At 34.6% G+C, this 57,671-nt stretch carries 51 protein-coding genes, 1 other RNA gene and 4 pseudogenes (1 of these 56 running past the window's edge); 9 read left to right on the top strand and 47 right to left on the bottom strand.

Annotated features, from left to right (window positions below; translation table 11 throughout):
* Window positions 1-276 precede the first annotated feature (276 nt).
* The 28 genes and pseudogenes from AC1PU0_RS07730 to AC1PU0_RS07595 form a co-directional block, all read right to left on the bottom strand.
* A complete protein-coding gene (locus AC1PU0_RS07730; RefSeq protein WP_206849873.1) occupies window positions 277-4,308 on the bottom strand; it encodes a hypothetical protein in 4,032 nt (1,343 codons plus the stop codon).
* A 661-nt stretch (window positions 4,309-4,969) separates the two neighbouring features.
* Window positions 4,970-7,150, bottom strand: a complete 2,181-nt coding sequence (locus tag AC1PU0_RS07725; protein WP_206849872.1) for a DEAD/DEAH box helicase — start codon at window positions 7,148-7,150, stop codon at window positions 4,970-4,972.
* On the bottom strand, window positions 7,151-8,062 hold the full coding sequence (locus tag AC1PU0_RS07720) for a HamA C-terminal domain-containing protein (protein ID WP_206849871.1): 912 nt from the start codon (window positions 8,060-8,062) through the stop codon (window positions 7,151-7,153).
* 354 nt (window positions 8,063-8,416) lie between these two features.
* The gene (locus AC1PU0_RS07715) at window positions 8,417-9,247 is read right to left on the bottom strand and encodes a zeta toxin family protein (RefSeq protein ID WP_206849870.1); all 831 of its coding nucleotides are present in this window, start codon (window positions 9,245-9,247) and stop codon (window positions 8,417-8,419) included.
* Window positions 9,240-9,515 carry an antitoxin gene (locus AC1PU0_RS07710; RefSeq protein WP_206849869.1) on the bottom strand — a complete coding sequence of 92 codons (276 nt, stop codon included), beginning with the start codon at window positions 9,513-9,515 and terminating at the stop codon, window positions 9,240-9,242. The genes AC1PU0_RS07715 and AC1PU0_RS07710 overlap by 8 nt, the downstream gene beginning before the upstream one ends.
* Before the next feature lie 158 nt (window positions 9,516-9,673).
* Window positions 9,674-9,862, bottom strand: a complete 189-nt coding sequence (locus AC1PU0_RS07705; protein WP_206849868.1) for a helix-turn-helix domain-containing protein — start codon at window positions 9,860-9,862, stop codon at window positions 9,674-9,676.
* A gap of 87 nt (window positions 9,863-9,949) precedes the next feature.
* Entirely contained in the window at window positions 9,950-10,354 is a 405-nt protein-coding gene (locus AC1PU0_RS07700) for a sigma-70 family RNA polymerase sigma factor (RefSeq protein WP_206849867.1), read from the bottom strand.
* A gap of 71 nt (window positions 10,355-10,425) precedes the next feature.
* Window positions 10,426-10,872, bottom strand: a complete 447-nt coding sequence (locus AC1PU0_RS07695; protein WP_206849866.1) for a hypothetical protein — start codon at window positions 10,870-10,872, stop codon at window positions 10,426-10,428.
* Window positions 10,873-11,176: 304 nt separating this feature from the next.
* Window positions 11,177-12,802, bottom strand: a pseudogene (locus AC1PU0_RS07690) (oleate hydratase).
* Window positions 12,792-12,893 (bottom strand): annotated as a pseudogene (locus AC1PU0_RS07685) (DUF961 family protein); the annotation flags it as partial. The pseudogenes AC1PU0_RS07685 and AC1PU0_RS07690, both read right to left, overlap by 11 nt.
* 54 nt (window positions 12,894-12,947) lie before the next feature.
* Window positions 12,948-13,088, bottom strand: coding sequence for a hypothetical protein (locus AC1PU0_RS07680; protein WP_206849865.1), 141 nt, complete (start codon window positions 13,086-13,088; stop codon window positions 12,948-12,950).
* 78 nt (window positions 13,089-13,166) lie between these two features.
* Complete coding sequence (locus AC1PU0_RS07675; RefSeq protein WP_242596601.1) at window positions 13,167-13,565, bottom strand: prealbumin-like fold domain-containing protein; 399 nt, start codon at window positions 13,563-13,565, stop codon at window positions 13,167-13,169.
* Window positions 13,566-13,613: 48 nt separating this feature from the next.
* The gene (locus AC1PU0_RS07670; protein ID WP_242596600.1) at window positions 13,614-13,835 is read right to left on the bottom strand and encodes a hypothetical protein; all 222 of its coding nucleotides are present in this window, start codon (window positions 13,833-13,835) and stop codon (window positions 13,614-13,616) included.
* Between the two features lie 51 nt (window positions 13,836-13,886).
* Window positions 13,887-13,973: pseudogene (locus tag AC1PU0_RS07665) on the bottom strand (hypothetical protein); the annotation flags it as partial.
* Window positions 13,974-13,993: 20 nt separating this feature from the next.
* Window positions 13,994-14,629, bottom strand: coding sequence for an MSCRAMM family protein (locus AC1PU0_RS07660; RefSeq protein ID WP_242596599.1), 636 nt, complete (start codon window positions 14,627-14,629; stop codon window positions 13,994-13,996).
* A 29-nt stretch (window positions 14,630-14,658) separates the two neighbouring features.
* Window positions 14,659-15,144, bottom strand: coding sequence for an MSCRAMM family protein (locus AC1PU0_RS07655; RefSeq protein WP_242596598.1), 486 nt, complete (start codon window positions 15,142-15,144; stop codon window positions 14,659-14,661).
* A gap of 162 nt (window positions 15,145-15,306) precedes the next feature.
* Window positions 15,307-15,903, bottom strand: a complete 597-nt coding sequence (locus AC1PU0_RS07650; protein WP_242596597.1) for a thioester domain-containing protein — start codon at window positions 15,901-15,903, stop codon at window positions 15,307-15,309.
* Between the two features lie 210 nt (window positions 15,904-16,113).
* Window positions 16,114-17,412 (bottom strand): MFS transporter, encoded by a 1,299-nt coding sequence (locus AC1PU0_RS07645; protein WP_206849864.1) that lies wholly within the window; start codon window positions 17,410-17,412, stop codon window positions 16,114-16,116.
* Window positions 17,413-17,428: 16 nt separating this feature from the next.
* Window positions 17,429-18,073: a flavodoxin gene (locus tag AC1PU0_RS07640; RefSeq protein WP_340689585.1), complete on the bottom strand. Its 645-nt coding sequence runs from the start codon at window positions 18,071-18,073 to the stop codon at window positions 17,429-17,431.
* Window positions 18,074-18,268: 195 nt separating this feature from the next.
* On the bottom strand, window positions 18,269-18,889 hold the full coding sequence (locus tag AC1PU0_RS07635) for an NAD(P)H-binding protein (RefSeq protein ID WP_242596596.1): 621 nt from the start codon (window positions 18,887-18,889) through the stop codon (window positions 18,269-18,271).
* A gap of 40 nt (window positions 18,890-18,929) precedes the next feature.
* Complete coding sequence (locus AC1PU0_RS07630) at window positions 18,930-19,571, bottom strand: flavodoxin (protein ID WP_206849863.1); 642 nt, start codon at window positions 19,569-19,571, stop codon at window positions 18,930-18,932.
* Entirely contained in the window at window positions 19,571-20,437 is an 867-nt protein-coding gene (locus AC1PU0_RS07625; protein WP_206849862.1) for an aldo/keto reductase, read from the bottom strand. The genes AC1PU0_RS07630 and AC1PU0_RS07625 overlap by 1 nt, the downstream gene beginning before the upstream one ends.
* A gap of 76 nt (window positions 20,438-20,513) precedes the next feature.
* Complete coding sequence (locus tag AC1PU0_RS07620; RefSeq protein ID WP_069639703.1) at window positions 20,514-20,933, bottom strand: MerR family transcriptional regulator; 420 nt, start codon at window positions 20,931-20,933, stop codon at window positions 20,514-20,516.
* A gap of 468 nt (window positions 20,934-21,401) precedes the next feature.
* Entirely contained in the window at window positions 21,402-22,052 is a 651-nt protein-coding gene (locus AC1PU0_RS07615) for a hypothetical protein (RefSeq protein WP_206849861.1), read from the bottom strand.
* A gap of 327 nt (window positions 22,053-22,379) precedes the next feature.
* Window positions 22,380-22,727: a 50S ribosomal protein L19 gene (gene rplS / locus AC1PU0_RS07610; protein ID WP_010761540.1), complete on the bottom strand. Its 348-nt coding sequence runs from the start codon at window positions 22,725-22,727 to the stop codon at window positions 22,380-22,382.
* A 144-nt stretch (window positions 22,728-22,871) separates the two neighbouring features.
* Window positions 22,872-23,621, bottom strand: coding sequence for a tRNA (guanosine(37)-N1)-methyltransferase TrmD (trmD, locus tag AC1PU0_RS07605; protein ID WP_206849890.1), 750 nt, complete (start codon window positions 23,619-23,621; stop codon window positions 22,872-22,874).
* Complete coding sequence (gene rimM, locus AC1PU0_RS07600) at window positions 23,611-24,135, bottom strand: ribosome maturation factor RimM (protein WP_206849860.1); 525 nt, start codon at window positions 24,133-24,135, stop codon at window positions 23,611-23,613. Before rimM ends, trmD begins: the two co-directional genes overlap by 11 nt.
* Before the next feature lie 116 nt (window positions 24,136-24,251).
* Complete coding sequence (locus tag AC1PU0_RS07595) at window positions 24,252-25,619, bottom strand: Nramp family divalent metal transporter (RefSeq protein ID WP_206849859.1); 1,368 nt, start codon at window positions 25,617-25,619, stop codon at window positions 24,252-24,254.
* A gap of 603 nt (window positions 25,620-26,222) precedes the next feature.
* Between AC1PU0_RS07595 and AC1PU0_RS07590 the strand changes: the two are divergent.
* Both AC1PU0_RS07590 and AC1PU0_RS07585 read left to right on the top strand, forming a co-directional pair.
* Window positions 26,223-26,612: pseudogene (locus AC1PU0_RS07590) on the top strand (TVP38/TMEM64 family protein); the annotation flags it as partial.
* 90 nt (window positions 26,613-26,702) lie between these two features.
* Entirely contained in the window at window positions 26,703-28,505 is a 1,803-nt protein-coding gene (locus tag AC1PU0_RS07585; RefSeq protein WP_069654768.1) for a glycerophosphoryl diester phosphodiesterase membrane domain-containing protein, read from the top strand.
* 55 nt (window positions 28,506-28,560) lie between these two features.
* Here the strand turns inward: AC1PU0_RS07585 and nth are convergent, their stop codons facing one another.
* From nth to AC1PU0_RS07550, 7 genes are all read right to left on the bottom strand, one after another.
* Window positions 28,561-29,208, bottom strand: coding sequence for an endonuclease III (nth, locus tag AC1PU0_RS07580; protein ID WP_206849856.1), 648 nt, complete (start codon window positions 29,206-29,208; stop codon window positions 28,561-28,563).
* A gap of 11 nt (window positions 29,209-29,219) precedes the next feature.
* Window positions 29,220-29,936, bottom strand: coding sequence for a DnaD domain protein (locus AC1PU0_RS07575; protein WP_206849854.1), 717 nt, complete (start codon window positions 29,934-29,936; stop codon window positions 29,220-29,222).
* A 36-nt stretch (window positions 29,937-29,972) separates the two neighbouring features.
* Window positions 29,973-31,472 (bottom strand): carboxypeptidase M32, encoded by a 1,500-nt coding sequence (locus AC1PU0_RS07570; RefSeq protein ID WP_206849852.1) that lies wholly within the window; start codon window positions 31,470-31,472, stop codon window positions 29,973-29,975.
* Between the two features lie 10 nt (window positions 31,473-31,482).
* Window positions 31,483-32,646, bottom strand: coding sequence for a THUMP domain-containing class I SAM-dependent RNA methyltransferase (locus AC1PU0_RS07565; protein ID WP_206834838.1), 1,164 nt, complete (start codon window positions 32,644-32,646; stop codon window positions 31,483-31,485).
* A 127-nt stretch (window positions 32,647-32,773) separates the two neighbouring features.
* Window positions 32,774-33,188: RNase P RNA component class B (gene rnpB / locus AC1PU0_RS07560), an RNA gene on the bottom strand.
* Window positions 33,189-33,211: 23 nt separating this feature from the next.
* Window positions 33,212-33,643, bottom strand: a complete 432-nt coding sequence (gene gpsB, locus AC1PU0_RS07555; protein ID WP_069654763.1) for a cell division regulator GpsB — start codon at window positions 33,641-33,643, stop codon at window positions 33,212-33,214.
* A 96-nt stretch (window positions 33,644-33,739) separates the two neighbouring features.
* Entirely contained in the window at window positions 33,740-34,279 is a 540-nt protein-coding gene (locus tag AC1PU0_RS07550) for an SLOG family protein (protein WP_069654762.1), read from the bottom strand.
* A 61-nt stretch (window positions 34,280-34,340) separates the two neighbouring features.
* On the opposite strand from AC1PU0_RS07550, the gene recU reads away from it, so the two are divergent.
* Window positions 34,341-34,982: a Holliday junction resolvase RecU gene (recU, locus tag AC1PU0_RS07545; protein WP_111247826.1), complete on the top strand. Its 642-nt coding sequence runs from the start codon at window positions 34,341-34,343 to the stop codon at window positions 34,980-34,982.
* Window positions 34,972-37,305 (top strand): PBP1A family penicillin-binding protein, encoded by a 2,334-nt coding sequence (locus AC1PU0_RS07540; RefSeq protein WP_206849851.1) that lies wholly within the window; start codon window positions 34,972-34,974, stop codon window positions 37,303-37,305. The genes recU and AC1PU0_RS07540 overlap by 11 nt, the downstream gene beginning before the upstream one ends.
* 52 nt (window positions 37,306-37,357) lie before the next feature.
* On the opposite strand, the gene AC1PU0_RS07535 is transcribed toward AC1PU0_RS07540, so the two are convergent.
* The 4 genes from AC1PU0_RS07535 to AC1PU0_RS07520 all read right to left on the bottom strand — a co-directional run bounded on the left by AC1PU0_RS07535 (window position 37,358) and on the right by AC1PU0_RS07520 (window position 43,355).
* Window positions 37,358-38,959, bottom strand: a complete 1,602-nt coding sequence (locus AC1PU0_RS07535; RefSeq protein ID WP_479998798.1) for a CTP synthase — start codon at window positions 38,957-38,959, stop codon at window positions 37,358-37,360.
* Between the two features lie 242 nt (window positions 38,960-39,201).
* Window positions 39,202-40,872 carry a peptide ABC transporter substrate-binding protein gene (locus AC1PU0_RS07530; RefSeq protein ID WP_206849850.1) on the bottom strand — a complete coding sequence of 557 codons (1,671 nt, stop codon included), beginning with the start codon at window positions 40,870-40,872 and terminating at the stop codon, window positions 39,202-39,204.
* 31 nt (window positions 40,873-40,903) lie between these two features.
* On the bottom strand, window positions 40,904-42,274 hold the full coding sequence (locus tag AC1PU0_RS07525) for a transglutaminase-like domain-containing protein (protein ID WP_111247829.1): 1,371 nt from the start codon (window positions 42,272-42,274) through the stop codon (window positions 40,904-40,906).
* Window positions 42,275-42,290: 16 nt separating this feature from the next.
* On the bottom strand, window positions 42,291-43,355 hold the full coding sequence (locus AC1PU0_RS07520) for a dipeptide epimerase (RefSeq protein ID WP_479998797.1): 1,065 nt from the start codon (window positions 43,353-43,355) through the stop codon (window positions 42,291-42,293).
* Window positions 43,356-43,656: 301 nt separating this feature from the next.
* On the opposite strand from AC1PU0_RS07520, the gene AC1PU0_RS07515 reads away from it, so the two are divergent.
* Window positions 43,657-44,223: a helix-turn-helix domain-containing protein gene (locus AC1PU0_RS07515; protein WP_206849848.1), complete on the top strand. Its 567-nt coding sequence runs from the start codon at window positions 43,657-43,659 to the stop codon at window positions 44,221-44,223.
* Window positions 44,224-44,409: 186 nt separating this feature from the next.
* Complete coding sequence (locus AC1PU0_RS07510; protein WP_111247832.1) at window positions 44,410-44,751, top strand: metal-sulfur cluster assembly factor; 342 nt, start codon at window positions 44,410-44,412, stop codon at window positions 44,749-44,751.
* A 327-nt stretch (window positions 44,752-45,078) separates the two neighbouring features.
* Here the strand turns inward: AC1PU0_RS07510 and AC1PU0_RS07505 are convergent, their stop codons facing one another.
* The 6 genes from AC1PU0_RS07505 to ppdK form a co-directional block, all read right to left on the bottom strand.
* Window positions 45,079-45,423 carry an EamA family transporter gene (locus AC1PU0_RS07505; RefSeq protein ID WP_240485874.1) on the bottom strand — a complete coding sequence of 115 codons (345 nt, stop codon included), beginning with the start codon at window positions 45,421-45,423 and terminating at the stop codon, window positions 45,079-45,081.
* On the bottom strand, window positions 45,423-45,791 hold the full coding sequence (locus AC1PU0_RS07500) for an EamA family transporter (protein ID WP_069654753.1): 369 nt from the start codon (window positions 45,789-45,791) through the stop codon (window positions 45,423-45,425). The genes AC1PU0_RS07505 and AC1PU0_RS07500 overlap by 1 nt, the downstream gene beginning before the upstream one ends.
* Window positions 45,792-45,806: 15 nt before the next feature.
* Window positions 45,807-46,775, bottom strand: a complete 969-nt coding sequence (locus tag AC1PU0_RS07495; RefSeq protein ID WP_479998796.1) for an alpha/beta hydrolase — start codon at window positions 46,773-46,775, stop codon at window positions 45,807-45,809.
* A 259-nt stretch (window positions 46,776-47,034) separates the two neighbouring features.
* On the bottom strand, window positions 47,035-48,336 hold the full coding sequence (lysA, locus tag AC1PU0_RS07490; protein WP_206849846.1) for a diaminopimelate decarboxylase: 1,302 nt from the start codon (window positions 48,334-48,336) through the stop codon (window positions 47,035-47,037).
* Window positions 48,337-48,427: 91 nt separating this feature from the next.
* Window positions 48,428-49,528 (bottom strand): serine hydrolase domain-containing protein, encoded by a 1,101-nt coding sequence (locus AC1PU0_RS07485; RefSeq protein ID WP_479998795.1) that lies wholly within the window; start codon window positions 49,526-49,528, stop codon window positions 48,428-48,430.
* A 140-nt stretch (window positions 49,529-49,668) separates the two neighbouring features.
* Window positions 49,669-52,278: a pyruvate, phosphate dikinase gene (gene ppdK / locus AC1PU0_RS07480; protein WP_206849843.1), complete on the bottom strand. Its 2,610-nt coding sequence runs from the start codon at window positions 52,276-52,278 to the stop codon at window positions 49,669-49,671.
* Window positions 52,279-52,453: 175 nt separating this feature from the next.
* Between ppdK and ccpN the strand changes: the two genes are divergently transcribed.
* The 3 genes from ccpN (at window position 52,454) to AC1PU0_RS07465 (ending at window position 55,877) form a co-directional block, all read left to right on the top strand.
* Window positions 52,454-53,089 (top strand): transcriptional regulator CcpN, encoded by a 636-nt coding sequence (gene ccpN, locus AC1PU0_RS07475; protein WP_206849841.1) that lies wholly within the window; start codon window positions 52,454-52,456, stop codon window positions 53,087-53,089.
* Window positions 53,090-53,154: 65 nt separating this feature from the next.
* The gene (locus AC1PU0_RS07470) at window positions 53,155-53,967 is read left to right on the top strand and encodes a pyruvate, water dikinase regulatory protein (RefSeq protein WP_206849840.1); all 813 of its coding nucleotides are present in this window, start codon (window positions 53,155-53,157) and stop codon (window positions 53,965-53,967) included.
* Between the two features lie 14 nt (window positions 53,968-53,981).
* Entirely contained in the window at window positions 53,982-55,877 is a 1,896-nt protein-coding gene (locus tag AC1PU0_RS07465; protein WP_206849839.1) for a fructose-1,6-bisphosphatase, read from the top strand.
* A 45-nt stretch (window positions 55,878-55,922) separates the two neighbouring features.
* On the opposite strand, the gene AC1PU0_RS07460 is transcribed toward AC1PU0_RS07465, so the two are convergent.
* Both AC1PU0_RS07460 and AC1PU0_RS07455 read right to left on the bottom strand, forming a co-directional pair.
* A complete protein-coding gene (locus tag AC1PU0_RS07460) occupies window positions 55,923-56,582 on the bottom strand; it encodes an ABC transporter ATP-binding protein (protein ID WP_206849838.1) in 660 nt (219 codons plus the stop codon).
* 15 nt (window positions 56,583-56,597) lie between these two features.
* Window positions 56,598-57,671, bottom strand: the 3' portion of a protein-coding gene (locus AC1PU0_RS07455) for an ABC transporter permease (RefSeq protein WP_206849837.1). The gene runs 462 nt beyond the window's last position; 1,074 of the gene's 1,536 nt are visible here — the last part of the coding sequence; its start codon lies off the right edge, out of view — the gene reads right to left on this strand; it ends in the stop codon at window positions 56,598-56,600.

Below are 57,671 nucleotides of genomic sequence, written 5' to 3'. Positions count from 1 at the left end.
TAAGACCACAATCCAGATAAATTTAATCAATATTCTTTAACTGAATAATCTCATCTAGATCCAATTCTAATTAAATGATTAATTTGTATTCTTTGTCTTTTACCATTCGCTAGTTCACTCAATCTTGCTACTTCAATACCATGTAACTAGAAGGCACGCTTAAAGAAATGTTATGTTTATTTATCAAATCGTGAACTTTTAATTCCAAAAATTTCCTTTCATAAACGCCTCTGCTTTCATTGTTTGTATAGACAATGAAAGCAGAGAATCTTTTGTTTATAAACTTTTCTCATCATTTCCAATCTTTCTATTTTTTTTAGATGTAACTAGTAGCTCTTCCAGATCAAAAGAAATCATATCGGTTAGTTCTGAACATAAAAAATGAAGTTGATTTATCAAGTCTCTCCATTTTTCGATACTACTTGTGACAAGCAATCCATCTAGTTCTGCTTTAAATCCTTCAACTAAAGTATTTAAATCACTTATTTTACCATTCAGCTCTTGGTTACCATCTTTATTAATTTCACTTACAACAGAGAACGCATTATTATATATTACTGACAAAATATCATCACTGATGACTTTCCTCACATTAATTTTCCAATTAGCAAAAATATTTTCATCATAACCTTGATTTTCTCTCTTATTCTCTAAAAATTGATTAACTTGACATGTATATATAGAATAAATGTGTAAATCAGCCTGTAAACTATTGTATTTAAAAAATGAGTCGAGTAATGGGTGGGCAATCTTTATTTCATCCGTTTGTTTGGTTATCATCATTAGTTTTTCAATATCGTCTATAAATGCAAACTTTTCACTTAACAGTTTATAGCTAGGGGGCACTTTATAATCTAAAAGTCTTGAAACAATAATAATCGCCTTAAAAGACTGTTTCCATAGAATATTTTCAATAGAAAAAATATCAATCTCTGGAAAAATAAAATTGAAATCATCAATTAACTTTTTGAACATATTTTCCAGATCAGAGTAATCTACGTTCACTATTATATTATCAGACACCTTCCAATCAATAACACCATCATATTTAAGTATTCTACTTTCTAAAAAGTTAGCTATTCTTTTTCGATATCTCTTTAAATATTCTTTTCTTTCATATCTCATATTTCGTTCAAGCCTAAATTCAGATTCGTAAAGGTGAGACCAAATAGCCACAAAAATAAGTAAATTATTATAATCTTCCGTAGTTATTAGTTCACATTGAATCCGAAATTCTTTTCTATAAAGCTTTTTAGCTGTATAAAGAATATCAACGCTATTTACTAGGTTGATAAGTGATAATTTTGACTGATGTGAGACTTCTTCCCCATTAAAGCGCTCAATTAAGAGTTTATGCATGTTCTCGTAAAATGAACTTAGCTTGCTTCTATATTCAGAAAAAGCTTGATTGAATTGGTAATTACTAGTACTAGATTCAGAAAAATTAAGTGACTCTTTAATTTCAGATATAGAATTGTCATTAGTTTCAACAATAACTCGATTGTTATTAACTCCAAACTTATCAACAGAAACTTTTGGGTAGTAAAGAAAACTATTATTCAAACAAGTCATAGCACTATTAACTTTGTTTAACAATTCATCCATATTTAATATAGAAAAGTTCTTCTTTTTGTAAAAATGAGTTAGACCACGATCAAGCATTTTTATTACTTCAACATTTTGGTTCATGCATATCTTAATATTATCATGTACTTCATCCCAATTATCTGGCAACATATCATAATCGTGCTGTTTAATTAACCACCCATTAATCTCTACAATCCATAGCCATGGTAAACTGCTAGCTTTAATCGTTTTTATAACTTCCGGAATTTCGAGATTATCAATAATTTGTTCACCAATTAATTTGACATTATAATTTTCCTTTTCAATTGATAGTCGTCTAAAAGAACTTACTATTGACATGATATAGCTATTTTCATATTGAATTTTTGATTTCTCTTCATCGTATATATTCATGAGACAAAATATATCATATGATTTTTCTTCTTCTATCATATAAACAATTCCATATTTAATCTTAAGATTTTCTAACAAAGAAGGATGAATACATTGGTAGATTTGCATCATCCCTTGCTTTTGAATACCTACACTAAAGTTTAGAAGAGAATCCAAAAGCTCTTTGTTATCCTTAACTCTATCCGGTAAACTAACTTTCGACTCATCTACTTTTAAGCCTCTAAGAGCTAACCAAAAAAGACCGTAACCAGCTGCATTTAATTCTTCAGTGGTGTCTAAATCACAAACAGGTATATTGTCTATGGTGTTCTTCATAAAATTGTCAATAAAATTATATTTCATTTTTTTACTTTTCAGAATAGTAATATCTGCTTCAATTGCATGAAATCTCTCAGGTTGACTTTCACGTATAATTTCTAGTAATTCACCACTTTCAAACTGTGGATAGTATGTTGTAACATCTCCTAATAAAAAAATTGGAAATTTCCCAGGACAGTGATTGTCAATTCTAAATATAGTGTCTCTATTTTCTAAGTAGTATTTTCGTAGTTCCAGCCAAAGCATAGCACGAATCACACTTGAGTAACACTGCCAAGAATCATACTTTACACTACTTAAAATATTTAATAACTCATTGTTTATATTATTATCATAAAAATATGACACTAACAAAAAGAACATATTAGTGTTGGTGGAGTTCATGACAAAATCAATAATATCGATTTCAGTAACAAGAAGGTAATTTAGCAGTATGTCGCAAATAAGACTAGCTCTTAATGCGTGTAACGTATTTATCTTTTTTCTATTATCAGAAACTTTTACTAGATATTCCTCTTCAAATATAAATATCATTTTCGATTTATTTTTGACATTAATATTCGAGAATAACTTTTGCGTGTCTACATCAATACTAAATTTTCCAGCATAACTAACAACCAGTAAAGAAACAAGCCATTCTTCAATATAATCTTCACTGGTAATTATTCGATTTATTTGAGACTCAAGCTTCTTTCTCAAGGTTTGGCTTTGACTTAGCATGTAGGTAAATTCCATTAATGGACCAGTTCCACCGAAAGCATCCCAAGCTTCTTCAAAAGAGCGAAACTCATTATTTTCATATCTTTTAAAAATAATCTCTGCCTCTTTAACACTCAATTTAAGATCTATATATTCAATTGGTATTTTCGAATTATCAACATTAGCTCTTCGATAATCTTCTTCTCTTATTGATAATAACAACCTGAATCCAGAACCATATTCATATAATTTTTCGCAAATCCAAGTCCAATTTGTATCTTGAGGAGATATATCATAATACACGATAATATCGCTATGTTCTTTTGCTAGACCATTCAAAGCAATAGCAATATTCTGAGCTTGTTCTTCATTAGTAACTGATTGAATACAAAAAATGTCTTTTTCTGAATAATAGTTATATAAATATCGATATGACAGAGATGATTTACCTTGACCAGAGGCTCCTTTTATAACAACTATTTTCTCATTTTTAAAAGATTTATCTATTTGATCTATCCAATAATCCCTGGTAACATCAAGCCCTAAGCGTATATGTTGTGGCTGAGCATTAATTCCAGCCACATATTCTTTTTTTAACTTATCTAGGCTTTCAGTTTGTTTATATTCAGTCATAGGAAGTATAGAATTTCCAAATTCTTTTGCGAATCCCCTAACAGATGCCAATTCAATACTTATTTGTCTAATTTTTTTATACCACAAATTTTTAGTAGTGGAGTCAGAATATCTAGAAAGGTTAGCTACATACTGTGTCAAGACATCTAAAAATATTCTGGGAGAGACCATAGTTTCAACAGTTTCTGTTAGTTGGTTGTAAATAGTTTCAATAAGTCCATCTTCATCTACTTCTTCAATAGATAAATGATGCCCTAACCAATTTATGTCTTCGTCTTCGTAGCCACTTTTATTCAATTTAGAGCTGATTTGTTTGAATTCTATTGATTCTATATCACAAAAGCCGGCAATTTCCGGTCCAACTTTCCCAAACGAGATAATTTTGAGAACTATATTTGAATTGACTTCTTTATACGACAAGCATCTTCTAAAGAAAGAGTCAGCTTCATTTGGATTCAAGTCTGACAAAGAAAGTGGTGTGGAAAGATTTTTTACTTGGACAATCTCATGAGCAACTCCGTTCTTCTTTATTAATAGATCTTCGACTTGCTCAGGGCAAAATTCAAAGTCCTCTTTAAGTTTAATTAGTCTTGAAGCAATATACGTTGTTTGTGATGAAAAACCTTTCCAAGCAGCCTTTGCACCAGTATCAGATCTAGAAAATAGATTTTCTCCCATCTTGCCACTCCTTTTTGCTTTTTCTCAAGTATATCAAATATGGTAGTAAAAAACTTTAAATTATAAATCATTCCTATCAAATTGTACTCAATTTCAATGACATATATTTATTTAGCTTTTATCTAAAATATTTTAAAAGATTCTATAGTAAATTTTTTAGCCTAACGAAATGCTATTATTGTTCATTTCATATTTTGAAAGCTACATTAAGTTTTCGTTTTTACGGCTCCATAAACTATCTATATTTTTTTACCACAAAACTAACTTACTTCTCCACAAATTAAAGAAATTATCATGACATCAAAACTTATCAGACAAAAAAATAATATTGACTAATAAGAATTATCATCGGCATTATAATTTAATATAATTATTTTAGTGTATTTTTGACTTAATCAACTTTCTACAGTAAATAATTGAGAATCATAAAATTTAAATTGATTGATATTGACTACAATTTTATTGGTGTCCTGTAGAAACAATAAAAATACCAGACAAGATTTTATTTCTTATCCGGTATACTCCTTCTCACACACACTATTCTACTCAATCTAACTTCATAATTCTATCTTTATATTTTGAACTGCTCATCTAAACTAACATGCTTACTCTATTAATTAAGCAAGAATATAATAATAAAAAATATGCTAAGTATTACGTACTATACCTGTATAGCTAGAAGCAATAACCTTTTTTCGTATTCAATTAAATTTTGAGATACAACTTGAAAATTACTCTTTACATATCTTATAATTTCTTTATCACTCTCTAGATTTAATGGAATTAGTTTGGAAATTGACCTAATTGCACTTGTAGGAACTCCAAAGTCTATCAGCATCCGCAAACGTTCATCCACCTGCTCATTTTCTAGCCTAGCAGAAAAATATGCATAATCTCCATATGGTAAATTGTACTGGATATAAACATATTCTTGAATAGATTGAAGTACATTCAATAATTTAGGAATGGTGTATCCAGCATCCTTTCTCACAAAACATAAAATATCTTTTATAGCTTTCTCTGTTGCTCTTTTATCAATTACATTTAAAGTATCTTGATTTAATTCTTGTCCTTTTTTTAATACATTTTTTATATCAACATTATATTGATAATCATATTGTTTATTAATAACTGTTTTTAAAGAAGGCGAATTAATTATACTTAGCGAGCGTGCTGCTAACATATTTGTATATCTTTCATGAGTATTTTCATTTTCTAAAAACTTGTATGCTAATAATAAAGTTCCTGATAACTGATCATAATTTGGAATACTTCCCCAAGTTAATGTTGAATTTAGTATTTTGTAATTATCTTCCAGATATCTATATAACTCTTTTTGACCTGTAATATTAATTATATTTTTTTTAATAATATTCATAAGCTCTTCTGGAATATCTTTTTTTAAATCATTAAGCCTATCATTATGCTCTTCTTTTACTTCATCTTCATCCAAATTGATAAGAATTTCATTTGAAATATTTTTTTGTTCTACAAAAGGCACGTCTATTTGAAAATCTTCTTCATCAGGTATACGACCAAAAATAAATACTTCTCCAGTAAAATACTTATTCATTCTACCAGCTCGTCCTTTTATATTTGAATAGTCGAAAAAATCTATTGTTGTATTTGCTTTTGTAGTTTCAAAAATATACATTGTTTTAGCAGAAGTATTAACTCCTTCAATTAGTGAAGTAGTAACAAATAAAACATTAAGTTTTTTATCCTCAAAATATTCTAATTGACTAGTCACGACATGCCTTGGCAACTCACCATTATGAACCCCAATTCCAGAATCAAGTAGATACTTCAAGTTCCATTTTTCAGAAATATTTTTATCAATCCATTCAACCAAAGGTAATTCTATTGCCTTTTTATTTAACATATTTTTTTCAGATAAATAGTACATATATTCGTTTGCTAATGTATAAGCTTTATGCGGAGATGACATGTAAACGAGAGAAGGATCAGGGTTTTTACTCAGCATCTCAAAAAGTTTACTTTTTTTCTCAGCACTATTTTTAAACCTTATTTCCTGCACATTAGTATTTACTAAAGAATAATCAGTTTTCAAAAAGTCTATCTCATATTTAATTATAAAATCATTAGATAACGCATTTATTGATGGTGTTAGAAACAATGCTTGTGGTTGAAACGCCAACATTTTGTGAATAGCTATATTTAAAACATCTATTCTTTCATCGCTTCTTCTAGTACTAACCTTATAAAACTCATCAACAATAAAAAAGTCAATTACAGGCAAATTTTCATACTCAAGAACCCTCTCTGCCGTAAGAATTAAAATATTTCTCTCATGGGTTTCTTGTAAAGTATTAACAATGATATTATAATCGGCATATTTACTCATTTTCTTGCGAGTTTCGTCGATTAGAGCTAATGTTGGTTGAATAATTAATATATTATCAAATTTATTTTGTGCTACTATTTCTTCTATAATCAAACTTTTTCCAAAACTAGTTGGTGCACTGACTGCTACATTTCTACCCTCAATTATTTTTTGTTCAATTATTTTTTGTTTAGCATGAAAATACACACCCTCTAAATATTGTGATTTATACCATTGTTTACGTATTTTCGCTTGAATACCTAAAGATTCATCGTCATGTTCCTTAAGATATGGATAAAATCCAGCTCGCTCAATTAAATCTACCCAAATTGGTTTACTCTGCTCATTAACTCTATCCCATATATCCAGAATATGGATTATTATATTACGTGCATTTTCAGTATCTATCATAGAAGAAACTAGTTTCGCTAAATTAAAACTGTCTTGAATCGATTCTAACTCATTAAATTTCAATATTTCTTGAATATCATATTTCATTTAAATATACTGACCTCCCATCAATTTTAGATGTAAAGATTTAACAAAATCAGTTTTATTTTTTAAGGGCAATAAAAATAAATATATATCTAGATGATTTTTCCAAGGATGATTTTCTTTCCCTTTGCTCAAGCTATCCAGCATTTTTTGACTTTCTGCCTTCAATTCATCTAAAAAAGCATTATCAGGATCACTACAACTATTTATACAATCACTGGAATAACCAGCAAATAATGCAATTTTTATATTGGCTAATTTATCTAAACATTTAGTTTCAGGATTGATCAATTCTTTTATAAATTCATTGTCTTCTCCATCATCATCTTGAACGCGGTTAGAAATAATCGTAAACTCAGAATGAAAAAAATCAGTTTTAAAATGCCCGTTAAGATCCTTTATTAACTCATATATAGCTCTACTGCCATCTTTGTATAACTTAGATTCTCCCAACCAAAGATTCTTTCTTTCAGTATCTACGTGAACAGCATCAAACCCATGTGGTGCTAAACTCAAACTATCTTTAAAATAAATTTTTGATATCAAGGCATCTGCACCAAAATATTCATGAAGCAAATGATATAATATTAATTCTCCGAATTCCCCTCTTTTAATATACTTATCTTCAATATCTATATTTCCTGTATAATAACTACTAGCTTCTTTAATCTCTGGTATACTATAAATTTTTTGCATAGCTTCTCGAACAATTGGTATTATTCCATTTCCAGAAGCAAGTCTTTTATTAACTTGATGTTTACCAAAAGCAAAATCTGGAATATCATTAAAAAGCTCATTATAAAATTTACTCTCCATTTGAACCATAGACCCGCTATCATCTATATCAAAATCAATGTGAAAGATATGAAGACTTTGTTGGTCATCTGGAGTATGAATAGTGTACTGTTTACTCAAAAGTAAACCTCCCTTGAATAATAATTTTTAATTATTATATACATTCTACCATATTTAATGATTTCTTTATAATTAAGTTCACAAAATGATTGTTTGATATTTAAAAGTGTTAAAAGTAAATATCCATTAGTTAGTAATAAAATAAAATTAATAAGTACTTAATTTAATGAAGATTAAAGCTATTAGAAATAGTCTTATTATTTAATTATGAATGATAGTATAACTAATTAATGAAGTATAATTCCCCTAGAATATATCGTACTTTTCCAAAAAATCATTTTCTATTCATAAAAATCCAGTAATATACCACTGTTGCTCACCTTATAAATCCTTAAAAAAGCTATTCGTTTTTTCTTAGAATAGCTTTTTTAAAGATTTATATTTAGTTATTAATTCTTTATAATTTTCTGATTTCTGATGTCCATTTATCTCCATCAACTGCATAGTCTTTTGAATTTGAGAAAGAAGACTATTAGCCTTTACTTTTCCACTTAATATTGGCTCTAAAACATCTTTTGGATTCTTTAAAGGTGTCTGTCCAAAATCGTACAATAGGTTCATTTCTCTATCAAAAATCTTGATTGTTTTAAAGACATTTTCTTTATATAAAGTCGAAACATTCTCCGATAAATTTTGCACAACCAGATCATGATGCTCTTTTTTTGTTTCTCTAGCCGTTATAGCATCTTTAGAAAACTGATATTCATATCTTGCAAGTGTCCCTAAATATGACAAGTCTTTTGAAACAGCAACGACGTAGAGACTCATTTCATATCCTTTTGCTTCTAACAAGCTAGCAGTTCTTGTTGGTACCTCTACCGTTCTTAGAGTTCCTTCTACAATCAAATGATAATTCTTGTCACTCAAGTACTCCACAATATCTTCCGTCAAACGATTAGAAAATGGCGTCACTTGTGTCACATAGTCTTTCCCGTATTGTTCTACAATTTCATCAAAATTTGGATGTGCTTGTTTAAACGAATCATTATCCACCACAATTACATTCGTACCAATTTCCTTCATGATTGCATATCTTAGAGCAGTCTTTCCAGCTCCAGGCTGTCCACCAAGTAAAAAAGCTTTTGGACTCTCTGCTGGAACTTTAGAGAGTGTTAAAGCTTCTAGGGTATCTTCTAAAATTAAAGAATACTGCTGTTCGGTATAGTCTATATAAAAATTAGACATACTGTTCAACTGCCTTCTGATCAGTTATAGATTTCGTATATACATCCATCGTATTCCAATATGATTCAACCTTAGCCAAATCATTCATTGACATTTCAAATAGATTCATTTGCAGCATCCCTTTTAGTTGATCCAGCAACTCAGCGTATAAGTCATTTTTATTTTGTCTATCAATCTGATGCTTCACAACATATCTCAATACACGATTGTAGACATTGCGAGAAAATTCATTTAGTGATTCAACCTTAAAAGTTTTTTCATAATCCATTTTTCTCACCAGCCTTCTTTGTTTATTATGATTGATTATAACATAAAACAGTAAATTCTACACCTAGCCTAGCTTTTCCCCAAGTGTTTTAAGCTTTAATTCTTTCATAAATGAGAGGTACACCAACCTTATAATCAGCATACCTTTCACCAGTCAAATCATCGAATTTCAAACTTCCCAATTGCAATGACAAAAGCTAGCATACATTCTTGATAGCAATCCTCATCATATTCGCCACTCTTCCATGCCATCTTATGCATCAATGGTTGGAATCTAAGAATCAGCTCTTCGATCGCTTGTTCACTTCCATTTTTTGCTTGTATAAATAATTGGCTTAAGCTTTTCATGGTTAACTCCTTCCCTCTGTTGAGATAAATTAATTTCTCTAAAAACAAAGGAAAGGCGGAGAACGAGCAACACTTATTATTTTAACATTAGTTACTTTTGATAGATTTTCTTAATTTTTGATACAATCGAAGCTTTAAATTTGTGACGCCTTGTCTAGATATATGAAGGACTTCACCAATTTGACGATCTGTTTTGTCGCTGACAAATTTTTCTATCAAAAAAAGTTTTTCTCTAACAGTTAGATTTGTCAAAGCTTCATTTAGTTTATCATCTTCAACATAGAACGGAAGATCCAGGGAAAAGAGATTAAAATCACCTCTTTCCTTTAATGAATCTTGTTTCACCAATTCTATAATAGTGGTATCCTCTTCAAGAATTTCATTTTCAAGACGGAGTGATTTTTTCTTGTAGTAATTAATAGCTGCATGACGAATGACTTTTTCAAAATACTTGGTTAGCTGTGCATTAACTCGTTCATTATTTTGACTCATTCAAAACACTTCTTCCTATTGAAATCATTATTTTCAAAAGGAGATGTGTATAATGGATAATTCTATCAAATTTATGTTAAGCGGTATTGCCAATAACCGCGGTAAGCACGTTCAACGTGAATGGATGAATCTTCTTTTATTCTAGGTAGGATGTTATTTGTAAAGTTAGGATAGGATATAGTTAACTGATGTTCTTTTGTTAAAATCCTATAGATCTCTTTATTTGAGAGTGGGACGTTTGCCTCTTTCAATATAGAAGCAATGGTGAGGCTAATTTTTTGGTAGGACTGATTTCGTTTTATCCCTTCTTTTTTTGCTAGTAAATACTTTTGATTTTCAATTTCAGACTTAGGTATTTTTGCGGATTTTTGTTTCATCATATAATCCTTATCCAGTTCGAAATCTAAATTAAATAATCTATCTTTAAGCGCATTATATGATTTTGTTAGTTCACTCCTTTCCTTCATCAATAAATTCATTTGCTGGTAGATCAGTTCTTTTTCATCAAATTTATCCATTATTTTCTCCTTCCACTTATTACCAACAAAACAAGTGACTGAAAAGACACAGATTTTTAAAATTATTTGAAAAATGGAAACTTCAAAGAAATATCTTCTCTTTGGAGTTTCCATTATTTTAACTATTACGAATTGATTAGTAACAAGACAAATGTCAATTGAAGAACAAGAATTCCTCTGCTATTCATTCAATGAATCAACATATTTTTTTATCGCGTAAAATATGACACCTCCAAAAATAGATACTGATAAAATTTTTTTAAAATAATATTTCCGTTTTCTCATGCTCTATGTCACTCCTTATTTATCGAAACATTGTAATTGATGCTCTTGTTAATATTTCTAGATTTTTCTCATAGTGATTCAATGATGTCAATTTATTTTCGGGCAATCCTAAGAATGTATACACAGCAATTTGTGCAGCTCTAACTGAATACTGTTCGGTAAACACCATATCGAAAGGGTGTTCACAAAACTGACTAACAAAGGCTAAGTTTTTAGAATTTTTAGGAACTACTTTTGGGCGATCTCCAACGGCTCTTTGATTAAATAATGAGCTAGCATATGGTAAATATACAGGAATTACATTTATAACAGAATCCATAATTTTTTTTGTATGATTCCCTATATTATCATTACATGAATCTGTTAGAGCTAAATGGTCCAAAAACTCTTCAAGCATCTCTTTTCCTGTCATTTCGATTATTGGTTTTTTGACATAATCACCATTTCGTCTTGGATACATAAAGTAACCCCAAAAAACTGATTCATTGCTCTTTTGTGTTTTAAAATGAGGCTGATGAGGAACCACTATTGACAATAAAGCTGAACTCCTAATCCAAGTATTTAATGCATTACCTGGAGACTGCTGTGTAATACGGGAAATTTGCTTAATGAGATAATGATTATCAAGAGTTACGGTAAAACTCATCCACTCACTTTGATCACGATCATTAAAAAACTTATCTGGTTATCCTAACGAATAAAAACGATCTGTTGCTTTTTTGCACAACATGGCACTAGGTGCATACTCCATATTTTCTTTTATTGGTGTCGTAAAGTCGCCGATTATAGAACTATCAGTTATCGATCCATTTGTATCAAAAACTAAATCATCTTCTGAAACAGATATTATCCCTTTTTCATGACTCAAAATATTCTCAAAATGTAATCCTGTCACAATTATATCGTCCTTAGGCGTCGTATCTTTGAATTCCCAATCAGTAACTTTGATATTATTAACAAATTTAACCCCTTTATCCTTCAAATATTCTCTTACCGGCGATATGATACTTTCATACTGGATGAATGGTGTTCTCGTAACACCTTCTAAGGTATGAATTCTACTGAATTCAAGAATCATACGATTCATATAACGTCGAAGCTCCATCACAGAACTAGATTCCTTAAATGCAAATGTTGTCTGCCACATATACCAAAAATTTGTTTCAAAAAGATGAGGGCTATTTTTGAACCATTCCTTAATGCTGATATTATTTAAAGTTCTTTCATTTTTTTCTGGCATCAGTAAAAGTTTTGTTAATAAAGCCCTGTCTTTATTGTTAAACTGCATATGTTTATAATTATTTTTATTGGGTTTTGTTCTCGTACCTAATTCATCAATTAATCTCCCAACATCTAACGTCGGATGATGATGATCAAATTCTAAAATTTCTTGCGTTACATTCTTTTTGGGATTCTCTATTGAAGGAGTTGACTTTAAAATATCCCATAAATTTTCAAAGATTTCCTCATTTAGCATTCTTCCACCCTTAGATAAATAGCCTTGGTTATTAGTCAAAAGTTCATTTCCATATTCGTCTTCATAATCAGATATTTTCCCTCCATCATTTGCACCATGCTTTTCAAGACCATAAATTGTAATGTTCTCTCCGATCCAGCTTCCATCTCTAATTAAGTATACTGCCATTTATTCGGCGTTGTTCAACCACCCCTTCTCCTGCATATTCAAGTTGTCCAAAGGTTTGTTCCATATTTGGAATAATGTGTTTTAGTTCCATTCTTTTTCCTTCTTTCCTTCTTTCCTTTTAAATTTAAATAGCTCCAGCTTAAATCTAGTTAGAATCAGACTTTCTTAATCGTTTGTAGCCTAATATAGCTATTGTCCCTAGAAACAGCACAGCACCTGTTTTAAAGAGAGCGCCCTTGCTCAATAAATTCTCTTTAAAAGAGACATGATCTCGTCTACTTCTCATTTTATACGTCACCCCCTCTCAATAATTTAACAAATAAAAAAGACGACCTGTGTGTCTGATCGCCTTTCCCATTATTTCTTAGTTATCTTTATTAAAGTTTTTGAGATACCTCTTGTAACCAATTCCCCCCGCAAAACTAACAATAAGCAACAAGCCAATTACCACTACTACCCTATTTCGTTTTTGTTCACCTGTTTGTGGTAAACGGCCTTTTTCTTTTGGCTGAGGATTTTTAGGCTCTAGTTTTTCAGGTATTTTTTTATTGGTCATCTCACATTTTACAATCTCATTATCCTCTGCAATTTCAAAAGGCAACGGTGTTTCGTCTAACTCATACCCTTCTGGAGGATCAAACTCTTTAAACGTATAGTTTCCTGCTGGCAGCCCCTTAAATTTAAACTGTCCTTTTTCATCCGTTCGACCTTCAACCACAATTTTCCCGTCTTTATCCAAAATTTGAATCCCTGTTTTAGGCAATGGATCAGCTGTAGCAACATCTATTTTAGACAGCTCTGCTCCACCCTTCTACAAAATATTTTGGATTTTGAATAGTGGTTCTATTGATTCATCCAACTTGAGCTGTTCATCAGAATTTTCATTTTTTTCATCCATTGGGATTGACGTTGTTGAATTTAGCTCAATCTCTGAATCAGTTGCTTCTTTTGTTGCAGAAGTATCTTTTTTAGCATTTTTATCTGTTAATGACAATTCTTTTCCTTTTTCATCATATGCTGTTATGCCCTCCATTGTAGAGACAATTTTTATCGATTGTTCAGAGATAAGATAATCAGCAGAAGACGGTTCTTTTTCTTTTAATATAAAGGTGCCTACTGGAACATTTTTGAAGGAAACAACCGATTTTTCATCAGCTGTTACAGTTTGTATGACCTTTTCCTCTTCATCTTCTAATGTAAAGACAGCACCTTTAGCATTTCCAGAAAAGTCGTACGTATAACCTTCCTTCTCATGAAGAATTGTCTTCTCGTTTTCCTTGATAAAAGAAAACTGATAAAATGAAGCTTATTAAGAATTGGTTGATCTTCTTCATCAGATACATTAATCTTCACCACTCGATCTTGATTGTTACCATCAAACGTAAACGGAAATTGACGCGTATCTAACTCATGAAGAGAACCTGCACTTAATTCTTTGACATAGTAATTGCCCACTTGTAAGTTTAATTGCTCATGACCAATACCATCACTTGTTTTAATAACAGCCATCAAACTATTAGGAACAACAGTTAAACAATCGTTTACATGAATAGCCTCCACATTATATAAACCAAAGATCTTTTCTTCGGATGGGACAGTCTCTAGCATTGGGCTATTACCTTTCCACCCCTTTATACTTTCCTCATCCTTATGAATCATGAGCTCAACCTCTTGAAAATCATTTTTTATGTCTAAGCTTGTCGAAACTAACTCAACAGTTTGTCCACCATAAGTAAATTCAAATGGTAATTCGACTTCATTGATAATAAACCCAGCAGGTGCACTTTTTTCCACTGCAACATATTTCCCTAAAAAGAGCTGGGGCATATTCTCAACACCCCCATCATTATTGGTCGTTACAGTCGCAACAACCTCTCCCTTAGCATATCGTTTTGTGCCACCACCAAAATATCTTCCGCTGCTTTTAAATCAAAGACAACGTTCGCTAACGGTGCTTGATCATACTCTAATTGCTGAATAAAGCCATATTCAGAATTTAATGAGGTTAACTTTACTGGTTGTTTGCCAAGCTTCGTTAGCTTCAATAGCCCTATTTGAGGTTGGTTATTCCATGTAATTTCAATTGTCTTATTCGGTTCAATCACGATTTCTTGAGACAGCCCCTTATTGACAAATCCATCAGCAGCTTGTATTTCCGTTATTTTAACCTTTGTTCCTGCTTTAATATCCCTTAATTCAGCTAAACCATCCTCCTTCGTAGTGACCTCTTTCATTTGTCCAGCATATTCAAATTTTATCTTTGTATTTGCCAATGCTTTTCCTGTCGTTTCATCTACTTTCTTAAGCTTGACATGTCCGTTTAAATTCACTTTAATAGTCAAGCCAAAGCTTCCCGCTGAATTTAGTTTAAATTTAGCTAATCTTTGTTGACCTTTCTTATGATAAACAAAAGTTGTTCCTACATCGTTTTTATTGGCAATATCATACTGTAATGTCCCTGTTTCTTTAGAAGCTGCTTTAGCCGTTAGCTTTAGTGTATTTACTTATTTTTCAACGTTTAAATTTGCTGAATTACTAGCCAATACCTTATATTTGTTTAGCACACCATTTGAATCATTTAGGGTAATGGACTCACCAACATTTAGTTCAATCGTTTGATTATCAAAACTTGGCTTACTATTATGAGCATCCACCTGATTCAATATTCGTTGCTTTTCTGCTTGATAGTTTGGAACCTGGCTTGTTAACAATTCATTTCCTAGTGTTTCCCAAATAATATGCTGTGTAATGGTATACGTTAGTGCATTAGGATTAGTTTGATACCCATAATAAGCAATCAGGGCTAGACGATCCTTTTCTGGTATACTCAATTCGCTAGGTTCAAAGCCTGCTCCTGGCTCCGTCAAAGGGATACCATGCTCAATACAAAATGCTGGATTCCCATCAACTGTCATCATATTCGAGCCTTGCTCTGTCCAATGTGTCCCATTGAGTAATTTGGAGTGCCATGTAGACACCCAATCCCCAATCTTATGAAATGACCCTTCCGCAGCGTATACGGATGATGCAGAAGTAATAAGGGGTAGTGTGATTAATACGAACAATAATAATCGATTGATTAGTTTATTTACTTTTTTCATAATGCTTCCTCCTTTTTTCCATAAAAAAAGAGCCAGATTTTTTAGTTCAAAATCTGACTTTTTTCGCGACCTTATTAAATTAAAAAAATTGGTTAAAAATTATATCATATCTAATTTTTAATCTTTATTAAAGGACATGATTCCCTCTGTTTTCCCTACAAAGAATCTTGTCACTGCATTTTAACTAATTTACTAAACATATAAATTAGCTTACTTATTGGAGCTAACAAAAAATATCACAACTAAAATTGAAATAAGTGTGAAGACTGTCATCATCCAGATTTCAGTATGAAACTCACTTGTAACAGAAACAATCAGTGATAAACCAATTGGTCCTCCAATCTGATGCATCGTATTCGTCACGCCACTCGCTATACCGGAGAGTTCAGTCGGCGCTTCATAGACTCCTGCCGATGTCACTGGTGCTAAAATCAACCCTTGTCCCACTCCAAGTATCAACATCGGGACAAAGATCGCACCCCAATAACCATTATTTAAGTTCGAAACTGCGAGAAGAATCAAACCAAACGCTAACGTTACCTCTCCAGTAAGTAAAATCTTGCCATTGCCAAATTTAGAAGTTAACCTTGGCAATTGCATCGCTACAATAAAATTAACAATAGTCAGCGGTAAAAATGCCATGCCGGATTGTAATGCTGAAAAACCATAGTGATTTTGCATCATTTGAGGTAAAAAGAACCAAAATGGTAACATAGCCATCATAAATAATAGACGAGCAACATATGCACCAGAACGAACTCTATTTTTAAAAAGAGACAATGGTAAAATAGGGGAAGAAATGTTCCGTTCCCAAATAATAAACAACCCTAAAATAATAAAGCCTATGCTAATAATAAGCCACTTTCCCTCAGTAAAACCGTAGATAATTCCTACTAATCCTATAATTGAAAGGAAACTTCCAAAATAATCAATTTCCTCTTTCTTGATTTCCGAGTTCTTTACAAATTTTAGCGTTAAGAAAATCAATATAACGGTGAATGGCACATTAATCAAAAAACCTGCACGCCATGAAATCAAACTAGTCAAGCCACCACCGACTAATAGCCCCACACTTGATCCAATTCCAGCGGTTGCACCGTAATATGAAATAGCTTTTTGTCGCATGTCACCTTTATAAGCATCCATAATCAATGCGAGTGTCGTAGGTGCGATAATAGAACTGCCTATTCCTTGGACAGCACGCATGGCAATCATCATATTTGCTGTTTGGGATAACCCTATTAGTAGTGAGCTGATGCCAAAAATAAGCAATCCAACTAAAAAAATACGTTTTCTCCCTAACAAATCAGAGAGACGTCCACTTAAAAGTAAAAAGCCTCCAAACGTTAGCGTATAGGCACTCGACACCCACGAAAGAGCTGTAGCAGAGAGTCCTAAACTTTGTCCTATCTGAACTGAACTTGTAAAAATAATTGAGTTATCCATTAATATCAGAAAATAAGATAATAAGGTTATGGGTAATATAAACCCAAATTTCTGTTTATTCAAATTCTTTAACTTCCTTCTAGTTATTTAATTGTCCAATCTTTTCTAACCAGGTGTCTATTTCTCTTGATACCTCTACTTTTCTTTCTCCTTCAATTGCAAGTAAGGTTCCGTTGGTTTCTTCTCCACCTTTCACAGAATATCCATCAAGAACTTCCGCTCCTTGAACACCAAATTTTATTTGATTGAATGTTGAGCCTGTTCCATACCCTCCATTTGTATTAAAGGGAATCACTGTTTTTCCCGCAAACTCATAGCTATCCATAAACGTGAGAATTGCTTGTGGTAATGCCATATTCCAAGTTGGTGCTCCTATAAAAATCCAATCATATTGATTGAAATTAGAAATTTTTGATTTTAATTCAGGCAACACATTGCCCTCTTGTTCCTCTTCATTTTGTTCGACTTCTTTTCTATAATTTGAAGGTCTTTTTTCTTGGGTTTCAATTTGAAATAAGTCCCCGCCGAGCTTTTCTTGAATAAGCTCTGCAACCACCTTTGTATTTCCAGTTCGTGAATAATACACAATTAACGTTTTAGGATTTACCATGATAGACACTTCCCTTTCATTAGTCTCATTGCTCAGTACGTTTGATAGAGCAATAGCAATAATCACAACTAGTCCTATTACTGTTACTGGCAAGATAATAGCTTTCTTTTTCATTCTGTGTCTCCCCTTTTGAAACACCGTTTAATGTAGAAGAGGGCTTTAACACAGCTAGAAAATAAGCTGTGTCTCACCCCTGATTTATCTTTTATTATGAGTAGCATCGATTAATACGCTTCATAGATGAAAGAATTTATACTTGTTTTTACTGCATTAAACGATTCCCTTTGAATAAAGACATTTTCTTCAAATTTAATAGAAATCAGGTTTAGGCTTATTTTCTGAACCTGGTTCCCATAAACCGATACTCGCTTTTATGTCATTGCGTTTTCCTGTAATATTGTCCAGAACAAATTGAGCAATCGCACGTCTACTAATTTGAACACCTAAAAATGGTTCTCCTTTAGGGCTTGCCACATAGTCACTTCCCTTGCCATTATATAACCAAGTCATCCGCATATAGGTATAATCTAAATCACTTATCTCTAGTGCTTCAATGCCTCGGTTATGAGCGACAGTACCTCCCATCATTCGACTATTCCAAGTGGCAAAAGGTTCCGAAACTTCTCCGTAAACACTTAGAACACCAGCCTGAATAATACGTTTAACGCCTGTTTGACTCATTGCTCTAATCACCATTTCAGTAACTGATTTATTGTCAAAATTCATATAAACAATGTCTTGATTTTGCATGGCATTTATCAAATCTGACAAATTACTAGCATCACCAGAAATTTTGGCTATGTCTGTATAAGGTAAATGTGTTGCATTTCTTCCAAACAATGTTAATTTCAGATTCGCTTGTTCTTGTAAAAGTGGAATCAACACTTCTGGAATTTGACTACCTGCACCAATAATAAGAACGTTAACCATTATTTTTCCCCTTCTCTAGGTTTAATTTTTAATTCCTCAGTTAAAATGATTTCAGCCAATTTTCTACTTCTTTTCTTGAGTTGGGTATATCATCGCGCGAGATACTTAAGACATTACTAGTCTCAACTGAGGCATCTTTACTTAATTTTTCCACCGTTTCAACAGTTCCAGCTAAGCCACTTCCTCCATGACTTGAGAATGGAATAATTGTTTTACCAGCTAAATCATTTTTCTCAAAAAAGCTATACATGGCCATAGGTAGATCTGACCACCAAATTGGATAACCGATATAAATCGTGTCATATTCAGTCAAATCAACATTAAGCGGCTTTAATTCAGGTCTAAAATCACTTGAACGCTCTGTTGTTGCTTGGTCTACCAAGACCTCATGATCATCTGGATAATTTTCTGTGGTTTCAATTTTAGCTAGTGGATACTTTGTGTCTTCAGCAATCCAAGTCGCAAGTTGTTCAACATTCCCTAAGATTTCCTCATTTTCTGTGACGACGCGACTTGCTCCAGCTACTGTATCAGAATCATTCATTTCTGGTTTAGAAAAATAAAGAATAACAGCTTTATCATTGGGATTAACCTTTGTACTACTTTCTTTTGTATTATCCGCTTGAAAACAACCAGATAATACAAATAGTAATGACAAAATTAAGACCAATATCTTTTTCATTATTTCTCTGTCTCTTTCATTCGATTCATAAACCATTCTACTTGTTGCGGTGCGTCATGATCGAAAAATGCCGATTCTTTCATATCTAAACATGCGATTTTTTTAATATCTTCTTTCGATAATTCAAAATCAAAGATATCAATATTTTCAGCCATTCGTTCTGGACGAACAGATTTTGCTAAAGCGATAATTCCACGTTGCATTAACCAACGAAGTACCACTTGACCAACCGTTTTACCATACTGTGCCCCAATTTCAGCCAAAACTGGATTTGTAAACAAATCATGTCGTCCCTCTGCAAATGGTGCCCAAGCTTCTACTTGTACATCATACTTCTCATGCCATTCTTGGTCTTCGATTCGCTGATTCCAAGGATTCACTTCAATTTGATTGATCTGCGGTTTCACTTCATTCAATCCTACAAATTCAATCATTTTAGCTGATTTGAAGTTTGAGATACCAATCGCTCGTAGCTTCCCTACTTTTTGAGCTGCACACATGGCTCTCCATGCGCCATAAATATCTCCGTAAGGTTGATGAATCAGATAAAGATCTAGATAATCCAAGCCCATAGTTGTAAGTGATTGCTCAATTGTTTCAGTAGCTTTAGCTTCCGGGGCTTGCAAAATAAAAAGTTTTGACGTAACAAACAGTTCTTCACGCGTCACAAGTTTTTCATCAATTGCACGTTTGATGCCTTCCCCTGTCTCTTTTTCATTTCCATAAATAGACGCCGTATCAATCAAACGATATCCTGCCTTGATTGCTTGGTAAACAGCCTCCGCTGTTTCATTTAATGGGATTTGATACACTCCGAATCCAAGTTGCGGCATTTCTACACCATTGTTTAATTTAACTGTTTTCATCTCAATTTCCTCCTCTAATTTTCTTTACATGATCTATCTTAAACCCTAAAGTGAACTCCATAGCAAGTAGAAACTTCTATTTTTTTCGTTCCCATAATTTTTCAACCTTATCAGGTCCCATTTCGCCTGCTTTAAATTTTGCAATATGCTCATCATACGTTTCGATTTTATAAACCAGTAGTTCTCTAACTTCATGTAATTCGGCAATCTTTTTATCTAACTCTTCTAACTGATCTGATAAAATTTGCTTCTGAGCGTCTTCTACATTCTCTGTTTCTCGTAATTGAGCTAGTTGGGCAAATTCAATTAAAGATTCAACAGATAACCCAGCATGTCGTAAACTTTTGGCTAAGTAAATCCAATTCAAATCATTTGTTGTATAGTCACGATAACCGCTTGTATTCCGATGAACAGGCGGTATGACTCCTACTCGTTCATAATAACGTAGCGTATCAATGCTTAAATCAAACATTTCTGCAGCTTTCTTGATATTCATCATAAGTCCCTCCTTGTTTCTGTCACCTATACTAAACCATAGAGCTAACTCCATGGCAAGAATAAAAGCATAAAAGGCTACATTAATTTTTCGGAGTGTCCATAAATAATTCATCAACAGGATCTCAAAATAGAATAACAAGCCACTTTATAAAAGAATAAATTTCTATATAAAAATTTTTTTACTTACTTCCTTAACAATTAATCAATCGTTTCAATCAGAATTGATTAAAACTTGTCTAAAAAAAATTAGAAATAACTGAATCCTCTGCTTATCCACAGCTTATTATACTAATTAACTTTATTTTCATTATAGTATTGAAAAATTCTCATCTTGAATAAACAGATTTGTGTTAGATTGCCACCTTCCAATTTAATTTATTCTTCAAAAAAAAAGCAAGATTTTTAGGTTCAAAATCTTGCTCTAGTGTCATGCTTCAAGTGTCTGATGTTCACTTGTTTCTACTATTTAATTTTCTAAATTCTGTAAAAGTCTACTTGTTTTAATTGGTCGATAATCGTACCCAATTTCAGTTAGTAGCTCTTCCCAATTTTTATTTGTTCGTCTCATAATTGTATCAATTGATGGTAAAGCGTCTCGATCATACCTTTTTCTAAATTCAGTCATAGATAAGCTTTCTTCCAAGTTCAATCGAACAATTTCATTTTTCAAACTTGTTAGCAATTCAAAGTCTGTTACAAACCTTTTAGAGCCCACTCGTTTATCAAATAATTGGCTTATATCAATCTGCCTTTTATTAACCGTTGATAAGCTTGGGAGGTTTTTACCTTTACGTTTTTTTTCATACATCCTTTGTGACCGAATATTATTCTTCACAATAAAAGATTGGAGAATCTCAAACAGCTGGTCGTCTGAATATTTTGCCCATCTATATCGATCGTATGTTTTATTTCCTAAACGATTTTGCAAATTTTCCCACGAACCAAAACGCTCATTGATAAACCATAAGCTCGGCACTTTATTCGGAAACTCTTTTTTTGCGTTCTGATAGTCTCTAACACTTGTGATACCTTCAAATTCAATAAATTCTTGAATTAATACCATCAATTCTAAATCATTTTTTTCTTTCCAAATCGTTCGATGATCCTTTACTGTCATCAGTTACTCACCCTTTCATTTGTAAAAAAGTACTTTGGCTTGTCCATTTTACACCTGCACCAACTGTACAGGTTCTTCTCTGTATTTAGTAGACTCATCCTCTAATCTGCTAAATTGGAGCATCGTTTTGGTATTTTAGGAATCCTTTTTGTCGTCAACTTTCTCGATGATTTCTACCTACTTTCTGACAACATAGGTAGTCAAGCTGGGATAATCAAGGACAAGCACAGAAAATACCATTGATTTTCTTAAACAAAACCAAAAGAAAAAGCCCTTGATATCAAGGACTTTCGCACTTTTTTATTACTCGGGCAATCTAAGAAACACTTATCTTCTAATTTCTTTGATACGAGCTGCTTTACCATGTAATGCACGTAAGTAATAAAGTTTCGCACGACGAACTTTACCATAGCGAACTACTTCGATTTGAGCAACACGTGGTGTGTGTAATGGGAAAGTACGTTCCACACCAACACCGTTTGAAATTTTACGTACTGTATAAGTTTCGCTGATACCAGCGCCGCGGCGTCCGATAACAACTCCTTCAAATAATTGGATACGTTCGCGTGTTCCTTCAACTACTTTCGCATGTACGCGAACAGTGTCTCCAGGACGAAACGCAGGGATATCCGTACGTAATTGTTCTTGTGTTAATTCTTGAATTAATGGATTCATTCTTTTTTCTCCTCATTCCAAACATTCTTATGGCCTATGCCACAGCGGAATATCGTAATAGTTGAGCGCTTTGCACTCACTGAAATAGTTTAACATAGCTCATCTAAGCTGTAAAGGAATTTTTCTTTAAAGATGGTTCGATTTCTATTCACGTGCGGACTTTTCTTCCTTGATGATTTCTGCAAGGAATTTTTTCATTTCATCGTCAAGTTCAAGAGTTTCCAGCATATCTGGACGTCTTAAATACGTTCTACGCAATGATTCTTTCAATTGCCATTCCGCAATCAATTTATGATTGCCATTCGTTAGGACTTCTGGCACGTTCATTCCATTAAATTCAGCTGGACGTGTGTATTGTGGATGTTCCAACAATCCTGTTGAATGAGAATCTGTTTGCGCAGATAATTTATTTCCTAAAACATCTGGAAGTAAACGAACAGTTGCATCGATCATGACCATTGCACCTAATTCTCCACCAGTTAAAACATAATCTCCTAATGAAACTTCGTCCGTAACAAGAGAACGAATCCGCTCATCGTACCCTTCATAATGGCCGCAAATAAAAATTAAATGCTCCTCTTCGGAAAACTCTTCCGCCATTTTTTGGTCAAAACGTTTCCCCGCTGGATCTAGCAAGATCACACGTTTTTTAGTTTCTGGTGATGCCTCTTCGATTCTTCTTAAGTTGTCAAAAATTGGTTGAACTTTTAGCAGCATTCCTGCTCCACCACCATAAGGATAATCGTCAACCGACTGATGCTTATTATCAGAATGATCACGAAAATTAAAAACATTGATTTCCAGTAAATTTTTCTCTACAGCTTTTCCAATGATCGATTCCCCCATCGGACCTTCAAACATTCGTGGAAAAAGCGTTAACACATCAATTTTCATCATCAATCAAACCTTCTGGAATTTCTACACGAACGACTCCTTCTTCAATATCAACAGACTTAACAACAGATTCGATATAAGGAATCAACACATCTTTTTTCTTCGGTCTTTGAACAACCCAGACATCATTTGCGCCAGGTGAAAGAATTTCTTTGATTTTACCAAGTTCTTCATCGTTTTCATCGATAACCGTCAACCCAATGATTTCGTGATAATAAAATTCATCTCCTGGTAAATCCTTCAAACCATCTTTTGACACTTTTAGTATCCCATCACGATATTTCTCAACATCGTTGATAGAAAGATGATCTTCAAATGTTACAATATCAAAATTTTTATGTTTTCTGTGCGTTTTGATCGTTAATTCAATTGGTACCTTTTTTTCTTGAAATAATGTCAAAACTGATCCTTTTTTATAGCGTAGTTCTGGAAAATCCGTTTGGGAAATTATTCGTACTTCGCCTTTTAAGCCTTGAGTATTGACGATTTTTCCAACATTTAAATATTCAGTCACTTAAAACCCTCATTTCAAAATTTTAGTCTTGTTCATTCTACCATTTCTGCAAACCAAATTCTATTATATATGCAAAAAGAAAGCCACCCCAATAAGAATCGCTTTCTTTTTCTATTCTAAGCATTTACTCCTGTTAACGTTCCGTAAATCAAGAATAAGTTCAATGCTGTCAAGATAATCGCAATGATCCAAGCCAAAACTTTGACCCACATTGGGTTAGCGAATCGGCCCATGATTTTTTTATCACTTGTATACATCGTTAAAGGAATGATTGAGATTGGCAAAGCTATACTTAAAAATACTTGAGTATATAACAGTAAATCTTCTACCGCTGATTCTCTGCCGCCATAAAGAATCACACAGATAATTACCGGTACGATCGCAATCAAACGTGTTACGACTCTACGCATCCACAGCGGCATTTTTAAGTGAATAAACCCTTCCATAACGATTTGACCAGAAAGTGTCCCAGTTATCGTTGAATTCTGACCAGATGCAAGCAATGCTACGGCAAACAGAATACTCAAAACAGGGCTCGCAATGTTTCCAACAATGTCAGGGTTCTTCAACGCATCATACAGGTCCACAAACTTACCCAAATCACTATTTGTCCCGTAAAACAATGCACCACCTAAAATCAACAACAAACAATTGACAATAAATGCAACCGTTAATTGGATATTGGAATCCCAAATTGTAAAACGGATGGCTTTTGCTTTTGCTTTATCATCATTACGATCGAATTTTCTTGCTTGTGCAATAGATGAATGCAAATATAAATTATGGGGCATTACAGTTGCTCCAACGATTCCTAGTGCTAAAAATAGCATCGATTTGTCACTAGCTATTCTAGTATCAGGAATAAAACCACGCAGGACTTCACCAATGTTTGGATCAGCTAATGCAACTTCATACGCAAACACAAAAAAGATAATGGCAATCAAACACGCTACGATCGCTTCGATTTTTCTAAAACCTAGTTTCGTCAACAGCAACAATAAAAGGACATCAAACGTCGTAATCAATACACCGATCAATAATGGGAAACCAAATAATAATTGTAAAGCAACAGCGCCACCAATTACCTCCGCAATGTCTGTTGCCATAATTGCAAGTTCAGTAATGATCCATAAAACAAATCCTGTCTTTTTGCTTGTATGTTCTCTAGTCGCTTGAGCCAAATCTCTTCCCGTTACGATACCTAATTTAGCTGCCATACTTTGAAGCAACATAGCAATCAAGCTAGATAATAAGATGACACTCAGTAATGCATATTTATATTCCGCACCACCAGCGATCGATGTGATCCAATTCCCGGGATCCATATATCCGACCGCTACCAGAGCCCCAGGTCCACTATAAGCCATCAATGTTCGCCAAAAATTAGCATTTTTCGGTACATCAACAGTATTATTGATCTCCTCTAAACTAGGCCCATTTGCATAGTCCAATAACTTCTCTGCTTCATTTTTTTCTTTCTTCATCCTTAATCCTTCTTCCAACTATAAATCATCAGGTTTATACTATTATATTTTTAGGCACGCCTTAATCTTTAAAACAATTATAATCCTCTCATTGTTTCTTGTAAATAGGAATCACTTAGTAATTTTCTCATTTAGGGCTAAAGTAGGATGTTTTCCTTAATAATTCTTTGTATAATACACATAATAAGTTCCTTCTTACAACTTTGTTCGTGAAATTTGCTAAGTAACAATGGTAAAATAATTCAAAGACTTTTATACTATAAATAATTAATTTAACAAAATATTTGTTAGTCTCTAGAAAAAAATAAGCTATTGTCCATGACAACCTTGTTTTCTAATTGTTCTACGAGATTAAACGAGCCATTACGCTTATAAACTAAGGAGATGATAGATATGAGCATCGCGCTTTCAAGAAAAATTATTAACTGCATTTCAATCGTGGGAATTATAGCAACGATTGCTGTGACCATTTATTTTATACGATTAGGTGTTTTTAAGGATGTAGAAGCATTGAGAGGATTAGTCGGTGACTCTGTTATCTTAGGTCCTATATTGTTTATGTTGATCCAGATCATTCAGGTCGTTATTCCAATTATACCAGGCGGTATCAGTTGCGCTGCCGGTGTTCTTATTTTCGGACCATTTGCTGGCTTTATCTATAACTATGTCGGAATCGCAATTGGGTCTGTGATTATTTTCCTTTTAGGTCGTCAATACGGAAAACCATTTATTTTAAGTTTAGTTAGTGATAAGACATACAATAAATATATTGGCTGGTTAGACAATGAGAAACGCTTTGAACGTCTCTTTGCTTTAGCTATTTTCCTACCGATTGCGCCGGATGATGCGCTTTGTTTAATGGCCGGTTTGACAAAAATGTCCTTAAAGAAATTTACATTGATCATCATCTTAGCAAAACCCGTCTCAATCTTCTTGTATAGTTTAGCATTGATATACGGTGGGACATTCTTAAACGGTTTATTAGGCTTTTAAAGCATAAAAATATATAATAAAAACAGAGTTGGGATAGGATGCAACAGTATCCTATCTTCTTTTATTCGTTTTGTAGGGGTGGAATAAACAATGAAATACTTAAAAAATAGTTTTAAAAACATGATTGATTTTTTTGCGGGTACCTCAGCATATTTTCGAGATGTCTTGTTGATGCACGGGTTTATGCTCTTTGTGTTACTCCCTCTTTTAGCTAGTTCGACTCGATTTATATTGAGACAAGGGAAGATTGATTATCTATCCTATGATACGATTCAACTGATATTTTTAAAGCATCCTGGTGTCTTGATTGCATTGATTCTTGTATTACTGGCAATCGTGATTGCAGTCTTCTTCGAATTTACTTTTTTACTCTTGAGCATTTTTTTTATCAAGAAAAAAGAACCCATTTCTCTAACCAATTTACTTAAAGGTACGATTCTTCAACTTAAGAAAATTCGCTTTAGTACAATTCTTTTTTTCCTGTTCTATTTCTTCTTAGTGTTACCACTTAGTGGATTAGGATTCAACTCGGATCTACTGGCAAAAATAAAAATTCCAGCCTTTATCATGGACTTTATTTTCGCCAATCGTGTCACGATTATTGCATTAGTTGGTCTAGGTTATTTACTTTTCTTCTATCTTTCAATTCGTTTGATTTTTGCATTACCTGAAATGATTTTAAGAGATGTTCCCTTTCGTCAAGCTGTTAAAGAAAGTTGGCGCTCAACTAAACATCACTTTTTTAGGATTCTAGGACAATTTATTATAATCGGTGGAAGTATTCTTGTCGTTTTCGTTCTTAGTTATACCGTGATTCTAAGTGTACAGGCTATTATCGAGATGGCTATTCCTGATTATGCGCTAGTTAGTGCGGTGATTGCTATGACGCTTTTACAATTTATTTTACTTCTTAATATTGTCTTTTCGACAGTAGGGATTTTCTATATCACCATTGATTACATGGATGATGAAGGCTTTTTACCCGAGCTACCACAGTGGTTTTACGATCAGCCCAAACAACCAAAGAAAGAATGGACTGTTTTCAAAATTGGTTCATTTGCTTTTATAGCAGCTTTGTTCGGCATTGGTGTTGGTACTTATAATACGAATTATTTAAGTAATCCTTCCGTAACCGAACCGCTAACAATCTCTCACCGCGGTGTTGATGCAGAAAATGGTGTTCAAAATACATTGCCCTCTCTTGAAAAAACAAGTTTAGAGCATCCTACCTATGTCGAGATGGATATACAAGAAACCAAAGACAAACAATTTGTCGTCATGCATGATTTTAATTTAAAAAAACTTACTGGTGTTGATAAAAGACCAAATCAGCTAACCTTAGATGAATTAACTAAGTTAATAGCGAAAGAGAATGGCATGGAAGCAAACGTTTGCTCCTTTGATGACTATCTCGAAAAAGCAAAGGAACTCAACCAAAAATTACTGATTGAGATCAAAACAACACCACAAGATAGTCCAGATCTCGTTAAACGATTTATCAAAAAATATCGGAAAGTAATTCTAACGGAAAAACACATTCTCCATACTTTGACTTTTGATACAGCAACACAATTAAAAGAACAAGAACCCGAATTTTACGTTGGTTATATTTTGCCTTTCAATATTGTTGGACCACCCATATCTAATGTAGATTTCTTCACGATGGAATATACTACTTTAAATCGTAACTTTATTAACGCAGCTCATAATGATGGGAAAAAAGTCTATGCTTGGACCGTTAATGATGAAGATACGATGACGCGAATGATGTTTTATGGTGTAGATGGGATTGTTACAGATGAACTGAAATTACTGAATGAAACGATTAAAGTTGATTTAGATGAGCTTACTTATTCAGATAAATTATTCCATTTCGTTGTTGGAATTGGTTAAAATAACATAAATAAATAGAGTACCGTAAACTAATTATCCGTTTACGGTACTCTATTTATTTTGTGTTCATTCTTGTTTTACCCTCTTGGCACATATACAAAAGCGGACAACTATCGCATTTAGGATTTCGTGCTAAACAGTGATAACGACCGAAAAAAATCATTGTATGATGGGTTTTGACCCATAATTCTTTAGGAATTTTTCTCATCAATGTTCGCTCGACTTCCATCACATTGGCATCTAACTTGCAAATACGTAAACGCTTTGACACTCGTTCTACATGCGTATCAACCGCGATAGCTGGTTCACCAAAAGCATCTCCCATCACCACATTAGCCGTTTTACGACCAACACCGGGTAATGAAACTAGCTCTTCACGTGATTCAGGTACTTTTCCGTCAAAATGATCCAGTAATTGGGCAGCACACGCTTTAATATTCTTTGCTTTATTTCGATATAACCCGATCGTTTTGATTTTTTGAATGATATCTTCTAATGGTGCTGTTGCAAGTGCCTCTGGTGTTGGATATGCGGCAAATAATGCAGGTGTTGCTTTATTCACAGAAACATCTGTTGCCTGTGCACTTAAAATAACAGCAATCAATAGTTGAAATGGGCTTTTATGGGTCAGCTCACATGCAGCATCGGGGAACATATCGTACATGATTTCTATTGCTTCAATCGTTTTTTCTTTAGAAAGCATTTATCTACCTCCTATTCACTATCTTCCGGATTAAGCCAATTATGAAGTGTCACTTTAGGAATTGGCTCATTTTGGGTCCCCTGTTGCTCGATTTCCTTTTGAATCAACACTTGCTTCCGACGTTTTTGATCTTCCGCTACTTGCTCTTTCGTCGTAATATTTTTACGTTCCCAAGCCAACAAGATCCGATCGATATATTTTAAACTATACGCTTGATTTAACACTGCTTCTCTTAACGCTAGTCTGATAAGTTCAGGTTTATAATGATCTGTTTCTAACCACTGACCAATCATCTCCAGTTCTATTGGAGATAGTTGGCGACCAAACTCTTTTTCAAACCCTTGATAAAGTTGTTTGATTATTTCTTCTGACGTCACTTCTTTTTCTTTTTCAGTTAGCTTTTGTTGCAAAAGATCAATTTTTTCGAAAATTGGGAATAAATCATACGTATCCATCATCTGACCTTGATCATTTTGTTTCGTTTCAATAACCAAAAATCCACGCGTTACAAGCTCATTCATCAATTTATAAATAACATCGATAGGTTTCCCCATCATTTGACTGATTTCAATTAAATCTGGAAATAAATCACCTTTTGATTGGGAACGAAACAACTGCAACCAAAATAAAAATTCTTCGTCTGTTAAACCAATTTTTTGATAATTCTCAATAACTAAATTGGAAACAGTCGTTTCACCGGCCTTCAGGTATTCGTTGATTGATAACATAACTGCTCCCTCGTTTCTGTTGCTTGCTAAAAATAGTTATTCATTGATTTTATAAACATCATAATAAATTGATTTCATATAATCGATCAAGTATTGCGGATTCAACTCTTCACCTGTTGCATCTAAAATCAATTGATTTGGCTTTCTTGATGCGCCATATTGATGAATATGCTCTGTCAACCAGTTTTTGATCGATGAATAATCATCACTCGCTAACACCGCATCTACATCCATTTCTTGCCCCATTGCGTGGCGTAACTGAGCAGCGTACATGTAGCCTAAAGCGTATGATGGGAAATAACCAAAACTGCCACCAGACCAATGAACATCCTGTACGATTCCTTCTAAATCATTCTCTGGTCGGATCCCTAAATATTCCTCATATTTGTCATTCCAAATTTGAGGTAGATCATCAACTGAAACGCCCTCATTAAAAATCATTTTCTCAATTTCATAACGAATAATAATATGAAGTGGATACGTTAAACTATCTGCTTCAATTCGTACCAAGCTCGCTTTGGTCTCTTTTAAGGAATTATAAAAAGTATCAAAATCAATGTCGTCAAAAGTACCCTCTGTGCATTCTTTAAAAAACGAAAATTGTTTTTGCCAAAATTGTTTATTGCTCCCGATAATAATTTCATTAAACAACGATTGAGATTCGTGGATCCCCATAGAAGCTCCTGTAGAAAGTGGCGTATAATCATATTTAGGGTCGATACTTTGCTCATAAATCCCATGACCTGCTTCATGAATGACCCCAAAAGTTGCCATTGAAAAATTGGTCTCATCCCAACGTGTAGTGATTCTTGCATCGTTACGATTTAAATCCAACATAAATGGATGAACCGTATCGTCTAAACGACCACGAGAAAAGTCATAGCCTAATTGCTCTGCCACTCCTATAACAAAAGTTCGTTGTTGCTCTTTCGTAACACGTCTAGATAAAAAGTCCGTACGAGGTACAGTCCCTTTTTCAGCTAATGTAGCTCTGATTTCCAAGATTCCAGTTTTTACTTGATCAAAAATCTGATCTAATTTTTCAACTGTCAATCCAGGTTCGTATTGATTCAACAAAACATCATAATTCGTTGCTTCCTCTTTTTTCCAATAAGGAATAAACTCCTTTAGGAAATCGATGATCGCTTGAATTTCGTTTTTCATCTCAGCAAAATCTTTTACGTTTCTGGCTTTCAACCAAGCTGTGTGAGCATTTGTTAATGCTGTATTGTACGCCTGCATCCGCTCAGCTGGTATACTATGGTTGAGTTCGTAATCTTCTTTTATCTTCTTATAAACAGCTAATCCAACCTCTGACAACTCATCTGAATGTGTGTCAAAATAGGCAAGAGCTTCTTGAACTTTCGGGCCCACACTGCGCTCAAATGACATACCCGATAAATAACCGACAGCTTCTCCTCTGAATTCACTGCTCGCTTCTGGCATACCAGTTTGACTATCCCATTCTAATAAACCTAAAGCTGCGTTTAACAACTCAATTTCTTTGATTTCTTGTAAAAATTCTTGTTCTTTCATGTCTCTTCACCTACTCTTCCCTTGGTTTTCTCGGTGGTCTTTCACCCCAGTATTGGAACAAATCAGTACGTAATGCACCATTGTATAACTTTCTTTTCTTCGTCGCTCTTGCACCGTAATATTGTTCAAACGTCAAATCACTCGTTAAAATATATTTGCTCCATGTTTTTAGTGGGCGGAATACTTCGCCCATTTCTTTATACAACTTACGTACAGATTCCTCTTCACCTAAACGCTCTCCATAAGGTGGATTCGCAACCATCACGCCATATTCTTTTTCCGTTGTAAAATCACGTAATGCTAACTGTTTAAACGTAATAGAATCGCCTAACCCGATTTCTTCTGCATTTGCTTTAGCGATTTCAATCATTTTTCCGTTGATATCAGATCCCATAATGTCTAATTCGACATCGTAATCTGCCTTTTCATCAGCTTCTTTGCGAACTTTTTCAAAAACAGCGGAATCAAACCAATCCCAAGTTTCACAGACAAACTCACGGTTAAAACCTGGTGCAATATTATGACCAATCAAAGCGGCCTCAATACAAATCGTACCCGAGCCACAAACAGGATCAAAAAACGGACGATCTTTGCGCCAATTCGTTAACGTCACTAAAGCCGCTGCCATATTTTCTTTTAATGGTGCCCCACCTTTTTCAATACGATAACCTCGCTTAAATAAACTTGGTCCAGTTGTATCGATCGTTACCGTTACATGATCTTTTAAAAGAGCAACTTCTAATTGAAAAAAGGCACCAGTTTCAGCTAAAGGCACTGTTGCTGGGCGATGATACACTTCTCTTAAACGATTAACGATTGCTTTTTTAGTAATTGATTGACAGTCTGGTGTGCTGTACAATTTAGATTTAATTGATTTTCCAGCCACAGGAAATTCTGCATCCATTGGCAAATAATCTTCCCAAGGCAACGCTTTGACTTTTTCAAATAATTCATCGAAGCTAAACGCATCAAATTCACCAACAATGATTTTGATGCGATCTGCTGTTCTAAGCCATAAGTTAGCCGTAGCGATTGTTTCCATTGTCCCTTCAAATAAAGCCTTACCATTTTCTACTTCACAAGGAATACCTAAATCTCTTAATTCTTTGCCTACTAATGCTTCTAAACCACTTGCAGCTGTTGCGACAAGTTTAAATGTTTTTTCTTTTGTCATTATATCTCCTCTTGTTCTTGTTATCGTTAAGAACTGCTCGTTACTCTATAATAAAACTTTGTTTGTCTCTTACTTTAAAAAAAGCCTTCACAACAAAGTTGGAAGGTCATCCTGAATACTTGTAATTTTCTGTAAGCCATGTTCTGTATCGAATGCCTCTCAGGGAAAGACACTCGACGGTCATCATCTATCTGCAGAAATCAATCTGCCTCTTCTACTCGTTCATTTCCTTTAGAAGAGTGCCCCTACCATTGTTTGGGTTGCTCGCTCGAGGGGTTTACCGCGTTCCACCAATTCCGTTTCCAAAATTGCTTCGTCACTGTGGCACTTTCAAGGGTACTTTGACATAGCCGAAACCTTAGTCATTTTTCCTGCCGTTACTTTAAAAAGTAAAATCAGTTCGTTTAAAAACTTGCAGACCTTACTAAATCAAGTACCTTAGCTTATGATTTCGCTAAGCACGAACACTACAGACATCTCAGTCTGTGCGAGCATGGACTTTCCTCAGCTTGAATAAATTCAAACCGCGATCACCCGAAAATTACAAAAAGTTTGATGCAATTAATTAAAATTGACGTGTTTCTGAGTTGTCTATTTCACGCTCATAAGAATTGTGTAAATTGCTGTCGTACGAATTAGAGTGGCTCATTCCTGAGATAGGATTAGAAACCGGTGTGTCATCCAATTTTTTGCCAAACACTTCGCGCTCTAAGTTTGACAGACGTTTTAGAATATCAAAATTTGTCACAGCTGCACTCTTAGGCATCTCTTGTCCGCCACGCGGTGGCATTGATTGTTGTACTTTAGATGCTTGATCAAGCTTCGCTAATAAACGATTGTTTTCTTCTTGTAATGTTAAAATTTCTTTGTTGTACGCTTCATAATCTTTGATTACGTTATCTAAAAATTCATCAACTTCAACTGGATCATAGCCGCGCATTTTTGTTTTAAATTCTTTTTGTAAAATATCTTTGGGACTGTATACTAAATTTGCCATACTTACACCTCATTATTTTCTTTGATTAGGATAAAAGTTCATAGTTCAACAGCATTATTGTATAGGAAAATCGTCAGAAAATCAAACAGATTCTCACTATTCCATCGAGTTTTGTAAATCATCCATTGTTATCAAGCGTATTTCATAAGGAAATCTTTCAGAAAAAAGTTCAGCATCCTTTAAGAAATACTCCGTTTTACCAGGATATTCTTTATCATAAACTAATAAACTAGCGCCAGAATGTTCCAATAAAAATTGGGTATGCATTTTTAATTGCGCTGGTGATTTATAGGGCTGATGGCTAACTGAATTCACATAATCTGCTAAGACTTCTATTTTTTCTAAATTTCCACGATTTTTCTCATTCCAGTTACTTCCAAAATCTTTAAAAGGATAAATAAGTCCTAATTTCAATTCTGGGTAATCATTTTTCAATTCGGCTACAACTTCTGCTGCCCAAATCTCTGTTCCAAGATTGCCAGAAACTAAAACCCACTCCAATCCAGTGTCCAAATAGCCCATAATTTCCTTTTTTAATACATTTTTAATAACTGTAATTTTAGGGTCATTGTCTTGAAAAGCCCCGATTTCAAAGCTTTTGTAACCAGTCACATAAAGTGTTTTTACGTTTTCCATAGACATTCCTTTTCTTTCATAAAGATTTTTTGTTATAATGTTGGCTAGGAGTGTGATAGAAATGGCTTTTCATTATCCTAATGGTACTCCCTATAACAATCATGAGGCACCCAAATCAAAAAAACAAGTAAAAAACCAAAAATCGATTCAATTTGGAAAACGTGGAATGGACTTTGAAGAAGAAATCAACAAAAGCAATGCGTATTATTTAATGCGCAATGAAGCGGTGATCCACAAAAAGCCCACTCCAGTTCAAATTGTTAAAGTTGATTACCCCAGCCGCAGTGCTGCCGTAATTAAGGAAGCTTACTTTAGACAAGCTTCCACAACTGATTATAACGGTGTCTACAATGGATATTATCTGGATTTTGAAGCAAAGGAAACGAAGAATAAAACCTCATTTCCTTTGAAAAACTTTCATCAGCACCAGATCGATCATATCCAACAATGTATGACTCAAAAAGGCATTTGCTTTGTTCTGTTGTGGTTTTCTTCATTGAACAGATGTTTCTTTTTTAGCGGAGAAAAATTAGTAACCTTTTGGTCAGAACAAGAAAGCACTGGAAAAAAATCATTGCCTTTAGCTGTCATTGAAAAAAAGGGAATAGAAATCAACATCGGAATTGCGCCTAGAGTTCCTTACTTGGATGCAGTCAAGTTACATATTCAATCAAACAAAGGAGTTGCGATGAATGACAACTGATGAAATAGGATCACGTGCTGCAAGATACGGACGTACTTCGGCTTCTAACAGCACAGGAAACACACCCTCAAATGGCGGAAAAAAACCAAAGAAAAAACGAATTTTTCTAAAAATATTCTTGGGACTAGTTCTGCTTGGGGTTTTAGGTCTTTTAGCTGGTTTAGGTCTATTTTGGTCATACGCGAAGGATGCACCTAAATTAGAAGATGAAAAACTTAGCGCAACTGTTTCTTCAAAATTATACGATGCCAATAACGAAGTTTTTGAAGAATTAGGCGCTGAAAAACGTGAAATGATCAAACCAACAGATGTGCCGCAATTACTTAAAGATGCAGTCGTATCCGTTGAGGATAAACGGTTTTACAAACATAGTGGTGTTGACCCGATACGAATTTTAGGTTCTGCCTTTTCAAACTTTAAAACGGGTGGTCTTCAAGGTGGTAGTACGTTAACCCAGCAATTGATCAAGCTTTCGTACTTCTCTACAAAAGAAAAAGATCAAAATCTCAAACGAAAAGCGCAAGAAGCTTGGCTTGCTATACAATTAGAAAAAGAAAAATCAAAAGAAGAGATTTTAACTTACTATATCAACAAGGTCTATATGGCAAATGGTCTGTACGGCATGGAAACTGCGGCTCAATCTTATTATGGAAAACCGTTAGCTGAGCTAACTCTTCCTCAAACTGCTCTCTTAGCAGGGATGCCTCAGGCACCTAATGATTACGATCCATATGTTAAACCAGATGTAGCAAAAGAACGACGAGACGTTGTTTTATACACTATGAAAGAAAATGATAAGATCACACAAAAAGAATATGAAGATGCTAAAGCAACACCGATCGATGAGGGCCTACAACCTTTAAAACAATCAAACGAAAACCGTAAAGTAGTTGACAACTACATCAAAGAAGTTATCGCTGAAGTAGAAAGTCTAGGCAAAAATCCCTATACAGACGGTTTAGATATTCATACTAATCTTGATATGAACGCTCAAAAACGTCTTTATGACATCATCAATAGTGATACTTATGTAGACTATCCTGATGCAGATTTCCAAGTTGCTTCTACTGTAATCGACGTGAAAACAGGTCAAGTAAAAGCTCAGATCGGAGGTCGGAATATTCCAGATGATGTGCAATTAGGCTCGAATTTGGCAATTGAAACAGATCGTGATGTCGGATCAACAATGAAGCCAATAGCTGATTACGGTCCTGCTATTGAAAACTTAAACTATTCAACTGGTCGTATTATGATGGATCAGCCGACTACTTATGAAGGAACCAATATTCCTGTAACTAATGCGGATATGCAGTATTATGGTGCTTTGACGATGCGTAAAGCGATTATGTATTCTCGAAATACAACGGCCATTCAAACGTTCGATGCCGTTGGTAGTGATAAATCAGCCGATTTCCTTAAAGATTTAGGCATTGAGTTCAAAGATTTGGTTGCGGCAAATGCAATTTCTAGTAATACCAGTGATTTAGGTGGCAATAAATACGGTGTTTCTTCCTTGAAATTAGCTGCAGCATATGCTGCTTTTGCAAATATGGGTGTCTACAATAAACCTTATTACGTAAGCAAAGTAGTCTATCAAGATGGCTCCGAAGATGTAACTGAAACTGAAAGTAAACGTGCTATGAAAGATTCAACAGCCTATATGATGACCGATATGCTTAAAGATGTCATCTCTGGCGGTACAGCTTTTAATGCAGGAGTTCCTGGGTTGATTCAAGCTGGAAAAACTGGGACTGCCAATTATACAGAAGATGATCTTGCTAAAATAGGTGCCTCTGCATCGTCTAGTATCGCTCCTGACAGCACCTTTGTTGGTTATACACCACATTATGCTGTTTCTGTTTGGACTGGCTATAAACAGCGATTAACACCCATTCCTTACGAATATTGGGGAACGGCTTCTGATGTGTACCGAGAAATGATGACTTACTTATCTGAAGGTGTCTCCACTGACGATTGGGTCATGCCAGATAGTGTTATACGATCTGGTAGTGAATTATATGTTAAAGGAGCCTATGAAGAACAATTATTACCTTCAAATTCTGGTTATGAAAGTTCGTCATCATGGGAAAATCCTGTAAGTTCTGATCCAGGGACTACTAGTAGTTCTACCGTCCCTTCACAGACTGAACCATCAGTATCCCAATCTAGCGAAGCGCCAGCTACTTCTACTCAACAAACTGAGCCTTCGTCATCAATAACACCACCTGAGGTGACACCACCGAGCTCTGACCCTCCAGAAGAGTCGTCTACGCCTCCAGTTGTGCAAAATAATTCAGCTAGAAGGAGACCCTCTCCAGACTGATACAAATTAAAAAGGTCCGATACCTCATTTAGAGGTATTGGACCTTTTTTTGTTATTGGTTATTTAAAGACGCTTCAACAAATCCTTTGATCAAATGCTGTGGTCTATTTGGTTTAGAAATCAATTCTGGATGGAATTGGCACGCAACAAAGAATTTCTTCTCTGGTAATTCAACAATTTCAACTAAGCGATTATCTGGTGATACACCGGAAAAGACTAACCCATTTTCTTCAAATAATTCACGGTATTTATTGTTAAACTCATAGCGATGACGGTGACGTTCTTGCACAACTTCTTGTCCTTCATAAGCTGCTGCTGTAACCGTACCTTTTTTAAGTTTACATGGATACAAGCCTAAACGTAATGTCCCACCTAAATTCTCAACATTTTCTTGGTCTGCCATCAAATCAATAATATTGTTAAGAATATCAGGATTATTCTCAGCAGAACCAGCATCTTCAAGTTTTACAACGTTACGAGCAAATTCAACGCAGGCCATTTGCATTCCCAGACAAATACCTAAAAATGGTACATCGTTTTCACGAGCAAAGCGAATCGCTTCGATTTTACCTTCTACTCCACGATCACCAAAACCGCCTGGTACAAGGATTCCATCAGCATCTTTTAAAATCTCTGCAACGTTTTCTTCCGTCAATTCTTGTGAGTCGATCCAATCGATTGCAATATCAGAATCAAATGCAAAACCTGCATGCTTCAAGGCTTCAACCACTGAAAGGTAGGCATCAGGAAGTTCTACATATTTACCAACCAAGGCAATTCTAGTTGTTTTCTTCAAGCCTAATACTTTTTCTTCCAATGCACGCCATTCGGTCATATCAGCAACTGGAGCTTCTAATTTTAAATGATCGCAGACAATTTGATCCATGTTTTGTGCCTGTAGTGCCAACGGAATAGAATAAAGCGTTTCGACATCACGTGACTCAATAACCGCTTCTGGTTCCACATCACAGAATTGAGCTAATTTATTTTTTGTTCCTTGAGAAACGGGTAATTCTGTACGAACAACTAAAATATTTGGTTGAATCCCTAAACTGCGTAATTCTTTTACGCTATGTTGTGTTGGTTTAGTTTTCATTTCGCCAGCTGCTTTTAAGTAAGGGATCAATGTTGTATGGATGTACATCACATTATCACTTCCTACTTCTGCTTTCATTTGGCGTAATGCTTCTAAAAATGGTAAAGATTCAATATCACCAACTGTACCGCCAACCTCGGTAATAATGATATCAGCATCTGTCATGCTAGCTGCACGCATGATTTTATCTTTGATTTCATTTGTAATGTGCGGAATAACTTGGACAGTTGCGCCTAAATACTCACCTTTACGCTCTTTTCTAAGTACTTCTGAATAAATTTTTCCTGTTGTGACATTTGAATATTTATTTAAGTTGATATCAATAAATCGTTCATAGTGACCAAGATCTAAGTCTGTTTCGGCACCATCATCTGTGACAAAAACTTCTCCATGTTGGTAAGGACTCATTGTTCCTGGATCCACATTAATATATGGATCAAATTTTTGAATCGTTACTTTTAAGCCACGATTTTTTAATAATCGTCCTAAAGATGCTGCGACAATTCCTTTACCGATTGAAGAAACTACGCCGCCTGTAACAAAGATATATTTTGTCATAATATAAAAAACCCTTTCTCGAAATAGATTTGTAGAGAGAAGTGAACAACGAACAGCTTACTTTTGCAAACATAAAAAACAAAAGCTCCCTATCCAAAAAGAATAGGGAGCTGGAATTCGTTGTAAACTTCTGACCTTCTCAAAGGTGCCCAAGTAGTATAATACAAGCAAATCTAATTAAGGTCAAGCATTTCTGTTAGAAGATTTTTGGTTTTTTAGCAAACTTTTATACCTTGGCTCAATTATTCTTTGATGTAAGCATTTTTATAAGTGCTAGTTGCTCCAAAGTTGTGATAATCGATCCCTTCAACACCTGGTCGAACTAATTGTCCTCTGGCTTGTTGGTATAATGGAATTAAAGCAACATCTTCTTCTACTAAGACTTTTTCTGCGGCAATTAAGGTTTCCCAACGTTTTTCAGGTTCATTCGCATATTTGTTAGATGCTTCATCGATCAATTGATCATATTTTTCACTATGGTAACTAGTTTTATTTTTTGTACTAACCGAACTTTCTAAAAATGTCATCGGATCTTGGTAATCAGGTCCCCACATGCTAACAGAAAGTTCATAGTCTCCTTTTTTCATTAGTTCGATTGAATTATTTAAAGGAACTGTCTTTACATTGATTTTTAACCCTGGCAATGTTTTTTCTAATTGCCCTTGAATAAACTCTGCGACTTTCTTGTCACCATCGCCGTCTTTAGACAATAGTTCAATTGTTACATCTCCATTTAATTCTTTTTTCGCTTTATCTAAATAGTCGTTCGCTAATTTTTCATCTGTTTTGACTAAATTTCCCGCTTCTTTTCTAAAGTCTTCTCCTGTTTCAGGATTAGACACAAAATCTTTTGGAATATAGCCATAAATGTCTTTTGAACCATCAGCTAAAATATTCTCTACTAAACTTTTTTTATCAAGAGCATAGGCAATCGCTTTACGAACATTTTCATTTGCAAAAATCGATGGTTTGTCATTTCTTTTTTGATTCATTCTTAGAGAATAAACCTTAGATCGTTGAATGGCTTCGTAGTCTGGATTGTCTTTATTTTGTTTGGCAAAATCTCCTGTAAGGATCGCCACATCTAATTCGCCAGATTCATACAAATTGAAGACCGTATTCGTTTCTTTTAAGACTTCAAAATGAATTTTTTCTGATTTGACTTTGTCTGCATCGTAGTAATTCGGATTTTGAACTAGATCCCAAGACATTGACGATTGGTCCCAGTTTTCCATCAAGAAGGGACCATTAGAAACGATATTGTCACTAGATGTTCCGTATTGCTTACCTTTTTCCATCACAAACTTTTCATTTTGCGGGAAAAAAGGTGAAAATGCTAGTAAAGAGGTGAAATAGGTGACAGGTTTTTCCATTTTGATTTCAAGCGTATAGTCATCTAAGGCCTTCACGCCTAATTCATCAGCTGATTTTTCTTCATTCACAATCTCAGTTCCGTTAAGAATCGTACCATCCATCAAGAAAAAGTAATTAGCTTGATTTTTGGGATCAGCCATTTTTTTCCATGCAAAAACAAAATCATTGGCTGTTACGTTATCTCCATTTGACCACTTTGCATCCTCTCTTAATTTAATTTTATATGTCTTACCATCTTCGGAAATTTCGGGCATTTCTTTCGCTACTGCTGGAATAACATTGTCTTTTTCATCTAATTGATACAATCCCTCAAAAACGTTAGATTGAGCATTTACACTCGGCTCATCTTGTGTGAAAATCGTGTCCATCGATCCCACTTCTGAAGCTTCCATTAAATTGAGCACTCTCGATGATTTTTGACCGGTTGATGTCTTGTTGTCTGTACTATCTGCTGCTTTATTGCTTGTATTTCCCCCGCAAGCTGAAAGCAACAGCACCGTTGTAATCAATGTCATACTTTGTTTTAACCCTTTTTTCATACGTTCCACCTTTTCCTTCACATTTTTTATTTTATGCAAGTTCCTCCATTGAAATTAACTCTTGTTGTACCTCTAAGTAAGCGTATGGAAGACCTTGGTTTTCATATTCGAATTCTCCACGTTGATTGTCGATTGGATCTGCTCGTAAAAATCGTTTTGGCGGATTGAAATCTTGTTGAATCTCACTATTGGCAGGCATTCTGAAAATATCTAGATTGCCAAAATAATAATTCCAACGATCTAAATCCCCATTCCGACGTGCCCCACCACCAAAAGATAAATCAGCGAAAACCCAACCATACGGTGCCACGTAAAATTGCGCCCAGTCATGACAACCGGTGTAGTATTGCGATACATACAGCCCTGACTGCCATTTTGCGGGGATATTAGCCATTCGGCATAACGTAATGAATAGAATCGCTTGAACGCCACAGTCCCCTTTTAAATTAACAGCAGCATACTCTGAAATATTTTCGATCGTAAAATACTCCCGCATAAATGAATAATTGACTTTTGTTGTGATAAAATCATAGATTTTTCGTGCTTTTTTTATTGGATTCGTTTCACCAGATAGAATTTCATCCAGTAACTGTTCCAAATATGGTGTAAAACGAATGTGTGGCAATTCTTCACTTAATTCAAATTCAGGTTGTAAATCAGATGCTTTTTCTGGATCTAGTTCTACATAATCTACTTGATTTATGTAGCTATACTCTACTGAAAAAATTTGATTTTCTTCTAAAACCGTTTCAAAATAAACAGTCCGTTGCGCTGTGTTTTCCGGTGCAATGAACGTAGCTTTAGGGGTCGTGTTTAAAATCTCGATATCTGATACTTGTTTACACTCTTTTGGCAAAGGTAAATACACTTTGACCGTTTCTCCTGGACGTTCGTACTCTTTTTTCACTTGAATACTCGTTTTTAAATGGATTCTTACTTTTCTGCTTCCTTGTTCTTTCATTTGTTGAACATTTTGAGTCAGCTCTTGCTTTCGTAAACAATCCACTTCACTGTCTTCTTTTACAATTAATCTTGCTTCATAATCAGCTTGAGTCTTGATTAGATTCAGTAAAAAGCGACGTTGAAAATGAATCTTTCCATCAATATAAAGCCAGTCTACTTTTCCAGTTTCTTTTAGTTTCGTTAATTCGTGGTCTTGATACTCTTTGAATGTTTCTTTCATCATTTTATTCGCCTCGTTAAAATCAAACGGATACTCATTGATTCCAACAATTCGAATAATGTCTTGCTCTATTTCCAAACGCTTTCTCAATGCAACTGGAAGTTCAGTTGATAGTAAGTGTTCAATCAATTTTTCAGCACCTTCAAAATCACCATAGGCTTTTAACTTAACGATGTCTTCGGGTAATGGGACACTCATAAATTTTAAATCGTAATACATAAGACACTCACCTTTCTTATTTACTCAAACCTAAACCAGCTTTATCAGATAATGAAATTAGACTAGTAGCTTCCAATCCTACACCACCAGGTATTGCCACTTCATTCAGTCCAAAGGTTGCATCTAAATCTGCTCTCGTGATGTTTTTAGTTGCTGCCGCTAAATCAGCTGCGGCAGTCACACCAATATTTGTTTCTTCTACCATACATCCAATCATACATTCGACTCCAGCTGCTTCACAAATACTATTGATTTTAAGGGCTTCATGAATCCCACCACACTTCATCAATTTAATATTCACAAAGTCAACAGCACGTGCTTTAATCAAACGCAACGCATCTTTGGAATTAAAACAGCTTTCATCTGACATGATGGGTGTTGATACATTATTTGTAACAAAAGTCAGCCCTTCAATATCGTAATAAGCCACTGGCTGTTCTACTAATTCAATTCCATACTGTGATAGATGATTAATAGTATTGACAGCTTCTTTCGGCTTCCAAGCTTGATTAGCATCTAAACGCAGATTTATGTTAGAACCAACCGCATCTCTGATTGTCTTAATGCGAGCGATATCCGCTGTAAAACCTGTTCCTACTTTGATTTTTAAAGTGTCAAACCCCTGTGAAACTGCTAATTTTGCTTTTTCAGCCATTCTTTCTGGATCATCGATTCCAATGGTCATATCTGTCCAGACATTCGAATCAAAACCGCCTAAAAGTTTATAAACGGGCAGATTTGCCTTTTTTCCAAATAAATCATAACAAGCAATATCGACCGCAGTCTTCGCAGAAGGCGCAAGTGCCGCCACAGAATTCATTAAACTATGAATTTTCTCAGTATCTAAGGGATCAACACCTATTAATTGCTTTTCAAATAATTGAATACATTCTGCTGTTCCTTTTAGTGTTTCACCTGTAATTAAAATTCCTGGTGACCCTTCACCATAGCCTATAATTCCTTCATCTGTTTCAATTTCAACTATTGCACTCATTGAATGGTCAATCGTTCCCAACGAAATCGTGATTGGTTCTTTTAACTTTACTGATTTTGGCGCTACGTTGATTTTTGTTATTTTCAATTCATTTCCCCCAATATTCACTTTAATCCGACAGCTTGTTTTTATACTAAATTCTAATTATTCTCAAAAAAACTAAATCAACCTAAAGGGAATAATAAATACACTTTTTTTAATTTTGAATTAATTTCTTCTACAAAAATTGAATTATTGGTTACAATTTTAAGTTTACTCTATGTAAATGTCAACATAATAATGAGATTATAGTGTGTTTTTTTTAATCAAATAGTAAGTACTTGTAATTTTTTGATGAATCCGAGATAATATGAAGAAAAAAAGGACTCTAAACAAAGGACGGCTATAAATGGAATTTAGGAAAATCAAGAATTTAAGGAAAGAACAAAGGATCACTTTGACTGAACTAGGTGAAAAGACAGGATACTCCGCCAGCTTCTTGTCGCAAATTGAACGCGGTATTAATCGCCCGTCACTTGAAGCATTGAGAAAAATTGCTGACGCACTTGGTGTTACTGTGGCTTCACTTTTAGCCAATGAAGCACCTCGGGTTATGCAAGATAATGAACCCTCTAAAAATGGATACAAAGTTATTCGAAACTCTTCTGGTACAATTTATAATCCATGGCAAACAAACTCAACGTATTATGATACTTTGTTTAATTTACCAGTACATACAAATAATATGGTCATCTCAAAAATTTATATAGATGCGCAATCATCATCAAGTGGTAAAAAAATTGCACATAATCTTTGTGAGATCAATTACGTTATAAAAGGAGAAGCAACCATCGAACTAAAAGATGACGTTCTTATTTTACATGAGGGAGATGCGATATTTTTAGAAGCCTATACGCAACATAATATCGTAAATGCAACCGAAAATGAGTTGATGCTGTTTACTATGCAATTTTAAATTTTCGTCAGCAATCCCCAACTAATTGCACTGACCAATCCCTTTTTATTGAAAAAGATTCTCATTTACAAAGCATTTAAAAAAAGGTATCATATGGGAAGAACAAACTGTAAAAGGGTGCCGTGTAAGCTCATAAGAAGTAATTCATATAGAGTCATCGGACGACTACAAAAAGGAGTAGATACAATGACTGAACGAAACCAAGAATGGTCTGCTGAAGAAATTGAAGATATCAAGGAACAAATTTTAACCGCTCTGGAAACCGTAATCGATCCTGAACTTGGAATCGATATCGTTAATTTAGGATTGATTTATGAAATTGACTTTGCACAAAATGGCGATACTGTTGTCAAGATGACTTTAACTACTATGGGGTGTCCCTTAGCTGATGTCCTGACTGAACAGATCCATGAAGCATTAAAAGAAATTCCAGAAGTAAAAAATCCAGAGGTGAAATTGGTTTGGTATCCAGCTTGGACAACGGATAAAATGTCACGTTATGCTCGAATCGCTTTAGGTATTCGTTAAATCTTTAATAGTCAGTAGTAAGAGTCAAGGTGATGAAACATAATCACTCTGACTCTCTTTTTATTTTCAGTACGTATTGCAAACAAAAAAGCGTTACTGTAAATGCCCATTACAAGAGCATTTGCAGTAACACCTTTCAATAAACCTATTTATTTTTTGTTTGCTTTCAATACAGCATTTAACATGATGACTCCCGTAACAATTGTTGTTACAGCCTGCAATAATTTAATTTTGTCCATTCCTTTTGATTTAACGGTCATAATAACCCCTCCTGTTGTTTATAAATCCATACTACAACTAGAATGATTTCATTACCAATGACACGCTTTACTGACTGATAATAAAAACGCCAATAATAATCAAAATCACAGCTAGAACTTTTCGAATACTCAGTTTTTCTTTGAAAATAAAATAGCTAATAATAACGGTCCAAACATATGTCAATGATGTCATGGGAAAAGCAATTGAATAGTCTAAAAATTTTAATAGAACAATATTAGTTACAGCACTTAAAATGTACAAAAATGACCCTAAATAAATCCAACCATTCCTCAATACCAATTTGAGACTTAATTGGGGCAGATCATTCATCCCTTTTTTCAAAGCCAACGCACCTGCACTGCCTGAGAAGGTTGTAATGACCAAAATCGTCAAAATTGCTGCGTAATCCATCATATTTTCTCCTCGTTTCCTTCAATGCCTAAAAGAATCGAACCTATAATGATAAATCCTGTTCCTAATATTTTATACCACGTAATACGTTCATTTAAAAATAATGCCCCTAAAACGATTGACAGCGCAAAACCCAAACTCATCATTGGTTGTAAAATAGAGACTTCACCGTAGCGGAACGCCGCCATCATAAAAAACATCCCAGCACCGGCAGCTACGAAACCAATCGCATATAAAAAGAGTGCATAACTCCCCGTGCCATCAGCACCAAATTTCCACGCCAACTGACCTAAACTACTCAATGTAGCCGCAATAAGAATCAACAGAATCCCTAAGCTCAACTTTTGTTGTTTATTTCTAGCATCCATATGATTTCTCCTCTCCTAACAATAACGATGAATAAATTCAAAAACAGTCGCAAAATAATGTTCTGGTTCATAGATAAAAGAAGACAAATGCGGCGCTTTTTCAATAATCAAACTTTCCTTCACCCCTGTAGTTGCCTCCATATTTTCATAGAGCATTTGATGAGGAACAAACTTGTCCCCAGTACCATGAATAAATAATATCGGCAACTGATTCTTAGCCAACTGCGCGACAGAAGAAGCTTCTTTAAGTGAATAGCCTACTTTCTTTTTTGCTAATACATTGGCAATTGTCAAAATCGGAAATGCGGGTAATTTAAATGCCGATCGTAACATAGCACCAAACTCGCTATACACCGAGGAATACCCACAATCTACCACTAGTCCTTTTATATTTTTTGGCAAAGATTCTCCACTTGTCATCATCACTGTTGAGGCCCCCATCGAACCGCCAAACAACACAATCTCTGCTGTCGGTTCAAATGCAATCACTTCTTGAACCCATTTTAATAAGTCTAAACGATCAAGCCACCCCATTCCAATGATATTTCCTGTGCTTTTGCCATGTGCTCTTAAATCAGGAACCAAAATATTATATTGTTGCTCTGAAAACTTAGAGGCAACATAGGCCATATCGCGCTGTCCAAACGAACGATAACCATGAACACAGATTACCCATTTTTTACTTTCAGGATGCGGAATGATCAAGCGACTATATAGTTTCTCTCCGTCTGTTTCTATCCAATGATCTTTTGCAAATGATTGTTGCCAAAATATGTCCCCTTGCTGCTTTTGTTTCTCTTCAGTAAGGTCATAATGAGATTTTCCTTTATTAAAATTATCTGGATTCATCATTTTATGCCCTGTCTTGACATACCAATTGTTATGTCTAAAAAGTGCTACATTTAAGAAAAAATTCGCTGCGTAAATTGAAATTCCAATAATCAAAATCGCAAAAACAACTAGAATCAATACAATCCATACCAAACGAGACACCTCTATTCTGAAAATTTAATTCCTTATTTAATTATACTCTTATTTAAGAAAAAGAGTATGAATGTACTCAAAACAAAAAAGGTGTAGGATATGACTCTATGAGTCACACCCTACACCTAAGGAATCCGGACAAACAGTGGAAGCAGAAGCAACTACCGTGCTTTGCTTCTATCACATCAAATTCTTAATGCTTTAGCACCTAGAAATGGATTGAAAATGAACACGTTGTCCCAACCTCTTAAAATTCTTATTATTCGCAATCCAATGCAATCAAATCTTCATACGTTTCGCGACGAATCACGAGTTTATCTTGACCGTTTTCCACAAAAACAACAGCAGGTTTTAGATTACGATTATAATTATTTGCCATTGAGTAACCATATGCCCCTGTGCTTGTCATAGCAAATAAATCTTCTGGTTTTAGAGGAGGCAACTCGATAGTTTTAATTAAAATATCTCCCGATTCACAATATTTACCGACAATTCTCATTTCTTCTGGCGTCTCTTTACTAATTCTGTTTGCTAAAAATCCATCATAAATTGCATCGTATAAAGCAGGACGAATATTATCCCCCATTCCACCATCTACTGATACATAGTGACGTACATCTGGAATGACTTTTTGTGAGCCAACTGTATAAATCGTTGTGCCTGCTTCGGCGATAATGCTCCGACCAGGTTCAATCCAGATTTCAGGAAATGTATAATCTAACAATTCGCACTGCCCTTTTACTGCATTGACGATAGCTTTAACAAATACTTCTGGTTCTAGTGGATCATCTGCTTCTGTATACTGCACACCAAAACCACCACCCATATTTAAAACATCGACCGTATAGTTAAATGCTTTTTTCCAGTCATTTAAGATGAGTAACATTTTTTCAACAGCAGCTAAAAACCCTTCAGCAGAAAAAATTTGTGAACCTATATGACAATGAGCTCCTTTTAAAATTAAACGCTCATCAGCCAAAATTTTTTCTAGTGCTTGAGTTGCTTGTCCACTATTTACATCGAAACCAAATTTAGAATCTTCTTGTCCAGTTAAGATATATTCATGCGTTTCGGCATCTACACCTGGTGTAATACGAAACATGACGTGTTGTTTCTTCCCAGTTTCTTTTAAAATAGCACTTAATAGCTCAATTTCATAAAAATTATCAATAATGATCATCCCTACACCTTGTTCAACTGCATAGAGTAGTTCTTCTTTAGTCTTATTATTTCCATGAAATTCTATATTCTTAGGTGACATACCACCCTTAATCGCCGTAAAGATTTCTCCAGCAGAAACCACATCACACCCAAGTTCTTCTTCTTCTAAAAGTTTATACATTGCTAAACAGCAAAATGCTTTACTTGCGTATATAACCTTATTTTTTACGCCTAAAGAGTTAAACGTTTTTTTAAACCCTCTTGCACGTTCTCGAATATGGGCAACATCATAGACAAATAATGGCGTTCCATATTTCTCAGCTAAACGAACGGTATCACATCCACCAATCGTTAAATGCTCTTGTTCGTTAAATTCTGCCGTTCCAACTAATAGTGGCATCTCTTCACCTTCTTCAATGGATTTATTAAAAATAATAGCATAAAAATGAAAAACTTCCTATCTCTTTTTCACTCATTTCTCAAAAGGTAACCTACATTTTTAGTAATTGTTTATATAGCTCTTCCCCTAACCCTTTCATCCCATCTTTTGCCGGTTGATTTCCAAAAAGAATGACCAGATTTTTATTCCCCTGATCGCCGTAAATAATTGTTCCATAACCACCTAAACTACCTTCTGAATATTTCAGGCCATCAAAATAGATCATCCCTGACTGATACCCTTGCGCCTTAACATTTGCAAGTTGCTCATATTCATCTTGGTCAAAAAGTTTCCCATTGGTTAAACTTTGAAGAAAGACCCAAAAGTCTTTCGTTGACATATACATATTACCAGCACCTAACAAACTAGAAAATAATTTTTCATTTGCAGGTGAAGGATCCGCTTGGTAATCCTTCTCTCTATAAAAATAAGGAATCGGTATTGTTTCTTTTTTTGGTAAATCATCCCAAAAATAAGTATGTTTCAATGACAAATTATCGATTACTCTTTTTTGCACAACTTGGTCATAGGGTTGTCCTGTTACGTTGGAAATAATGCCAGCAAGCAAGGTATAGTTACTATTAGTGTAATGAAACTCTTTACTTTCTACCACAATCAAAGTTGCTAAAACATGATTTATCTGGGTTTCCTGATTGATCAAAAGCGTTTCAGGTTCTTCTTCTGCCATACTAATACCTGAATTGTGATCAAGCAATTGCTGAATTGTAATTGTCTGACTTGACATGATTTCCGGATAAAAACGATCTAAAGTAGTATCTAATGTAAGTTTTCCTTCTTTCACCAACTCTAAAATAAGCGCGCCTGTGATTATTTTCTGTAAAGAAGCAATTGGAAAAATACCATCTTTTTGATTTGGACGCTTATTCTGTGCATCTGCATATCCGTAACTTTGTTGATAAAAAATCTGATCTTTTTTGACAAGCAAAGCCGAACCTTGAAAATGAGTTTCATTGATTATCTGATCGATTTTATTTTTATTGTCAGAGCTCGCAATATCGTCTTTTTGATTCAGTTGTTGCTTTTCTGATAAATGATTTACAAAAACACGATTTTCTTTATTAAAATACCAACTCGCTAACAGGAGCATAAGTAATAAAATCACCCCTCCTGCAATGGACCATTTCCACCGCATTCCCATCTCGTTCCCTTCTTTCTTGAGCCACGTTCAATAAATTATACCATCTACTGAAAAAAAAGCAGACTCCTAAGAAAAAAGAATTAAAAAAGGACTAAAACAACCGCTTTAAAAGTCATCTTAGCCCTTCCCTTTTTTTATAGTTCTTGCGCAATCGTCAATATTGCAGCTGGAATCCTATATGGTGAACAAGAGATATAATCTACACCCATTTTTTTCAAAAAGTGAATCGTTTGAGGGTCTCCGCCTACTTCACCACAGACGCCGATTTTAATCGTCGGATCAAACGCTCTAATTTTATCTACAGCCATTTTCATCAAGGTACCCACGCCTTCTTCATCGATGTGCTGAAACGGATCTTCTTTTACTAACAATTTATCTTGATAGACTCCGATAAATTTACCAGAATCATCACGTGAAAAACCATATGTCAATTGCGTTAAATCATTCGTTCCAAAGCTGAAAAAATCAGAAACTTCAGCTATTTTTCCAGCTGTTAAACAAGCTCTAGGTATCTCTAGCATCGTCCCAATTTTATACGGAATAATTTGGTCCATTTTGGCAAAAATCGTTTGGATGGTTTGCTCTAAGTGCTTTCTTAGAAATGCTAGCTCTTCTTTACTACCGATTAGAGGAATCATGATTTCTGGTGCAATATTTAGTGTTGCATCTTTTTGACTAACTTCTATTGCGCTTTCAATAATGGCCGCTACCTGCATTTCATAGATTTCAGGGGTTGTAATAGCTAAACGACAACCACGATGTCCAAGCATAGGATTTTGCTCGTGTAGTTCTTCAATACGATGCTTAATTTCACTGGTTGTGCGTTGTGTTGCATTTGCTAAATGAAGGATGTCTTCTTCTGTCTGTGGTAAAAATTCATGCAACGGTGGATCTAGCAAGCGGATCGTGCAAGATTTTTCTTTCAATACAGTAAACATTGCACGAAAATCATTTTTTTGAAATTCTTTAAGTCGCTCTAAAGGAGACAGCAGTGCTTGCTTATTTTCCGCAAGAATCATTTTACGCATTTCACCTATTCTTCCTTCTCCGAAAAACATATGCTCTGTTCTTACTAAACCAATTCCATGTGCACCTAATTTCAGGGCTGTTTCAATGTCGGTTGGCGTTTCTGCATTCGCCTTAACATCGATACTTGCTCCTTCTTTTGCCCAGTTCGTGACTGTTTTTAATAACTGCCATTCATCCCCTTCAATGTACGGAATGCTACCAAGATAGATGGTTCCTGTTGTTCCATCGACTGAAATGGTATCTCCTTGACGGACTAAAACATCGCCTACTCTTGCTTGTGTTAAAAACTCATCTACATAGACTTCTTCACACCCAACAACACAACAAACCCCCATTCCTCTGGCTACGACAGCCGCATGAGAAGTCATTCCACCTCTAGAAGTCACGATTGCTTCACTTACCACCATACCTTCAATGTCTTCAGGAGAGGTTTCTTGACGGATCAAAATAACTTTTTCACCTTGTTCGCTCGCTTTTTTTGCTTGTTCTGCTGTAAAATAAACAGCCCCATTAGCAGCACCTGGGCTGGCAGGTAACCCTTTCGCAAAAACCACCGCATTTTTTAATTCATTTGGTTCAAAAACAGGATGAAGTAACCGAGTGATCATCGTTGGATTAATTCGTTTGATCGCTTCATTTTTTGATATTATGCCTTCTTCAACTAACTGAATACAGATTTTAAACGCGGATTTAGCCGTTCGTTTTCCAGTTCTAGTTTGCAAAAGATACAGCTGCCCATTCTCTATCGTAAATTCGATATCTTGCATATCTTTGTAATGACTTTCCAGCAAATGGCTCAACGTTAAAAATTCTTGATAAACATCTGGCATCAACGTTTCAAGTGCACTGATCGGTTTAGGTGTTCGTATACCGGCAACGACATCTTCTCCTTGGGCATTTAATAAAAATTCACCGAAAATTCCTTTCTCTCCTGTTGCAGGATTTCTAGTGAATGCAACACCTGTCCCACTTTTGACACCAAAATTGCCAAAAACCATCTCTTGAATATTGACTGCCGTTCCCAATGAATCAGATATATTGTGTAAACGACGGTAAGTAACCGCTCTACGGTTATCCCATGAACGAAAAACAGCTTCCACAGCTGACATTAATTGCTCGTATGGATCTTGTGGGAATGCTTGATGTGTTACCTCAAGAAAAATATTTTTATACACCGCTACCAATTTTTGCCAATCTTTCGCTTGCATCTCAGTGTCTAATAGGTATCCTTTTTTTTCTTTGTAAAATTCAAGCTGTTGATCAAAGCGATTTTTATCGATCCCGCAAACGACGTCACCATACATTTGAAGAAGTCTCCGATAACAATCAAAAGCAAAACGACTATCATCTGTTTTTTGACTTAATCCTAAAACCGTTTGATCATTTAACCCTAAATTCAAAATAGTGTCCATCATACCAGGCATTGAGAATTTTGAACCACTTCTCACAGAAACTAACAAGGGTTCTGAAGAGTCGCCTAATCTCTTCTTCGTTCGTTCCTCCATACTCAAAACATGTTGACGTATTTCTGAGTGAATATCCTTTGACTTCGTTTCCTTCTTTTTTAAGTACTCTAAACAAGCTTCAGTTGTGATCGTAAATCCTGTTGGAACCGGGAGATTCATTTTTGTCATTTCAGCTAAATTTGCCCCCTTACCTCCTAATAAATCGGCTTGTTCTTTACTACCCTCTGAAAAATCAATTACATATCTCATAAAAAACTTCTCCTTTTTGCGTTTTATAGTGTATCATATTTAACTTAAAAACGATTATATAGTGTGTATTATTCATTGTCAACTTGTATTAGTATGGCTTATTTTTATTGTTGCTTTATTTTTATAAGAAATATATAATAATTAGTGTGTCATATTAAGAAAGTAGGTCGATAAAATGAAACTTACCTCAAGACAATTGGAGATCATCAAGATCGTTAAGGAAAATGAACCAATCAGTGGTGATAATATTGCAAAAACACTTGGTTTAAGCCGAGCAACCCTGCGAAGTGATTTAGCTATTTTGACGATGACTGGTTTGCTTGATGCTAGACCAAAAGTTGGTTATTTTTATACGGGTCAGGCAATTGAGCCCTTACTTTATGAAAGACTCTACAAAAAAACAGTCGAAGATATTATGCTGCCGCCAATACTTATCCATCAAAGTACAACGGTTTATGACGCTGTCACAAATTTATTTATGTACGATGTTGGTTCATTATATGTTAAAGATGACAATGATGAATTGAATGGTGTTCTATCACGTAAAGACTTACTACGTGCTGCTATTAGTAATCCTAATACTGAAAAGACACCCGTTGCGATGATTATGAGTCGCATGCCAAACATCATCACGATCCATCGTGATCGCACGATTTTAGAAGCCGGTAGTCTTTTGATGCAACACAATATCGACACCATACCCGTTGTTGAAACCAATCAACCGAAGAAAGTCATAGGAAAAGTGACAAAAACTAGAATAATGTCTTACTTTATTCATGCTGGCAACGATATTGAAAAAGAAAACTATTGATGATCTGTGAGAATGAAATAAAAAATACTCACGTATCAAACCTCAAAAATTAGGAGAGTGCATACATGCAAAAAGACAAAATCAATATTTATTTAGTATCAGATTCAGTTGGAGAAACGGCTCAAAAAATCATTTCAGCCGTCTCAGCTCAGTACCCGAGTATTGATATGAGCGATATTCAACGTTTTCCATTTATCACAGATGAAGAATTATTGAAACCTATTTTGAGAGATGCTTTACATGACAAAGCTGTTGTTGTTACGACATTAGTGAATAAAAAACTAGTACATTTAGTCAAAGACTTTGCTCAACGAACTGGATTACAGTTTGTCGATTACATGAGCCCACTAAGTGAGATTGTGGAAGGAACGTTTGGCATTCAACCATTACAAGAACCAGGTGCCATCCATAAATTGAACGAGCAATATTTCAGCCGAGTTTCAGCCATCGAATTTGCAGTCAGATACGATGATGGCAAAGATTCAAAGGGCTTTTTAGAAGCTGATTATGTATTATTGGGTGTTTCTCGTACGTCTAAAACACCATTAAGCATGTACATGGCTAACCGAAATCATAAAGTTGCCAATTTACCATTGATTCCAGAAGTTCCTTTACCAGCTGAATTGGATCAAATCAATCCTAAAAAAATCATTGGTTTAACAACTAGTATTGATAGTTTGATGAACATCCGTAAATCTCGTTTACATTCATTAGGCTTAAAAGAAGATTCAGCCTACACGAATGCCGATCGAATTCAAGAAGAACTAGACTATGCTACTAGCATTTTCGAAAAATACAACGCTCTTGTGATAAATGTTGATAAGAAATCGATTGAAGAAACAACAACCATCATCGAAGACTTAACCCAAAATAAATAACAAGGAGTCCCACTATGAATAACGCTCGCTCTAATGAACTAATTGCTGAAATTATAAATTTAGAAGCTATTTTGAATTTACCCAAAGGAACTGAACATTTTATCAGTGACCTTCATGGAGAATTTGAAGCGTTCAACCATATTTTAAGAAATGGCTCTGGGAGTATTCGTGACAAGGTTACAACTCTTTTTAATCAAGTGCTTTCAGAGGAGCAAATAGATGAATTGTGTTTTTTGATTTATTATCCTGAAGAAAAAATTCAGTCTTTGACAGTTCAGCAGTCACTCTCTGACAATTGGTGGTTTGAAACCATTAACCATCTTTTGATTGTTGTTCGTTTTTCATCAAGTAAATACACTCGCTCTAAAGTTCGCAAAGCATTGCCTCAAACTTATGCATATATTTTAGAGGAATTGATTTATCAATATGATGAAAACACCAATAAAAAGGCATACTACAAACAAATCATTCAAAAAATCATTGACCTTGGTGAAGGGGAACGATTTATAACAGATCTAGCTTATCTAACTCAGCGCTTTGTGATCGACCATCTTCATGTAATCGGAGATATTTTTGATCGGGGACCATATCCTGATAAAATCATGGACACTTTGATTGGATATCATTCTCTTGATATTCAATGGGGAAATCATGATATCATCTGGCTAGGCGCCATGAGTGGTTCAAAAGCTTGTTTGGCCAATGTCTTACGTATTTGTGCTCGCTATGGTAATCTTGACCTTCTAGAGGATGCCTATGGGATTGATTTGAATTTGCTAAAATCATACAGTCGCAAAACATATCTGGACAATAGTCAATTTATGCCTAAGAAAAATCCTTATAGGAAACTTAGAATTTCAGAAGTAACTGATGCTATGAAAATTCAACAATCTATGGCGATCATTCAAGAGAAACTTGAAGGTCAACTGATCAAACGTCGCCCAGAATTTCAAATGGATCACCGTTTGCTCTTAGATAAAATATCTGATAATCAGATATTAGTTGATGGTCAACCCTACAAGTTAGTCAATTCCTGTTTTCAAACAATTGATTGGTGTGATCCTTATCAATTATCTGAGGAAGAAGAAATGATTGTAAACGATCTAATGGACCAATTTCAACACGCTAAAAAGTTGAAGCAACAGATGACTTTTCTTGTTGAAAAAGGCTCGCTTTACCTTTCGTACAATCACAATTTATTGATTCACGGTTGTATTCCCCTAAATAAAGATAGCACGTTTCAATCTATGGTCTTTAACGGAAAATGCTATGCTGGCAAAAGCTTACTCGATTTCTTTGAGGTAAATATCAGACAAGCTTTTGAAGAACCGTGGAAAAGTGAAGATTTTTCAACTGATATTGTTTGGTACCTGTGGTGCGGTGAAAGTTCTTCTCTCTTTGGAAAAAAAGCGATGAAGACCTTTGAACGTTATTTTATCGAAGATAGTGAAACCCATGTGGAAGAAAAGAATTCTTACTATGACCTAAGAAATAACGCTGAAGTATGTCAACGTATTTTAAAAGCCTTTTCTATTACTGATTCAGATGCACATATCATAAATGGACATACTCCCGTTAAACTGATCAAAGGAGAATCTCCAATCAAAGCCGCTGGTAAAATGATTGTTATAGATGGTGGCTTTTCAAAATCCTATCAAAAAATAACGGGAATTGGCGGCTATACTCTTTTATATAATTCTTTTGGTATGCAACTAGCTGCTCATAAACCTTTTTCCGATAAAAAAACAACGATTGAAAACAACGATGATATCATTTCTACACGGCAAATTGTTGATCGCCAATTAACGCGATTAAAAGTAAAAGATACCACGATTGGTCTATCACTAATCAATGAAACTAGAAAACTAAACCAACAATTAAGTCATAATAAACTTTCTCCTTCTAAATAAAAAATAAGAACTAAAGCGTATTGATTTACACTTTAGTTCTTATTTTTACTCGATCAATTCAAAAGCTTGATTCTTTAATTCATAGACTTCATCACATGCTTTTGCTACTTCTTGTTCATGCGTCACGATAATAATACATTTTTTTTGATCATGCGCTACTTTTTGAAATAACTGAACAATATCTTTTGACGTCTTTTCATCTAAATTACCAGTCGGCTCATCCGCTACAATAAGTTCATGATCACAACATAGTGCTCTAACGATCGCTACACGTTGCTGTTGACCTCCAGAGAGCTGATTCACATTCTTCTTAGCAAGTATTTCATCAATCCCTACATTAGCTAAATTTTCCAACGCATACGTTCTCTTATCATCTTGTTTTGAGCTAGAAATCGCCATTGCAGTTAAAACATTATCTAATGCTGACATATAAGGCAATAGATTATATGCTTGAAATATAATTGATACATCGCTTTTTCGATAGTTTCTTAAACCGATTTTGGTGAGCGCATCTCCGTTGTAAAGAATTGTTCCTGTCTTAGGCACGTCTAATCCTGCTATTAATGAAAGAAATGTTGTCTTGCCAGACCCACTTGCTCCTAAAATAGCATACATCTTTCCACGTTGAAATTCTAAATTTACATTCTTATAGAGAAATTCATCTTCATTTTTATACCAATATCCTACGTCTTTTGTTTGTAACATTCCATTCCCTCTTTTCTATGTGGTTAAGATTTTTTTAGGCTGTAGTCTTAAAATTCCAATAGATGACAATACAATCGAGAAGAAACTGATTAACAATCCTAATCCAGCTAATGTTGCGATTTCTTTTGGTTGAACAGAAATCTTTAATTCTTCGATTGCTTTCGCTGCTTCTGCGGAACTAGCACCCATTCTACTCATACCACCGGCAGCTGGTCCTCCTTGTCTTTGTTCACTGCCTCTACCACCTTTTTCAGTTGGTCGGCCTTGATTATTTACAGATTGTTGAACCGATTCTGTTTGTTGGTTGATCAACTGCTCACCAACTACATTTCCTACAATATTTCCGCTAAAGGTTGCAATTACTAGCGCGACAAACATACAAATAATGATTTCGCTAAAAAATTGTAAAACAACCTTGAATCGAGATTCTCCAAGTGATAATAATACGCCGATTTCATAACGTCGTTCTCTAATTGTCATCATCACGATCAACGTCAATATAATAACGCCAGCTACAGCAACTAAAATAACAATATTTTTGGCAAAGCTCGCAACATTGTTTAACGGTTGTAGCATTTGTTGGTAGGCTTGATCATTTGTTTGCAGACTATAACTTTCTGTATCGATCACTTTTTCTGCAGCTTTAACAAACGTATCCATTTGTTTTGGATCGTCTAATGTGTACGAAGCTGAGTCAATGGTGTCTTTTGCATCATCACCTTTTAAAGTATTCGCAAATGTATAAGATGTATACAACGTATTGGCTGGATTTAAAAAATTAAACATCATCCCCATACTGTCACCATTTTCAGTAGTTTTATAAATCCCTTTAATCTTTACTTCATACGTTTTTGTATTATTTTCTGGATCTGTCACCTTAAATGTGTCACCGACTTTTAGCTCATTTGCATCAGCTAAAGTTTGCTCGATCACCACATTATTTGTGTCTTTGTCTGAATCATTGATCGCTTCACCGCTAGTCATTTCAGAGGTAGCATCAGAAAAGTTACTTGTCATTGACAAATTCATAACACCACTTACCTGAAAATCACTTTCATTCATGTCAGACGTTGGTCCTCCACCCATTCG

The organism is Enterococcus sp. XAF26B05_ASV22, from assembly GCF_056727285.1.
This window is presented reverse-complemented; position numbering and strand designations above follow the sequence as displayed.

Bases quoted from the DNA above. Each gene is read 5' to 3' on its own strand.
- AC1PU0_RS07730 (WP_206849873.1), bottom strand. From the start codon at position 4,308: ATGGGAGAAAATCTATTTTCTAGATCTGATACTGGTGCAAAGGCTGCT.
- AC1PU0_RS07725 (WP_206849872.1), bottom strand. From the start codon at position 7,150: ATGAAATATGATATTCAAGAAATATTGAAATTTAATGAGTTAGAATCG.
- AC1PU0_RS07715 (WP_206849870.1), bottom strand. From the start codon at position 9,247: ATGTCTAATTTTTATATAGACTATACCGAACAGCAGTATTCTTTAATT.
- AC1PU0_RS07710 (WP_206849869.1), bottom strand. From the start codon at position 9,515: ATGGATTATGAAAAAACTTTTAAGGTTGAATCACTAAATGAATTTTCT.
- AC1PU0_RS07705 (WP_206849868.1), bottom strand. From the start codon at position 9,862: ATGAAAAGCTTAAGCCAATTATTTATACAAGCAAAAAATGGAAGTGAA.
- AC1PU0_RS07700 (WP_206849867.1), bottom strand. From the start codon at position 10,354: ATGAGTCAAAATAATGAACGAGTTAATGCACAGCTAACCAAGTATTTT.
- AC1PU0_RS07695 (WP_206849866.1), bottom strand. From the start codon at position 10,872: ATGGATAAATTTGATGAAAAAGAACTGATCTACCAGCAAATGAATTTA.
- AC1PU0_RS07680 (WP_206849865.1), bottom strand. From the start codon at position 13,088: ATGAGAAGTAGACGAGATCATGTCTCTTTTAAAGAGAATTTATTGAGC.
- AC1PU0_RS07670 (WP_242596600.1), bottom strand. From the start codon at position 13,835: ATGGAGGGCATAACAGCATATGATGAAAAAGGAAAAGAATTGTCATTA.
- AC1PU0_RS07660 (WP_242596599.1), bottom strand. From the start codon at position 14,629: ATGCCCCAGCTCTTTTTAGGGAAATATGTTGCAGTGGAAAAAAGTGCA.
- AC1PU0_RS07650 (WP_242596597.1), bottom strand. From the start codon at position 15,903: ATGAAAAAAGTAAATAAACTAATCAATCGATTATTATTGTTCGTATTA.
- AC1PU0_RS07640 (WP_340689585.1), bottom strand. From the start codon at position 18,073: ATGAAAAAGAAAGCTATTATCTTGCCAGTAACAGTAATAGGACTAGTT.
- AC1PU0_RS07635 (WP_242596596.1), bottom strand. From the start codon at position 18,889: ATGGTTAACGTTCTTATTATTGGTGCAGGTAGTCAAATTCCAGAAGTG.
- AC1PU0_RS07630 (WP_206849863.1), bottom strand. From the start codon at position 19,571: ATGAAAAAGATATTGGTCTTAATTTTGTCATTACTATTTGTATTATCT.
- AC1PU0_RS07625 (WP_206849862.1), bottom strand. From the start codon at position 20,437: ATGAAAACAGTTAAATTAAACAATGGTGTAGAAATGCCGCAACTTGGA.
- AC1PU0_RS07620 (WP_069639703.1), bottom strand. From the start codon at position 20,933: ATGAATATCAAGAAAGCTGCAGAAATGTTTGATTTAAGCATTGATACG.
- AC1PU0_RS07615 (WP_206849861.1), bottom strand. From the start codon at position 22,052: ATGACAGTAAAGGATCATCGAACGATTTGGAAAGAAAAAAATGATTTA.
- rplS (WP_010761540.1), bottom strand. From the start codon at position 22,727: ATGAATCCATTAATTCAAGAATTAACACAAGAACAATTACGTACGGAT.
- trmD (WP_206849890.1), bottom strand. From the start codon at position 23,621: ATGAAAATTGATGTGTTAACGCTTTTTCCACGAATGTTTGAAGGTCCG.
- AC1PU0_RS07595 (WP_206849859.1), bottom strand. From the start codon at position 25,619: ATGAAGAAAGAAAAAAATGAAGCAGAGAAGTTATTGGACTATGCAAAT.
- AC1PU0_RS07585 (WP_069654768.1), top strand. From the start codon at position 26,703: ATGAAATACTTAAAAAATAGTTTTAAAAACATGATTGATTTTTTTGCG.
- nth (WP_206849856.1), bottom strand. From the start codon at position 29,208: ATGCTTTCTAAAGAAAAAACGATTGAAGCAATAGAAATCATGTACGAT.
- AC1PU0_RS07575 (WP_206849854.1), bottom strand. From the start codon at position 29,936: ATGTTATCAATCAACGAATACCTGAAGGCCGGTGAAACGACTGTTTCC.
- AC1PU0_RS07570 (WP_206849852.1), bottom strand. From the start codon at position 31,472: ATGAAAGAACAAGAATTTTTACAAGAAATCAAAGAAATTGAGTTGTTA.
- AC1PU0_RS07565 (WP_206834838.1), bottom strand. From the start codon at position 32,646: ATGACAAAAGAAAAAACATTTAAACTTGTCGCAACAGCTGCAAGTGGT.
- gpsB (WP_069654763.1), bottom strand. From the start codon at position 33,643: ATGGCAAATTTAGTATACAGTCCCAAAGATATTTTACAAAAAGAATTT.
- AC1PU0_RS07550 (WP_069654762.1), bottom strand. From the start codon at position 34,279: ATGGAAAACGTAAAAACACTTTATGTGACTGGTTACAAAAGCTTTGAA.
- recU (WP_111247826.1), top strand. From the start codon at position 34,341: ATGGCTTTTCATTATCCTAATGGTACTCCCTATAACAATCATGAGGCA.
- AC1PU0_RS07540 (WP_206849851.1), top strand. From the start codon at position 34,972: ATGACAACTGATGAAATAGGATCACGTGCTGCAAGATACGGACGTACT.
- AC1PU0_RS07535 (WP_479998798.1), bottom strand. From the start codon at position 38,959: ATGACAAAATATATCTTTGTTACAGGCGGCGTAGTTTCTTCAATCGGT.
- AC1PU0_RS07530 (WP_206849850.1), bottom strand. From the start codon at position 40,872: ATGAAAAAAGGGTTAAAACAAAGTATGACATTGATTACAACGGTGCTG.
- AC1PU0_RS07525 (WP_111247829.1), bottom strand. From the start codon at position 42,274: ATGTATTACGATTTAAAATTTATGAGTGTCCCATTACCCGAAGACATC.
- AC1PU0_RS07515 (WP_206849848.1), top strand. From the start codon at position 43,657: ATGGAATTTAGGAAAATCAAGAATTTAAGGAAAGAACAAAGGATCACT.
- AC1PU0_RS07510 (WP_111247832.1), top strand. From the start codon at position 44,410: ATGACTGAACGAAACCAAGAATGGTCTGCTGAAGAAATTGAAGATATC.
- AC1PU0_RS07505 (WP_240485874.1), bottom strand. From the start codon at position 45,423: ATGGATTACGCAGCAATTTTGACGATTTTGGTCATTACAACCTTCTCA.
- AC1PU0_RS07500 (WP_069654753.1), bottom strand. From the start codon at position 45,791: ATGGATGCTAGAAATAAACAACAAAAGTTGAGCTTAGGGATTCTGTTG.
- lysA (WP_206849846.1), bottom strand. From the start codon at position 48,336: ATGCCACTATTAGTTGGAACGGCAGAATTTAACGAACAAGAGCATTTA.
- AC1PU0_RS07485 (WP_479998795.1), bottom strand. From the start codon at position 49,528: ATGCGGTGGAAATGGTCCATTGCAGGAGGGGTGATTTTATTACTTATG.
- ppdK (WP_206849843.1), bottom strand. From the start codon at position 52,278: ATGAGATATGTAATTGATTTTTCAGAGGGTAGTAAAGAACAAGCCGAT.
- ccpN (WP_206849841.1), top strand. From the start codon at position 52,454: ATGAAACTTACCTCAAGACAATTGGAGATCATCAAGATCGTTAAGGAA.
- AC1PU0_RS07470 (WP_206849840.1), top strand. From the start codon at position 53,155: ATGCAAAAAGACAAAATCAATATTTATTTAGTATCAGATTCAGTTGGA.
- AC1PU0_RS07465 (WP_206849839.1), top strand. From the start codon at position 53,982: ATGAATAACGCTCGCTCTAATGAACTAATTGCTGAAATTATAAATTTA.
- AC1PU0_RS07460 (WP_206849838.1), bottom strand. From the start codon at position 56,582: ATGTTACAAACAAAAGACGTAGGATATTGGTATAAAAATGAAGATGAA.